The sequence below is a fragment of the Fluviicola taffensis DSM 16823 genome (genome assembly GCF_943372375.1).
Lineage (GTDB): Bacteria > Bacteroidota > Bacteroidia > Flavobacteriales_D > Crocinitomicaceae > Fluviicola > Fluviicola taffensis_A.
Genome location: NZ_CALRYJ010000019.1, coordinates 1 through 57,671 on the forward strand (window position 1 = coordinate 1; position 57,671 = coordinate 57,671).

Below are 57,671 nucleotides of genomic sequence, written 5' to 3' on the forward strand. Positions count from 1 at the left end.
TTCCTTACATTCTGTTTAAACTCTAAGAGATAAAAAAGGAGGAGACGATATCTATGTGTGAACATATCTCAAGGATTGTTTAGGCACATATGTGTTCTCGCTCCTTTTCACTTTTCTATAAAAGTAATAACTGATACAAACATAGGAGATACATAGGTCACATAGTTTTTAAGTATGGTAATGGAAGTGTTTTTTCTATGTTCTCTATGTGGACCTATGTGGTTCATATTACAAACTCAACTCCACCCCAACCGGACAATGATCCGAGCCGAAGATTTCATTGTGAATGGTTGCCGCTTTCAAGCTTGGAATAAATGCTTCCGAAACTAAGAAGTAGTCAATCCGCCAGCCTACGTTTTTCTCTCTTGCGCCACCGCGGTAACTCCACCAGGTATATTTGATCTCATCACCATTCAGAACGCGCCAGGAATCTACCAACCCGCTGCCAACGAATGCATCCATTCCATCAATTTCCTCTTGCATGTATCCGGCAGACTTGTTGTAATTCGCTTTAGGTCGTGCCAAATCAATCGCCTTGTGTGCCACATTGAAATCGCCGCAAACAATCACGGGTTTCTTTTCTTCCAACTTTTTCAAATACTGCAGAAAATCTGCATCCCAAGACTGACGATAAGGTAAACGCAACAATTCACTCCCGGAATTCGGAACGTAAACTGTAATCAGATAGAATTTATCGTATTCTGCACAAATCACTCTTCCCTCATCATCGTGTTCCGGAATTCCCATATCGTAAACAACCGAAATCGGTTCGGTCTTAGAAATAATTGCAGTACCCGAATATCCCTTTCTTCCCGCTTCATTTGCATAAACAAACGGATAACCCAAAGGATTCACTGTTTCCAACACTTGTTCCACAGTTGCTTTTGTTTCCTGCAAACAAATGACATCTACCTGCATTTCCTTCATATCCGAAAGAAAAGATTTTCCTGCAATTGCCCGGATTCCGTTTACGTTAAAAGAAAGAAGTTTCATAGTCTGAATTTTGAACGTAAAAATAGAATTTTGTGTGATGATTTTGTTCCACACCTTAAAAAAACACTCATTTATTTCCCACTGATGCACAGATAAAAGGCGAACTTACCAGTCTCGACTCAAAATATCTTAGCGCTTCCGGTAGGAGCGCAAAAAATCTGTGTATCTGTGGTAAAATTTATACTGCAAGTATCTTTTATTCATTGTGGGCTTCCAAATTGACATTATTTTTACACCATGAAAGGATTTGATCAGCAAACACTTCACGATTTAGAATTTGACCAAATCAGGGAATGGTTGGCTGCATTCAGTATTGGAGCAACGGCTCAGACCAGACTGGAAAACCTGGAGCCGAACAATGATTTTGATGCAATCGAATTTGAATTGCTTCGCGTAAACGAATTCAAGAGCATCCGTGTTCAAGGTGAATCTTTTCCCGCACTCGATTTCGAAGAGTTGTTAGCTGAGATCAAATTGCTTCCCATTCAAAATGCCGTTTTACAACAGGAAGGATTTGTGCGTATTACCCGCGCTTCCGAGTTGGTCAATCACCTGTTGCATTTCTTCGATAAGCGTTCACAAGATTTCCCGAATCTGTTTGCGCTCCTAAACAACGTTTACTTTACCCGCGAACTGATTGAAGCCATCGAAAAGGTATTTGACAGAAGAGGTCTGATCAAGGACGATGCTTCTCCGGAATTATATTCCATCCGACAACAAATTGCGAAGTTGCGAAATCAAATCAACCGCAATTTTGACAAGGAAATGCGCAGATACCTGAAAGAAGGGCTTTTGGGCGATACCAAGGAAGCATTTGTCAATGACAGACGAGTGTTAACCGTTCAATCCACACACAAACGAAAAGTGGGGGGAATTGCCGTCGGGTCATCCAAAACCGGAAGCCTTACATTCATTGAGCCCGCTATCAATATTCCATTGAACAATGAACTGGAAATGTCACTGGATGATGAACGGAAAGAGATTTTTCGAATCCTGCAAGAACTCACGAGAGACATTGCGCATCACCTTCCTTTGATTGAAGCGTACCAGGAATTACTGACCGAATTTGATTTCATCAATGCAAAAACAAAATTAGCGCTAGATTTAGATGCAAATCTCCCGGGAATTGTTCGTAACACACGCATTGAACTAATTGACGCATTTCATCCCATTCTTTGGAAAACAAATAAGAACCTGGGTAAAGTAACACTTCCTCAAAGTTTGATTCTGGATGCAACCAGCCGCATGTTGGTCATTTCAGGTCCGAATGCAGGAGGAAAATCCATTACCTTGAAAACAATCGGATTGTTGCAGTTGATGCTGCAAGCAGGTCTATTGATTCCCGTTCACGAGAACAGCAAGTTCTGTTTCTTCCAACAGGTTTTGACAGATATTGGAGACAACCAATCCATCGAAAACGAATTGAGTACTTATTCGTATCGCTTGAAGCGGATGAAGTACTTCCTGAAAGTTTCAAACAGACGCACATTACTCTTACTGGATGAATTTGGAACAGGATCCGATCCGGAACTGGGAGGAGCTTTGGCAGAAGTCTTTTTCGAGGAACTTTACAAACGGAAATCATACGGCGTCATCACCACGCATTATGCCAATATCAAACTCAAAGCGGACCGACTTCCGAATGCCGTAAATGGATGCATGCTTTTCAATACGGAAACACTGGAACCACTGTATCGGTTTTCCATGGGACAACCCGGAAGCTCCTTTACGTTTGAAGTAGCCCAGATGAATGGAATTCCAATGGATCTGATCGAACAGGCGAAAGGAAAACTGGATCAGAGCCGCGTGAAGATGGATCATTTGCTCAATGAGTTGAATCGCGAAAAAATGTATCTTCAACGCTTGAACAAAGAGCACATTGAAGCGCAGGAATTGGCCAACAATGCGCGTGAAGAATTCATAGAGAAAAAACAACGCATCGATGAACGCTTGCGTTCCCAACAGGATTTGGCTGAAAAGAACAATTTGTTCATCAATTCGGGAAAGAAGATGAAATCTTTTATTGATCGTTATCAGACCAGAACCCGAAAGAAAGATGCAAACAATCCACTACTGGAAGACGTCCGGAAGTATTTGATGGTCGAGAAATCGAAAATCGAAGAGGCGAAACGGAAAGTGGAATTGATGCAGGTGAAACCGCAAAAAGTGGTTGCAAAAAAACGCAAGACTCAAAAACAGGAAGAAGATACCTATCAACGGGATAAGATTGTGGTCGGTTCAACCGTAAAAATGATTGAAACCAAACAAAGCGGAACGGTTGAAGAAATCAAAGGGCACACGCTTACAGTTGTATTCGGATTTATGCGGCTGAAAGTGGAACGGGAAAAACTAATGTGGATCAAGTAGGTTTAAAAGGTTGAAAGCGTTCAATGTATTTAAACTCGATTTTGAACTTAATTGAAAACAATAATAACATCTATGTCAGCTAACAAATACTACCACCTAGGACAATCAAGCGTTCTGAACAGTTTGCTTTTTTTGGAGCGATTCGCCTTCTATGGCTTACAGACTTTTGCATTCAGCTACCTGATCAGTGATGCGATGAATCTATACGGTGATGATGCAAACGAATTACTTGTAACCTTTGCTTCAGCCTTATTGTTTGCGCGCGTTTTCGGTGGATTGATTGTCGACTTCCTATTGGGACCAAAGCTTTCAATCATTGTGAGTTCTGCACTTCAGATTCTCGGAATTTTATTGTTCATGCAAAAACAACTGAGCTTATTCTATGTAGGAATGTTTGTCTTTATTTTGGGACAATGTATCTTCTCCCCCGCAATATTGAAATCAATAGGCGCTGTTTATTCAGCCAAAAAAAACAAACTAGACGGAGCAGTTACGCTGAGTCTTTTCGCGATCAACCTGGGCTCATTCATTGCTCCGAGAGCATTCCATTATTTTGAGTTTGCAGACACATTCGAACACGGTTTCACCTCCTGTATCATTTGTTTCCTCCTCATCATCGGGCTTTGTTTCCTGATTAAGCATCCCAAAGATTCTTCGGGAGAAAACCCACTGAACCTGGATCTCGATATCAACCGGGACGGAAATCGCACCAACGAACTGATTTTCTTGTCGATCCTGGGTTTATTCCTTTATTGGTTGTTCGAAACCCTCCTGAATCGATCCATGGCGAATTTCAACTACAGCGGCTTCAGAAGATCGGAAGACATCAGTATGTTAGTAAGTATGATTCCTGCATTGATCCCTTTGATCGGCTACCTCATCTTCGGAATAATCTGGAATCGCTTCAAATTTCCTCCACTTCTGAAAATCGTCATTGGCTTTGCAGCAGCAACCATCTCAATCGTAGCCGCAATCATGACCATGGCAAACAGTCAGACGGATGACCCCAAATTCATGACCGGATTCCTTTGTTTGAATTTCATTGGTGAAATCCTAATCGTGCCTATCTTACTGAGTCTGATCCTGCAACATGCCCCTAAAAAACTGATGGCTACGTATTCCGGTATCGCGCTTGCCTTATTCGGTTTCTTGTCCATGTACATCGGAAACAAGATTTACAATGGAATCGGGGATGAAAATTATGGCATTATAACCATTGTTGCAGGTGTCGGTTTCTTTTTTGCAGGCGTAACCGCACTCATCCTGTTTCTGTTAACCAAGAAAAAAGATGTTTCAAGCAATCATTTGGATGAATTTTAAGCCCTCATAAACTATGAAATATTTTCTTCTTTCACTTTCGATCATCGTTCTTACTGTAGCTTGCTCTTCCAATCAAAAAAAGGTAGAGCAGGAAAAGGAACCTGTTATTTCAAGTGAAAAGGAAACGAAAAAGAAAATTGATTCGATTAATGAACCTCCTTTGGAGATTGAGTCGGATTGTGTTTTCGACACGAGCACTTACAAATTCACTTCCGAAATCTTATTGAAATTTGATCGCAAAATTCATTTTTCATGGGATAAAAACAATCAGCAAGCAATCGTAAAATTCCCGAAAGGAGATTCTTTACTTGTACATATTGGCGGTTGTTATCATTTCGGTTATTCTGCTGAATACCGAACAAATGAAGAAGCATTTTCGAATCCGGATTACTTAATGGCAAAAACCAAATGGCTCGCCAAGAACTTTCTTGATAATGGATTTGACACCAATTACCTACGCTTTATTTCGAGCAAACAATACGTGCTTCAAAAGGATGAAAGCGATTGGAAAGTCTATTCAGTAAAAATAGATTCACTTATTGCAGAAAATGAAATTTATGATGGTTTTGATTTCAAAAGAGTTGGAAAACGAACTCATATTTCGATTAGCGGATACATTAATTGATTTGAGATCCATTCAAAAAATAAAAACGAAATGCCGCGCTCTTATTGCAGAACACGGCATTCATGTATAAAAACCTTCTTGAGGATCTTTAAATAAAATTCACTCCGTTATAGAAGCGTACATGTTTTTGTGATAGACCCGTCGGATTCATATCCGTCACATGTTTTCTTCGCATCATCCAACGTGGAATTCTTAATTGTTTTGTTCTCTGTAACTGTTGTACTACCAGTATTTTGATAAGTGCACTCACAATTATAATCCTTCTTACACGATGCCAAACTCAGCAATGCCATTGCTGAAATTCCTAAAATCACTCTTTTCATAATACCTATTTTAGTTTCTAATTCATTTGAAGATACCTTTAATAAACCCACCAAAGGGTCAACTTTTGTTAAATCCAAAACATATGTAACAAATAAATACCGGGTTATTCCCCCAAACGCAGGTGTATACCCGCCGATGAGCTAAAAACGGTTTTCCGGACATTCGTCGGAGGCGCACTGTCGTAATAGATGTTGAATTCAATACGCATATCCAGGCGCTTGGTAATTGCTTGAGCAATGGAATACTGTCCGGAGAATCGAAAATCATTAAACTTGTCCCATCTAGGCTGATAATAAGTCGTCCCTGAAAAACTGAATCCTGTTCCCGTCCGAATAAACCAACTAATGTAGTTACTCCAACGAAAATTATCATGGATAATCCCATCTTCCGTTAATTCCTCGTATTCCCAAAAGGTGGATGTTCCGGCAAAAAAGCGGACATTGTTCGTGTCCACAAATTTCCAACGGGGACCTGTCCCGATCAGATAACGCACACGTTGGTTCAGTAACTGATTGTATTGAATTTGGGTGTAGGCTTCCCATTTCCATGGACTGTTCTTGATCCGTCTGGCATACCGGAAGTGGGACATTCCTGAATTCGCATACGTTGTCTTATTGGAAGCCGTGTAATTCAGATCCGAAATTAATAGGTAGTGATTTTTTCGCGTTTTGTATTGCACCCTTGGACGAAGATTTCCCGAATATAGGATATCCGGGGAGTTTTGGGTAACTGCAAAACCGGCATCAAGCGAACCGCTCCATCCGGAAGTATCCTCATAAATACGCCTGTTTTCAATATTCACGATCTGCGCCTGCAAACGGAAAGAAAAAAAGATCAAGAAGAAAATAAAACCTACCTGTTTCATTACTTTGGTGCAATGCGATACATAAATATGGCCAGGATGCCAAAAATGAAATTCGGTAACCAGACAGCCGCGATAGGTGGAAAGCCAACCGTAGTAGCGGCCACACTCGTCACTTTCATAGCGAAAATATAGATGAAAACGAATAACAAACCAATGGCAATATTCACTCCGATTCCTCCACGTCTCTTCCTGCTGGAAACACTTACCCCGATCAAAGTCAGGACGTAAGTCGCAAAAGGATAACTTGTTCGTTGATAAAGCTCAATTTCGAAGGTTGGAACATTCGAGTTCCCTTTCTCTTTCTCCTTCTTGATGAACTTTCTTAATTCGGTATAGGTCATTGCTTCCGCAATATTGTCGCGAATCGCCATATCTTCAATCCGGTAAGGCAAAACCGTATCCTTTTCGTGTTTTTCAATCAAGTGAATCTTTTGATTGATGACCTGGTCGCTGATATCGATCGAATCATTATAGGTTATTAGCCGTTCAAACACATCGACCAAATGCCAATTCGAAGAACCATGCGCTACGGTAGCAGTTCGTGCTTTTAGAAAATGAATGAGCCGATTGCGGTCATCATACTTTTCAACGACAAAATCATTGACAATATTCTCCTTGGAATTATAACTGGCATAGTGAACCAATTCATTTCCGGGGAATTCTGCGTGGTAATTCTCAACCAGCAAACGATCCCGGTAAAACGATTCCTCGAAATCCAGTCGTACCCGATTCGCTCTTGGCAAAACAAAATGATTCAGAATCAATGACATCAGCATCAGGATTGTCGCTGCAATCATGTAAGGCCGAAGAAAGCGCGTAAATGGTCTTCCACTGTTCAGTATCGGGATAATTTCTGCTTCCTGTGCCATTTTCGCTGTAAACCAAATCACAGAAATGAAAATGATCATGGAGGAGAAGGTATTTCCGTAATAAAGCAGGAAGTTGAAATAATAATCAAAAACGATCGATTTGAACGGAGCTTGATTGTCAATGAATTCCGATAAACGCGATGCAATATCGAACACCATTGCCAATAGCATAATCACTCCCAACATAAAAAAGAATGTTGAAAGAAACTTCCGAATGATATATCGATCTAAAATTCTGAGCATTAAATTCTTCTCCCTAGTATTTTGACTTGTTCGTCTTTCCAGGCACGGAAAGTTCCATCTAAAATTCTTCTTCGGGCTTCTTTAACCAACGCCAAATAAAAGGCTAAATTGTGAATTGTCGCAATTTGGATGGCCAAATTTTCCTTCGCTTTGATCAGATGGTGCAAATAAGCTTTCGTGTAAACCTGGTCTACATAAGCCGTGCCATTTATATCCAAAGGGGAAAAATCCATTTTCCACTTGTGATTCTTGATGTTAATGGTTCCTTCTGAAGTGAACAACATTCCGTGTCTTGCATTTCGTGACGGCATAACACAGTCAAACATATCTACTCCCAATGCAATCGATTCCAGAATATTCACCGGAGTTCCCACTCCCATCAGGTAACGCGGCTTATCTGTTGGCAGAATAGAACAAACCAAATCGGTCATGCTGTACATATCCTCATCCGGTTCTCCAACGGATAATCCACCGATCGCGTTTCCAACGGCATTCTGTTCTGCAATAAATTCAGCGGATTCCTTTCTCAAATCGGGATAAACACTTCCCTGAACGATCGGAAACAATGCTTGTGAATAACCATATTTGGGCTCAGTCGAATCCATCTGGGTGATACAGCGCTTTAACCAACGATGCGTCATGTGCATCGAGCGTTTCGCATAGTCATATTCACACGGATAAGGTGTACATTCATCGAAAGCCATGATGATATCCGCACCGATCACTCGTTGAATGTCAATGGCTCTCTCAGGAGAGAAAAAGTGATAGCTTCCATCGTGATGTGATTGAAAACGCACTCCTTCTTCCGTAATTTTCCGGCTCGTCGCCAAGGAATACACCTGATAACCGCCGCTATCTGTCAGAATCGGTCTTTCCCAGCCAATGAATTGATGTAAGCCACCGGCACCTTCAATCACATCCAATCCCGGACGCAAATACAGGTGAAAGGTATTTCCAAGGATAATTTGTGCTTCCACATCATCGCGCAATTCCTGTTGATGAACACCTTTTACTGTTCCATGTGTTCCAACAGGCATAAATATCGGAGTTTCAATCGTTCCGTGGTCCGTGTGAACAAGTCCAGCTCTCGCTTTTGAGTGGGGATCGGTATGCTTCAGTTCAAAGTGCATAATTGTGTTGAAAAATAAACGCTGCAAAGATAAGGGGATTTCGGAAAGAGCCCCATCTTTGTAGGCGAAGAAGACACTTTAATGAAAATTATCCCCGAATTACAGGAAACAGGCGTATTTTATATCTTTTGGATTTTTGCTGGACTATTGGCTATACAGTTGATATACTCCGTACTTTTCTTTGGGAGACTAGCTTTTTGGAAAAGCAAGCAGAGAAAAACTGACTTGCCACCCGTATCCATTGTTATTGCCGCGCGCAATGAATCAGACAATTTATACGAGAATTTACCTAAGATCTTAGACCAGGATTATCCGGCACCATTCGAAGTTGTGGTCATAAACAACCAATCAATGGACGATTCCAAGTATTTATTGGATGCCTTAAGTCGTCAATACCCGAACTTGGTCGTGATGGAAGTTGAACGCAGTAAACATTTGCTACCGAGCAAGAAATTCCCTTTGACTTTGGGAATTAAAAAGGCGCGATACGAACATTTGGTCCTGACGGATGCAGATTGCACGCCTGCAGGAAATCTTTGGTTGCGTAAAATGGTAGAACAATTCAGTGACAAAAAACAGATTGTGTTGGGCTATGGTCCCTATACCAAGAAAAAAGGATTCCTAAACAAGATCATTCGTTTCGATACCACCATGATTGCTGTAAATTACTTTTCCATGGCTATCAACAAAGTTCCTTACATGGGAGTTGGGAGAAACATGGCGTATACGAAGGAGGTTTTCAAGTCAACGAATGGTTTCAAGTCCCATTACTCCTTAATGTCAGGTGATGATGACCTGTTCATCCAGGAAGCAGCGAGAAAAAGCAACTACACCATCCAATTGGATCCCGAAAGCTTTCAATACAGTGAAGCGAAAGAAAACTGGGAATCTTTTGTCCTTCAGAAGTCCAGACACTACACCACCTCTCCGAAATACAAGGTTTTCAAGAAAGCGATGTTAGGAATATATCCCTTCACCCTGATTTTGATGCTGATATCTTTCGTTCTTTTGATCCTACAAAGTGGATGGTGGATACACGCCTTGATTGGTTTTGGTTTTGTAACAATGATAAAATGGTGGCTTTTGGGGCTTTGCTTCAAAAAACTAAAATCACCGGGGTTCATTGCTTTATTACCTATTACTGACTTGGTATATGTTTTGATACTTCCATTTTTTTATTATTCAGCATTGCAAAAAAATTCTTCGAAATGGAGGTAGTTGGAGATCATTTATCGGACAAAGCACGCATAGATCTGGCACTGGTAGATCAGGCTAAAAATGGCGACCAGGCAGCTTATGCGCAATTAATGGACCGATACCGTGAATCCATCTATTTCATGATGATGAAAATGGTTCGAAATTCGGATGACGCAGATGACCTGACGATCGAGGCATTTGGAAAAGCGTTCAGTCGCCTGGAGCAGTATTCACCAAGTTTTGCTTTTTCAACCTGGCTTTTCAAAATTGCCTCCAATAACTGTATCGACTTTATCCGTAAGAAACGGATTAAACTCACTTCCATGGATACGGGCTACACCAATGAAGATGGAGAAGCGGTTGGAATTGATGCACGATCAGATACGCGTGACCCGGAAGAACACATCATCCACAATCAGAAGGTAAAACACATGCGCAACCTGGTTAGCAAACTAAAACCACGTTACCGCGAATTGATTGAAAAAAGATATTTTGAGGAATTAAGCTACGAGGAAATCGCAGAGGAATTGAACCTTCCTTTGGGAACCGTGAAAGCCCAACTATTCAGAGCACGGGACTTCCTGGCTCAAATGATGGAACAGACAAAGGATTCTATTTAAGATCTTAAATAAAAAACAAAAAGTCGGGGTGAAAAATTTTTCACCCCGACTTTTTCGATTTATCGTATTATTTTAATCATTCGCGATGATCTTCCTTGTAAAAACCATCAACCATTGCTTTATATTGTTCCAGGATGATCTTGCGCTTTAACTTCAAAGTTGGCGTCAATTCGCCCGTTGCAATACCAAACTCCTGAGGCAACAGACCAAACTTCTTGATCTTCTCCCAGCTTCCGTATCCTTCATTGATGCGATCTACTTCCTTTTGGACACGTGCAATCACATCCGGATTTTTAGCAATCTCTTCGTTCGTTGTCCCTATTTCAATATTCTTGCGGCTCGCCCATTCTTTCACAAACGGAAAGGCAGGAACAATCAATGCGGAAGGAAACTTCTGTCCTTCACCCAAAACCATAATCTGTTCAATAAATCGCGATTCCTTGAAGGTGTTTTCCATTGCCTGCGGAATGATATATTTCCCTCCGGAAGTTTTGAATATCTCTTTCTTACGGTCTGTGATTTTCAAGAAAATTCCATCTTCAAACGTTCCGATGTCTCCGGTATGGAACCAACCTTGCGGGTCAATCTCCTCTGCTGTTTTATCCGGTAAATTGAAATAACCCATCATGACATTCGGTCCTTTCACCAAAATCTCTCCGTCTTCCGCAATTTTCACCTTCACACCATCAATCAATGGACCGACAGTTCCGATCTTGACCCCTTTCTTCAAACAGTTTACGGAGATAACCGGCGAAGTTTCCGTTAATCCATATCCTTCCAATATGGGAATACCTGCTGCCATAAAGATTTGAGCCAAACGAGGTTGCAATGCTGCGGAACCAGAAGCAACAGCTTTCACTTCACCTCCAAGCGCTGCCTGCCATTTTGAAAAAACCAATTTTCGGGCAATTGCCAATTTGATCTTATACCAAAACCCCAGTTTTCCTGTATGATACTGTTCTGCAACTGAAACGGACCAAAAGAAGATTCTTCGTTTAAATCCAGTCAATGCTTCACCTGTTAGCATAATCTTATCAAAGACCTTTTCCAATAAGCGAGGAACAGCTGTGAAAACATGAGGTTTTACTTCCTTCAGGTTCTCACCAATCGTATCCATTGATTCCGCGAAATAAATGGAAGCCCCGCAATACATATAGAGATAATGCAACATGCGCTCGTATACGTGACAAACCGGTAAAAATGTCAATACACGGGAATTCTCATCCGCCGGAATACTGAATTTACAGGAAAGCACATTGGAGAGCAGGTTGTTATGCGATAACATAACTCCTTTCGGATTTCCGGTTGTCCCTGAAGTGTAAATGATCGTTGCCAGATCTTCGTTGCGAACATTCGCTTTCAGATCGGTGATCTTACTTTGAGGGACATTGGCTCCCATGGACACCAACTCCTTATAATTGGAAAAATCTTCCAACTGGTCAAACGTAAAGATCTTTTCCAACGAAGAAATTTGCGATGCCACTCCTTGGATCTTACGCGCCAGTTCTTCTCCGGCCACAAATGCGTGGCGGATTCCGGCGTCGTTAAAAATGTACACGTAGTCGTGTTCCGAAATATTCGGATAAACAGGAACCACAACAGCTCCTACCTGTTGGATCGCAATATCCATCACATTCCATTCCACACGGTTCGGTGAAACTAATGCCACACGGTCTCCAACTGAAACACCCAGTTCCACAAGTCCCTTAGAAATTTGATTTGTATGTGCTACAAATTCTTCGGTCGTCATAGGTATCCAAACTCCCTCAGTTTTGGTAACAAACATCGAGGCGCTTGGAAAGTTTTTCAATTGATAAGTAGGCACGTCAAACAGTCGTCTTACTTCATTCATATCAGTTGTAATAGCACTCACAATATATGTATTAAAAATTAAGCAATAGCGCAAAAATGTTCATCCAAAACCAGTGTTTGTTTTTTCACAGCCCACTGTTAAGAAACAAGTTCCTACTTTTATACTGTGGGAATATAGTTTCTAACTTCGATCAAGTGCAATTCATGAACTAGTTGGAAAGTTACAAAGAATTACTGACTTGTGTTTGATCGTTTTTGGTTTTTTGGTTTGTAGGGGTTCGTTTGCCGGCGAGCCCTTTTTTATTCCATAGAAAACACCAATTTCCCTTTGACAAACGTCCTATTTGAAAAGTTCGGACTATATGCTCCTTTCGAAACAAACGGACTTTCAAGAATTACGAGATTCGCCTCTTTCCCCTTTTCCAAACTCCCCTTATTACTTTCCTGAAAACTGGCAAATGCCGCCCAAATGGTCATTCCTCTCAGACATGCCTCTTCCGTAAGTGCTTCCCCGGGTAAAAAACCATCGATCGGATCATTTTCTGCATTCTTCCGATTCACTGCTGCATGAATGGTCAGAAAAGGATTGGTACTTTCAACCGGAAAATCGGTTCCGATAGCCAACATTCCGGCTTTGAGCAATAAGGTATTGTAAGCATAAGCTCCCTTCAGGCGCGCTTTACCCAAACGGGATTCAGCCCAACGCTGATCACTTACCGCATGGGTAGGTTGAACGGATGGAAATGCACCGGAACTTTCCAACAGGTCAAAATCCATTGGGTCCAAAACTTGTGCATGCTCAATTCTCCAGCGATGATCCGGGTTCTTTTTGGAATAAGCCTGAATCAGGTCAAGCACCAATTTATTGGTAGAATCCCCGATTGCGTGAATATTCAATTGGTAACCTGTCAATTCCGCCAGGGAAGAATAGCGCTTCATATCTGCGATTGAAGTTGTCAATAAGCCATGATTATGCGGATCATCCGAATAGGGCTGTTTCAAAAGTGCGCCTCGTGAACCCAAAGCTCCATCCCCGATCACTTTAAAAGAGCGTACCAACAAATTCTTTTCCTCCAGGAATCCATGTTTCTTTGCAAAATCAGCATTTTCCTTTTCAGGATACAACATACCGTAAATCCCTATCGTCAATCTATTGTCTTTTACCAACCTGCGGATCAGTTTAAAATCATGTGAGGTTAGCCCGGCTTCATGCACATCGGTGATTCCATATCCATACAACTCCTGTTGTATTTCCAGTAAAGCCTCTGCTAATTCCTGATCCGAAAAATCAGGTAGTTTATTACTGATTAATGAGATGGCATTATCCAAGAGAATCCCGGAAAGACTCCCGTCTGCATTTTTCAAAATAGCTCCTCCATCCACATGGGAAGATCCGGTAATTCCGTATTTTTTTAGTGCCGCATTGTTCGCTAAGACAGCATGACCATCGATTCGATATAAAACAACCGGTTTATCGGGGAATTTCTCATTCAACAATTCATTTGTCGGCAACTCAGCCGAATTCCACAAACTTTGATCCCAACCTCCGCCTACAATCACCCTGCGCTCTTTCCGTTGTGCATATTTCTCCACACGGACGATCAATTCATCCATGGAAGTAGTACCCACCAGATTAACCGATAATTTTTGGCGCGCCAAACTCATCAGATGACCATGAGCATCTGCAAAACCGGGGAAAATATCTTTCCCTTCCGCATCGATATACTCTTCGGCACTGTACTTATTCATGATTTGTCTATCCGGACCCACTTCCACCACTTTTCCATCCCGGATTGCAATGGCTTGAACAATCGAGTTTTCCTCATCCATCGTGTGGATTTTTGCATTGTGGATCACCAAATCAACAGATTGCCCCTTCATACAGGAAGCACTGATCAAACCGACTAAAAAGAATAAAAAATAACGCATCACGAATGGGTTTTATGAAATACTGTTGAACTCGCTTGTGCACTTGGCATGATCACCAAATCATTGATACAAACATGCTTTGGTCTTGAACAAACATAATAAACCGCATCCGCGATATCTTCCGCCATTAAGGGGTCAAATCCATCGTATACATTTTTAGCAGTTTGTTCATCCCCTTTGAAACGAACCAATGAGAATTCCGTTTCCGCAGCTCCGGGAGCAATATTGGTCACTTTGATCCCGTCGTGAACCAAATCAATGCGCATTGCTCTGGACAAAGCATCTACCGCATGTTTGGTAGCACAATAGACGTTCCCACCTGCATATACTTCTTTTCCTGCAATACTTGCAATATTTACAATGTGTCCACCACCATTTTTCTTCAAAATAGGAGAAATTGCCCGTGTCACATACAAAAGCCCCTTCACATTCGTATCGATCATCCGGTCCCAATCATCCGTATCACCGGAATCTATCGGTCCGCGACCAACAGCCAACCCCGCATTGTTGATTAAAACAGACAGGTTTTCCTTCACTTCATCAGATAAACTTTGGACAGCTTGATTCACTTCATCTTCACCACGTACATCAAAGTTCAGAAGCTGAACATCAACTCCCTTACTTAGAAATTCCCGTTTCAACGACTCCAAACGCTCGATCCTTCTTCCTGTCAAAACCAAATCCCAACCATTATCAGCAAATATGCGTGCTGTCGCCTCTCCAAAACCGGCAGTCGCTCCGGTAATAAAAACGTATTTTTTCATAATTTAAATTTGAACGGTCTCGATCCGATAAATGCAATTAAAAACAAGGCTAAATATGCTGGTACCCGGTAGCGTACTATCGCCCCCAAAACAGGAGTTGTCCAACCTATCAAGATAAACAAAATGAGTGAAAAGCTGAGTAAAAACAAAATCACATTCTTTTCTTCAGCAGTTCGATGCTTGCGATTATACCAAAAACCAAACCCCAACAATCCGAATAAACCGATCGTTTCAAGAAAATTGACAATCTTCAGTTTGCCCCCCGGATCCCAAAAGGTAGGCCGGAAAGCAGCATTCGTTATTGCTTCCGGAATATTTTTGATCAACTGACCGGAATCATTATTAATAGCAGTCAATTCAATATAACTTCCGCATTCTGTTCCGACAAAATCGATTCTCCACGGACCATCAGACGGATCTAATGAAATATCATCAAAAGGATAACTCATTCCGAAAGTCACTTTCTTCGCAACAATCTTCTTTTTGACCTGAAGACCTCCATCTTCCAAAAAATTCAAATCTGCATATTGATCCGTTCTAAAATAATAATAACAGGAATCCGCGTATGCGTGAATACCTCCCCTTCCCACATTCATGAAATCAAATTGCATACGGGTAAGCCGATGAGTTAGACCAGTCCTAAGATTAGAAAAGGATGCAAAACCAATTAAAAAGACGATCAAAACAGTTACCGGAGCCAATATCACGCGTTTTTTAAAGACGAATTTCCCCAGCAAGAAAACGGGAAGACTCAAGAGCAAACATCCTAAAACATAGGGCTTAAATCCCAACATCAACACCGATCCGAGTATCATTCTCCAAAGGCGGGATTTCCAACTTAAGTTGCCAAACATGACATTTAGCAGGAACGCAAGCCCCAAGATCATCAAGGGTTCTTTCAATACCGTACTGGTCCAAAAACTCAATGTCGGGAATAGGAAGAGTGCAAACCAAAACCAGCGCTTATCATAGAAAATTCGATCCTTGAATGCCAGAAAAATTTCCCGTAAAGCTATCAATGAGAAGAAAGAGAAAAACAGGATATGGATGTACACATTCCCTTTCGAAATGAATACGATCAAGCTATTTATCCGCAACACATTGCGTGAATCATTCATCAGATCCAAGTCACCTGCCGACCAATGATTGGTATGTGCCAGGTAATGTTGAACATCCAATTCCGAATTCATTCCGAATAAAAATTTCAGGTAATCACCAAAAGACTGATAAGCCACTCCATTGAGCGTTACGCTATCATCCATGTATTCCTCCCAATCAACAGTTATTTCACCTATTCCATAAATCTTGGTATGAATAATCATGAACAAGATCCCAAAGAGTACTTTCACTCCCCAACCGGTCAATAAATTCGTACGCGATAAGCCATCTGTTTTGAACTTCCAAACAAACCACGTTAAACCAAGCAGGACCAGTGCGAATATCATGAGGGCTCTAAGTTAATTCATAATTACGAATGCCGAATTACGAATGCCGAATTTTTCAGCATTCCGTCTTATCCTGAAAAAGTATTGTGTAGATATCGGATAGATACTAAGAGGATAGAGCATGGATAAAGCGTTAGAGAGCGACCTTTTGTGAAGGATTTAACATTCATATTCTTACAATCTGGTGACTGGATGCTTCGTCATCTTTGAAAAATCTAATCATTCACAATTCTGCACTCGGAATTCGGAATTCCGCATTCGGAATTAGACAGGAATGATTACTTTTGCATCAAAGTTATAACAAAATGAGTACTTCCATCAAACAAGAAGCTACCCTTGAGCAAGCGGTTGAATTAGGTTTGCGAGCTGATGAATTTGAAATGATCAAAGGAATCTTGGGTCGCACGCCGAATTTCACTGAAACTGCAGTTTATTCTGTCATGTGGTCTGAGCACTGTTCTTATAAAAACTCCATTTACTGGTTAAAACAATTGCCAAAAGACGGTCCTCACATGCTAGTGAAAGCTGGTGAAGAAAATGCTGGATTGGTAGATTTAGGTGATGGTATCGGTTGTGTTTTCAAGATCGAATCTCACAATCACCCTTCCGCATTGGAACCTTATCAAGGTGCTGCAACAGGAGTTGGAGGAATCAACCGCGATATTTTCACGATGGGAGCTCGCCCGGTTGCACAATTGAACTCATTGCGTTTCGGAGACATCGAAGAAGCACGTACGAAGTGGTTGGTGAAAGGTGTTGTCAAAGGAATTGGCGATTACGGAAATGCCTTCGGTATTCCAATCGTTGGTGGTGAAGTATTCTTCGACAAATCTTACAATCAGAATCCACTTGTAAATGCGTTTTCTGCCGGAATTATCGATACGAAAAAAGTAATCTCCGCAAAAGCGAAAGGACCAGGGAACCCTGTTTACATCGTAGGTTCTTCTACCGGTAAAGATGGGATCGCAGGTGCTGCATTCGCTTCAAAAGACATTACAGAAGAGTCCGCACAAGATTTACCATCCGTACAAGTTGGTGACCCGTTCATGGAAAAATTGCTTTTGGAAGCTACTATGGAATTGTCAAATACCGATGCAATTGTCGGAATGCAAGACATGGGAGCTGCAGGAATCACTTGTTCCACATGTGAAATGAGTGCCGGTGGTGGTGTTGGAATGGAAATCCATTTGGATCGCGTTCCTACTCGTCAGGAAAATATGTTGCCTTATGAAATCCTTCTTTCAGAATCTCAAGAACGCATGTTGGTGGTGATTCAAAAAGGAAAAGAAGAAGTGGTGAAGCGCATTTTTGACAAATGGGATTTACACGCTGAAGAAATTGGAACAGTGACTGATGACGGTCGTGTCCGCTATTACATGAATGGTGAATTGGTTGGAGATGTTCCAGCTGAATCATTGGTTCTGGGAGGTGGTGCACCACAATACCAGCGCGAATATTCCGAACCGGCATATTACCAGGAATACAAAAAATTCAATATAGACTCTGTAGAACAACCGGAAAACTTAAAGGAAATCGGGTTCTTCTTATTGGGTCAGCCGAATATCGCTTCAAAACGTTGGGTATACGAACAGTACGACTCGATGGTTGGAACAAAAACAATGACTACCAACCGTCCGACGGATGCAGGAATTGTAAACTTGAAAGGAACAGAGAAAGCATTGGCAATGACAGTGGATTGTAATTCACGCTATGTGAATGCCGATCCTGAAATCGGAACTGCAATTGCGGTTTCCGAAGCAGCTCGTAACATCGTTGTTTCAGGTGGTATCCCAAGTGCGATTACCAACTGTTTGAACTTTGGAAACCCATACAACCCGGAATCTTACTGGCAGTTTGTCGGTGCGATCAAAGGAATGTCAAGAGCATGCCTGAAGTTTGAGACGCCGGTAACAGGTGGAAACGTTTCTTTCTACAACCAAAGTAATATCGGTGGAAAAGAGATTCCTGTCTTCCCTACTCCGACAATCGGAATGATTGGTGTGGTAGAAGACAAGTCAAAAATCATGACTTTGGATTTCAAACAAAAAGGTGATCTGATCTTCATCCTTGGAGATTGCGTAAATGATATCTCCTCTTCAGAATACTTGGCTAAGTACCACAAAATCGAGGCATCTCCGGCTCCACATTTCGATTTGGAAAAAGAGTATGCATTACAAGAAGCTGTTAAAGGTTTGATCAGTCAGGAATTGATCAACGCCGCTCACGACTGTGCAGATGGTGGATTATTTGTTTCATTGGTTGAAATGTCCATGCCCCGAGGACTTGGTTTCGATATCGTTACTGATTCCGAAGTTCGTGAAGATGCTTTCTTGTTCGGAGAAGCTCAAAGCCGTGTAGTTATTACTGTTTCAGAAGAAACGGAAGAAGACTTCATTGAGTTCATGATGGGAAGTGGTGTAAGCTATACACTTCTTGGTCACGTTACAAAAGGAAAAATGATGGTTGACGACGAGCATTTCGGATTCATCTCTGAAGCAAAGGAGATTTTTGATAATGCATTAGGAAACTTGATTGAAGGATAATTCGAAATAATCCATTAAGCCACCCTCCTCAATCCTCCCTCAAGGGAGGAAGTGGTTTAAACTCCCCCTTTGAAGGGGGATAAAGGGGGATGGCCAAAAACCAACATATGGAATTAATCCTCAAATACTTTCCAAATCTTACCGATTTACAACGCTCCCAATTCGAGCGCTTGCAGGAATTGTATTTGTTTTGGAATGCTCAAATCAACGTCATTTCCAGAAAGGATACGGAGGAGTTCTACGAACGCCACGTACTTCATTCCTTAGGAATTGCAAAAATCATGGAATTTACACCCGGATCATCTGTTTTGGATATTGGTACCGGTGGTGGTTTCCCGGGAATCCCATTGGCAATTTTATTTCCCGAGGTGCAATTTCACTTGGTAGATTCCATTGGAAAGAAAATCAAAGTGGTAAACGAAGTTGCACAGGCTCTCGATCTGAAAAACGTTCGTGGTACCCATGCACGGGCAGAGGAAATCAAGGAGCAATTTGATTTCATCGTGAGTAGAGCCGTAACCGCAATGCCCGCTTTTCTGCCTTGGACTAAAGGAAAGTTTCTTAAAGAAAATAAGAATCCTCTCCCAAACGGAATCTTATACCTCAAAGGCGGCGATTTGAAAGAAGAAATGGCTCCGGTGAAACAATCCTATCACATTCACTCATTGCAAAAGATCTTTTCAGGTGAATTCTTCGAAACGAAGGCGGTGGTCTATGTAAACATGACTAAGTAAGCCTGGTTCGGGACAACTGATCCGCATCAACATCCAATTCCAATTCCATTGTGGTAGAACAAGAGTTCATGCATGACCTGGAAATTGCAAAGGCATATCCAAACCTACAACTAATAATCAATGGTATTTCTTGACGGAATCCCGTTGATCTTGTGATGCATTTCATCAAAAGTTTTAACTTGGAGTAAAAAACCCATGCAAACTTCAGGTTCTACGCCAGATGAGATCATTAATAACGCTCCGGAAGAGCGAAAAGAAGCGTTAATTAAACTTAGAAAAACCATTTTGGATAATTTGCCTGCAGGCTTCAAAGAATGCATCAACTATGGAATGATTGGTTACGTCGTTCCGCATTCAATTTATCCCGCAGGTTATCATTGCGACCCAAAACTACCTTTGCCATTTATGAGTTTTGCTTCGCAGAAAAACTTCATTGCATTCTATCACATGGGAATGTATGCTGATAAGGAATTACTCGATTGGTTCGTCCATGAATTTCAGCAGGTAAGTAAAACCAAACTGGATATGGGGAAAAGTTGTGTGCGATTTAAAAAGCCAGATCAGATTCCTTTCGAATTAATAGGTAAATTAGTAAGCAAGATGAGTCCGGAAGACTGGATCTCCAATTATGAAAAAGCACTAAAAAAGAACTAAACATGAGTGAAGTATTAGACAACATGAGCTTTTTTGCTCAAAAGAACGTTGATCTTGGGAACCTGAATTATCCGTTGAAGTTCAGCTTCAAGATCGGAACCATGTCAAATGACTTTGTGATCGAAGATGCAAGTTCTGCAACTTTGGCTTATGTCCGTCAAAAGATGTTCAAGTTTATTGAGGAAATTCAGGTTTTCACAGATACAAGCAAAACAAACCTGGAGTTCACCATCAAAGCAAATAAGTGGATCGACTTCTCGGCAACCTATGTTTTCACAGATAAAAATGGTGTGGAGAAAGGTCGTGTTGCTCGTAAAGGATGGGCTTCCATCTGGAAGGCGCGTTACGATGTATTCGACCAGAACGAGCACCTGGCTTTCCATATCATGGAGGAAAATGCATGGACGAAAGTATTCGACACCTTATTCAGTGAAATTCCGGTTTTGGGAATGTTTACCGGATATGTGTTCAATCCGAAATACATTGTCGGAAGACCGGACGGATCTAAGGTGATGCGCCTAAAGAAAAACGCATCGATGTTCGGAAGAAAATTCTCCCTTGAAAAAATCGGTCCGACACACAATGCTGCGGAAGATGAGTGCATCGTACTTTCCTTGATGATGATGATCTTATTGGAAAGAAGAAGAGGATAAGGCTATAAAAACGAAAAGAGGGATGAACAGATGTCATCCCTCTTTTATTTCAAGACCTAACTTGTATTACATTTTCATAATAATGAATTCCGTGCGTCTGTTTTCCTGATGCTCGGCCTCCGAACATGTAGATTTAACAGGACCTTCACAACCACATCCATTTTTCAATTTCGCTTCACCATAACCTTTCCCGTAAATACGATCCGGATTTGGAATACGTGCTCTAATGTAAGCAGCCGAAGCTTTCGCACGATTATCTGACAATTTTTCATTTGACGCAATTGAACCACGACAATCTGTATGTGAACCCAACTCAATTTCCATGGTCGGATATTCTTTCATGACTTTTACAATCTTATCCAACTCGATAGAAGCATCTTTCCGGATAGCGTATTTGGCATAATCAAAATAAATTGGTTTGATATCAATAATCGTTGCCAAATCAATACCAACAGTTAATTTGTCCATCGTCATATCCAACGCCTTATTCAATTCTACAACACCTGGCTTGGTTAATTTTGTCGTATACACCAATTCTTTGGTCAAATAACCCGGTCGAGATAGTTTGATGGAATAATCCAATACATCTCCCATTTTATTAGTTGCAAGCGATTTGAAAACCTCACCATTCTCATTGGTCAAATCATAAATCACTTTATTTCCTGTTTTCAGGTCTTTGATCTCTACCTGAACGCTATCCAATACTTCGGAAGTTTGTCCATCTTTGACAATCGTCAACAAGGCAAATCCAGGATCTTTTTCCAAAACCAGATCTTGATCAATTACACGAGTTGACACAGGTAATGCCTTGGTTGTAACGGATGCTTTCCCATCAAAATAATCTGGTTTTTCAGCCAATAACTGGTAATTTGCATCACGAACTAAGTGAAACTCATAATACCCCTGATTGTTGGAAACAACTGAATCCATTTTTTTGGACGCTGAATCAAACAAATAAACTGTTGTTTGGGCAAGAATAGCCGAACCGTTTTTATCTTTCGTATAACCTTTCACCATCAATCCAAGACTAAACGGTGTCAATTGTTGGTAATGATAAATGTCATCTCCTCCTTTTCCACCGGAACGATTGGAAGAGAAGTACCCTTCTTTCCCATTGTTAAAAGTGGTCAATGCGAAATCGTCGTAACTTGAATTGATAGTCGTTCCACAGTTTAAGACTTCTGTAAAATTGTTGTTATCATTCAACCAAACGAAGATGTCCAACCCTCCTAGCCCCACAAGACCGTCAGAACTAAAAAACAAATGACCTTCCTGACTCACCCAAGGAAACATTTCCTGTCCTTCTGTATTGATTTCTTTTCCTAAGTTGATGAGCTCTCCAAAGGTCCCATCTTCCTTCACTGCAACTTGATAGATGTCTGCACCTCCAAATCCTCCCGGTTTGTCAGATGATAAATACATCCATTTCCCATCAGGTGTGAAACTTGGATGTCCAACAGAGTAATCACGTGAATTGTATATAAACTCTCTTTCATTTAACCATTTCCCGTTGCTTACGTCTGCTATGTAGAGTTTCAAGTTTTGGATTCCTTGATTATCTTTCCGTTTGTTTCCTTTCTTGATGTTATTGCGTGTATAAATCACCCATTTTCCATTTGGATGAAAACAGATTGGTCCTTCGTGAAAACGGCTATTTACTCGCTTCGACAAAACGTCCTGATTCACCACTTCATTCGTAGAATCGGTGGTCGCAACATGTAATTCTAAGAATCGGTCATTGTTCCAGGTCCAATTATTATGAACGAAGGAACGCTCGGAGCGGGAGGATAGAAAATACAATTTGTTTGCATCCAATGATGGATAAGTTCCAAAATCCGTGTACTCCGAATTGTTTTTCCAATTTTGAATACTGAAATCCGGAGCTGCAGCGGCAATCTGTTCCTTGTAATTCTTTTGAGAATTGAATGATTGCGAGCGCACATCATTGGGCTTCATTGCAATGAATTTATTCATCCATTCATCAGAAGCTGTATAATTTCCGTTGATTTTCAATACTTGAGCGTACTGGTAAACATCCTCCGCATTGGAAGATTGTTGTACCACTTTCGCATAGGTTTTTTCAGATAGGTCAAAGCGCTCTGTTCTGAAATAACTGTAAGCCAATTTTGACTGCATTTCAGGTGAATCGACTTCAGAACCGATCAATCCTTCATACTGATCAGCTGCAAGTGCAAATGCGAGTGTTTTATAGTAATTATCTGCTCGTTTTAATTTTCCAGCTTGAGCATTTGCAAACTGAATAGTAAATAGCAATGATATTGTTACAAGAATGTGTTTCATTGTTGAATAAGATTAGAAGTAACGTGGAGAACGTACTCCTGAATTTTTAAATACAAAGTCATAAGACAACATGATTTCGAACGTCCCATAGTTGTAGTTGCGAATCGCCTGTGTACCAAAATCAGTTGCAAAACCAAGTTTAAATTGTTTACTCACCTGAAATTGAACAAATGCGCCAATTGCTGCATCCAAGCGATACAATGCACCGATATAGAATCGTTCGTTGTAGATTCCGGCTATTGATGCGTCCAAACTAATGGGAGCACCCGGAGTAAATTTCACCTGAGCGATTGGTCTCAATTTCCAATGTGGATTCAAGGTGATTACACCTCCAACATGACCGAAGTAATGTCTCTTTTCCATATTTGTCTTGGAGCCATCATAACTTTGTTCCAATAATTTGGGCGTACTAGCCCCAATGAACCAATGTGGTGTATGATAATATACCCCAAATCCAAAGTTCGGATTCACGTGATTTCGAATATTATTGATCAGATTCGGGTCAGCAGCAGTAGTGGTATTCAAGGAGTTTGAACCAATATTTATCAAATTCAAACCACCTTTTATACCGAATGCCAATTTTGATTTGTTCTTAAATCGAAGGGAATAAGATACATCACCATAAAACAAATTTTGTTTCACCGGACCAACATTATCGTTCACATAAGTAATCCCAACCCCTATTGATTTATAGCTCAACGGGGAATGCACACTTACGGTAGTGGAGATTGGTCTACCATCAAACCCAACCCATTGCTCACGATGAAGTGTTGTAATATTTAATACATCCTTACTTCCCGCATAAGCCGGATTAATAAACAATGTATTATCAAAAAACTGCGTAAAGTGAGGGTCTTGCTGGGCGAAACTATTCACCCAAACAAAACACATAACTATTGCTACTAACTTTTTCATTCCTTCTCTTTTATCCCGACACTCATCGTCGGTGTTTTTTAACCTGTATTAACGCTTGTTCCTTCACTCCAAGCAAATCGAAAGCTTCGCTTACCTTTTTAAGTAAACATATCCTTTAACCACTCCATATTCCGTTGTTCTGGTATCGAAGATGTAGAAGTATGTACCTGTTGGTAATTCATCTCCACCAATATTGAATTCACTTGTTGATTTACCTTCCCAGGTATTATCGTACTTCTCAGTGAAGAATACCTGATTCCCCCATCTATTGAAAATGGTGATGGTATTGTTCGGGAATAACTCAATTCCTGTAATCACAAATGCATCATTTGTTCCATCTCCATCAGGCGTAAATGCCTCCGGTATATCAATCAGACATGGTCTTGGACTACAAGGATCTTTCGGATCTGATGTTCCTGTCGGTACTGCCGGTGTAGATGGATCATCCACTCCTGTTTCTTCTTCACAATCCGTTAAGCCATCACCGTCTGTATCCGTATCGTCAATTCCAATCGGATCACATGGATCATTTGGATTCGATGTTCCGGTTGGAGTCACAGGTGTTCCCGGATCATTCACTCCGGTTGTCTCCTCACAGTCTGTTAAACCATCACCGTCCGTATCGGTTGTGATCAATCCAATCGGTGAACACGGATCATTCGGATTCGATGTTCCGTTTGGTGTTGCAGGAGTTCCCGGATCATTTACTCCGGTTGTTTCCTCACAGTCTGTTAAACCGTCACCGTCCGTATCGGTTGTGATCAATCCAATCGGTGAACACGGATCGGTTGGATTCGATGTTCCTGTTGGTGTTGCTGGTGTTCCCGGGTCATTCACTCCGGTTGTTTCCTCACAATCTGTTAAACCGTCACCGTCCGTATCGGTTGTGATCAATCCAATCGGTGAACATGGATCGTTCGGATTCGATGTTCCGGTTGGTGTTCCTGGTGTTCCCGGATCATTCACTCCGGTTGTCTCCTCACAGTCTGTTAAACCATCATTATCCGTATCCGTTGTGATCAAACCAATCGGTGAACATGGATCATTCGGATTCGATGTTCCTGTTGGTACCGCTGGTGTACCTGGATCATCTACACCTGAACCCTCTTCGCAATTTGTCAATCCATCCCCGTCAGTATCTACTGTTGGATTTGGGTCACAAGGATCTGTTGGGTCTGAAGTTCCAGTTGGAACTATAGGAGTACCAGGATCATCAATACCTGTTGTCTCCTCACAGTCTGTCAATCCATCACCATCGGTATCTGTTGTAATCAATCCGATTGGTGAACATGGATCATTCGGATTCGATGTTCCTGTTGGTGTTGTTGGCGTTGATGGATCATCAACTCCCGTTGTTTCCTCACAATCTGTCAATCCATCATTATCCGTATCGGTTGTGATCAATCCAATCGGTGAACATGGGTCGTTTGGATTCGATGTTCCTGTTGGAGTTGCAGGTGTTCCCGGATCATTTACTCCCGTTGTCTCTTCACAATCTGTTAATCCATCATTATCCGTATCAGTTGTAATCAATCCAATTGGTGAACATGGATCGTTTGGATTTGAAGTTCCTGTTGGTGTTGCTGGAGTTCCCGGATCATTTACTCCCGTTGTTTCCTCACAATCTGTCAATCCATCATTATCTGTATCAACTGTTATCAATCCAATCGGGTCACAAGCATCAGCTGGATCAGTTGTTCCCGCTGGTGTTGCTGGAGTTCCAGGATCATTAATTCCTGTTGTCTCCTCACAGTCTGTCAATCCATCACCATCCGTATCGGTCGTAATCAATCCAATAGGTGAACATGGATCGGTTGGATTTGAAGTTCCTGTTGGTGTTGCAGGTGTTCCCGGATCATTCACTCCGGTTGTCTCCTCACAATCTGTTAATCCGTCATTATCTGTATCTGTTGTTATCAATCCAATAGGTGAACATGGATCGGTTGGATTCGATGTTCCGGTTGGTGTTGCAGGTGTTCCCGGATCATTCACTCCGGTTGTTTCCTCACAGTCTGTTAAACCGTCACCATCGGTATCGGTCGTAATCAATCCTATCGGTGAACACGGATCATTCGGATTCGATGTTCCGGTTGGTGTTGTTGGAGTTCCAGGGTCATTGATTCCTGTTGTCTCTTCACAATCTGTCAATCCATCTCCATCGGTATCGGTCGTAATCAATCCGATTGGAGAACATGGATCGTTTGGATTTGAAGTTCCGGATGGTGTTGCCGGAGTTCCAGGATCATTGATTCCTGTTGTCTCTTCACAATCTGTCAATCCATCACTGTCCGTATCAAATGGACTAGGACATGCTAACACCGTAATGAAAATGGTGTCATTGACACAAATTGCCGGTAAAGGCAAACCTGTATCACAAACACTTACCACAACAGTATCTGTTCCGTTGAAGTTAACAGTTGGTGTATAAGTGTAGGTTCCGTCTGTATTCACAACGATCGTTCCGTTGTTTGGTCCATCAACCGGTGTTGTATTCACAGTCAATGGTGTTCCATCAGGATCTGAATCACCTGCATTTGTCAAATCTCCATTCACCGGAGTATTTATATTCGTTGTATGGAATTCATTATCTACGATTGGCGCATCGTTGATTGGCGTTATCGTAATGAAGATCGTATCGTTCACACAGATTGCCGGTAATGGCGTACCTGCATCACAAACACTTACCACCACTGTATCTGTTCCGTTGAAGTTAACGTTTGGTGTATAAGTGTATGTTCCGTTTGTATTCACTACGATCGTTCCGTTGTTTGGTCCATCAACCGGTGTCGTATTCACCGTCAATGGTGTACCATCAGGATCTGAATCGCCTGCATCCGTTACGTCTCCTGAAACTGGAGTTTCTTCCGGTGTGGTGATATTTTCATTATCTACAATTGGCGCATCGTTGATTGGCGTTACCGTGATGAAAATTGTATCATTTACACAGATTGCCGGTAATGGTGTACCTGCATCACATACACTTACTACAACCGTATCTGTTCCTGTGAAGTTCGTGTTTGGCGTATAGGTATAAGTTCCGTTTGTATTCACTACGATCGTTCCGTTATTTGGTCCATCAACAGGTGTTGTATTCACCGTTAATGGTGTTCCATCAGGATCTGAATCACCGGCATCGGTTACGTCTCCTGAAACCGGAGTTTCTTCCGGTGTGGTGATATTTTCATTATCTACAGTTGGCGCATCGTTGATTGGCGTTACCGTGATGAAAATTGTATCGTTTACACAGATTGCCGGTAAAGGTGTACCTGCATCACATACACTTACCACAACCGTATCTGTTCCGTTGAAGTTAACGTTTGGTGTATAAGTGTAGGTTCCGTTTGTATTCACAACGATTGTTCCGTTGTTTGGTCCATCAACCGGTGTCGTATTTACCGTCAATGGTGTTCCATCAGGATCTGAATCACCAGCATCGGTTACGTCTCCTGAAACTGGAGTTTCTTCCGGTGTGGTGATGTTTTCGTCATCTACAATTGGCGCATCGTTGACTGGAGAAACAACAAAACTGATAATCGCATTGTCACAAGCATTACTTGGATCACACAATTGATAAGTTACAGTTGCTGTTCCGTTAAAGTTAGTTGCAGGATCGAATGTTACATCCCCTGTTACCGGATTGTAAGTCCAGGTACCATCTGTTGTAATAATTGACGTTTGAACACCGGCAGTAACGGGATCCATATCAATGACAAATTGACCACCTCCATTTGTAGGTGCTGAAGGGTTACCATTTGGATCGGTATCATTTATTAAAATAGAAACAATCCCATTCGCTCCATCCTCAGTTAAAGGAGTAGCAACAATATCATCATTAGCAGTTGGAGCTGCATCATCCTCAAGAATAGTAACTGTTGCAGTTTGTGTTCCGCTTTCTGTTGCTCCGTTACCGCCTGTTACATTCGTGATATCAGCAATCACCGTTTCGTTTCCTTCAATAGAGATATCATCGATAGGATCGATAGTTACTGTTCCTGTAGTTGAACCAGCAGGAATCGTGATCGTCACAGAACTTGGGGTATAATCTGTACCATTAGTTGCTGTTCCGGTGTATCCGATTGTAATTGTTGTTGCGGTTGTAGCAACATTAGACAAAGTTGCTGTTAATGTAGCGACACCTGCTGCATTTTCTGCAATCGTTGTTGTTCCGGTTAATGTTACTGTCGGCGCATCATTATCAATTATTGTTACAGTAGCTGTCTGGGTACCATTTTCAGTCGTACCGTTACCGCCTGTTACGTTGGTAATATCAATAACTACTGTTTCATTGCCTTCAGAAATTAAATCAGATGTTGGATCAATGTCAAAAGTAACTGATGTTGAACCTGCAGGGATGGTAACAGTAATAGTCCCTGTAGCATAGTCCGTTCCATTTGTCGCTGTACCTGTATAACCTAGTGTCACATCCACATTTTGAGTAGAAGCTACAGACAATGTCAATGTTAAAGTTGCATTTGCTAAACCATCCTCTGCTACTGTAGTTGTTCCTGATAAAGAAACAGTTGGTGTGTCATCATCTGTAATAGTTACTATAGCTGTTTGGGTTCCACTTTCTGTAGCACCATTTCCACCTGTTACGTTGGTAATATCCGCAATAACTGTCTCTGAAGTTTCAGAAGTTACATCATCTGTTGGGTCGATAGTTACTGTTCCGGTTGTTGAACCGGCAGGAATGGTGATAGTCACCGAACTTGGTGCGTAATCCGTTCCGTTAGTTGCGGTTCCGGTGTATCCGATTGTAATTGTTGTTGCGGTTGTTGTTGCAACGGATAATGTTGCTGTCAAGGTTGCAACACCCGCTGCATTTTCTGCAATCGATGTTGTGCCTGTTAAAGTTACTGTTGGAGCAACTTCGTTATCTGTAATCGTAACGGTTGCAGTTTGAGTTCCACTTTCTGTTGCGCCATTTCCTCCTGTTACGTTGGTAATGTCTGCAATCACGGTTTCAGAACCTTCGAACAAGGCATCATCCGTTGGGTCGATAGTTACTGTTCCTGTTGTTGAACCGGCAGGAATGGTAATCGTCACCGAACTTGGCGTGTAATCCGTTCCGTTAGTTGCGGTTCCGGTGTATCCAATCGTAATTGTTGTTGCGGTTGTTGTTGCAACGGATAATGTTGCTGTCAAGGTTGCAACGCCCGCTGCATTTTCTGCAATCGTTGTTGTGCCAGTTAAAGTTACTGTTGGAGCGACTTCGTTATCTGTAATCGTAACGGTTGCGGTTTGAGTTCCACTTTCTGTAGCACCATTTCCGCCTGTTACGCTGGTAATGTCTGCAATCACTGTTTCAGAACCTTCGAACAAGGCATCATCTGTCGGGTCGATAGTTACTGTTCCGGTTGTTGAACCGGCAGAGATTGTGATAGTCACCGAACTTGGCGTGTAATCCGTTCCGTTAGTTGCGGTTCCGGTGTATCCAATCGTAATTGTTGTTGCGGTTGTTGTTGCAACGGATAATGTTGCTGTCAAAGTAGCAACACCCGCAGCATTTTCTGCAATCGTTGTTGTTCCGGTTAAAGTTACTGTTGGAGCAACTTCGTTATCTGTAATCGTAACTGTTGCAGTTTGGGTTCCACTTTCTGTTGCGCCATTTCCGCCTGTTACGTTGGTAATGTCTGCAATCACTGTTTCAGAACCTTCGAACAAGGCATCGTCTGTCGGGTCGATAGTTACTGTTCCTGTTGTTGAACCGGCAGGAATCGTGATAGTCACCGAACTTGGCGCGTAATCCGTTCCGTTAGTTGCGGTTCCGGTGTATCCGATTGTAATTGTTGTGGCAGTTGTTGTTGCTACTGACAATGTCGCTGTCAAGGTTGCAACGCCCGCAGCATTTTCTGCAATCGATGTTGTTCCGGTTAAAGTTACTGTTGGAGCAACTTCATTATCTGTAATCGTAACTGTTGCGGTTTGCGTTCCACTTTCTGTTGCGCCATTTCCACCTGTTACGTTGGTAATGTCTGCTATTACGGTTTCAGAACCTTCGAAGATGACATCATCCGTTGGATCGATAGTAACTGTTCCTGTTGTTGAACCGGCAGGAATAGTGATCGTCACCGAACTTGGCGCGTAATCCGTTCCGTTAGTTGCGGTTCCGGTGTATCCAATTGTAATTGTTGTGGCAGTTGTTGTTGCTACTGACAATGTCGCTGTCAAGGTTGCAACGCCCGCTGCATTTTCTGCAATCGTTGTTGTTCCGGTTAAAGTTACTGTTGGAGCAACTTCGTTATCTGTAATCGTAACTGTTGCGGTTTGAGTTCCACTTTCTGTTGCACCATTTCCGCCTGTTACGTTGGTAATGTCTGCAATTACGGTTTCAGAACCTTCAAACAATGCATCATCCGTTGGATCGATAGTTACTATTCCGGTTGTTGAACCGGCAGGAATGGTGATCGTCACCGAACTTGGTGCGTAATCCGTCCCGTTAGTTGCGGTTCCGGTGTATCCGATTGTAATTGTTGTGGCAGTTGTTGTTGCTACTGACAAGGTTGCTGTCAAAGTAGCAACACCCGCAGCATTTTCTGCAATCGTTGTTGTTCCTGTTAAAGTCACTGTTGGAGCAACTTCATTATCTGTAATCGTAACTGTTGCAGTTTGAGTTCCACTTTCTGTAGCACCATTTCCGCCTGTTACGTTGGTAATGTCTGCAATTACGGTTTCAGAACCTTCAAAGATGACATCATCCGTTGGGTCGATAGTTACTGTTCCGGTTGTTGCACCGGCAGGAATGGTGATAGTCACCGAACTTGGTGTATAATCCGTTCCGTTAGTTGCGGTTCCGGTGTATCCGATTGTAATTGTTGTGGCAGTTGTTGTTGCAACGGATAATGTTGCTGTCAAGGTTGCAACTCCCGCTGCATTTTCTGCAATCGTTGTTGTTCCAGTTAAAGTTACTGTTGGAGGATTTAATTCTCTCCAATCTCTTTCAGGTGTTCCTGAAATGATCACATTTGGATAGGATGACGGTGTAGTGCCATTCGTTGGATTAACTAATGCATCATTCACATCATACGCATCATCCAAACCATCATTATCCGAATCCAAACCTGTTGGCAAGGTATTCGCTACTCCATTTCCATCCGTATCCCATCCTTCAATTGCATCAGACAATGCATCATTATCAGAATTCAAATCCAGATAATCTACATTATCGACACCATCTGTATTTACAGGAATAATAGCAGTCCCACCATTATTTGCATCGTATGCATTATCAATTCCATCATTATCGGAATCAGAACCAGATGGCGCAATGTATGTGGTTGTAGCTTGCGCTTCACTATTATCAACAATTCCATCATTATCGGAATCAATATCAATAAAGTTGCATTGTAAATCGGAGTCGTTGTTTCCTGAAACATACGAATTTGGATTACCATCTGCATCAGAATCAGCACCGGTTGTAATTAAAGGAGTTCCATTATTTGTAACACAAGTTGTATTAAGCGTATTTAAAACCGAAGCTGGAACGGTATAATCAAGTCCATGTAAGTTTATATCATCATTATCTGTTCTTGTAACACGAATCGCAACGGTATTAATAGGTACAACAATTGCATAAACTGTCATCGCTGTATTGGCAGCAGGAATGTTCGATGCTGTTACATTGGTAAAGGTGGTCCCATTAGAAGAAAATGAAAGATTCGTATTCGCTGTGTTTCCACTTGGATTTGAAATATACAGACGAATTGTTCCACCAGCATTAACTGTGTTTGCGATTTGTAAGGTTGCTATATCACCGGTTGAATTTAGCAGTGCAAAATCAGCTGCCAATGGCTCTCCTAATGCATTCACAGGGTTGGTAACACTAACATCTCCCGGACCATTTGACGTTGCATAGGCTATCGAAGACGGTGAATAAATATAACTACCCGTAGTCGTACAATTTTCAAATACGCCATCAACTACATCGTTGTAACCATCATTATCAATATCCACAAAAGCATCCGCAATTCCATCATTATTCGCATCAAGTCCGTTCGCTTCAATTACATCTGTAATCCCGTCATTATCACTATCCAAATCAACAAAATTCGGCAATCCATCGTTGTCAAAATCAGCTCCAAAATCATTTGTCCCGTTTGCATCTGTATCTAACAACAGCGATGTAGACGTAGTTAACAAACAGTTGGGAGAAGGAGTACATGGTGCTGAGCCTGTAGGACCATCTGTATCATTATTATCATATAAATTTGCCAAACCATCACCATCCGTATCAGCGGCAGAATCTACTTGCCCATCTCCATTCGTATCTACACCTCCCGCTTCAATCAAATCCGGAATCCCATCATTATCGCTATCCAAATCCAAATGAACAGGATTTCCATCTCCATCGGCATCAAAACTTGCACAAATACCTCCGCTTATCAAACCTCCGCAAGTTGGGAAGTTTGCATCCATATAATTAGGAATAAGGTCACCATCCATATCTCCACTAGGATCAGGCAACCCCATAGTAGCGCAATCCCATCCATTCACACCTTGAAAAGTTGCTCCGCAGAAATCCGGATCCATGTAATCCATTATTCCATCAGTATCGTGATCACCATTATATGCCTCAACCACATCCGGAACCCCATCATTGTCATCATCAATATCACATGAAACAGGTATTACATCATTATCAACATTCCCTTGATAATTTGGATTTTGGATAGGAACATAAAGAGAAATTGATCCTCCGATATTTCCGTCTTGAGAACCATTTCTTACGGATGATGCACCAGCTAGGTGCTGACCACCAATTCCACCTGTATTAGTCAAGGTCAATCCGGCTGGTAAAGATGCCAATGAGTACAAAAGTACACCACCACCTCCACCACCGCCTGGACCATGAGGAGTAGTTGTATTCAAATCTTGTCCGTCACCACCGCTTACATCAACAGTTAAGGTTCCGATATACGTTTCTGTTTTTAGCACTACCGAACCACCGGCACCACCACCACCTCCTCCATCAGGAGCTCCAACAGGGTTGATTGCAACCGGACTAGTCCCTCTTGCATTGATTGTATTTCCATTTCCAACAATGGTATCTGCAAAAATGATGACGATTCCACCACCATCAGCGGCATTCGAAGGGTTGTTTGTTGTTACGAAACCAGGACCACCGGCTCCTCCCAAAAACACTTTGTTTTGAGCCAAAAATGTACTCAAGGAAAAACCTCCGACACCACCGGCATTCGCTCCATCAATATCACACCAGCGTTTACCACCTTCTCCACCGGCACCAAAATTAGAACCTCCTCCTCCACCGGAGTCACCGGAAATTCCTGCACCACCACCGTTTGCTCTTGGCGCTCTCCCACGATTCGAGGCCACATCATCTATCACAATTCCATCACCTTTCGTGTATGTTGAATTGATTCCACTTGAAACATTGAATAAGGCTGTTGGAACCGGGGAACAATCATCCGGTGTTCCGTTTACTAACATTTGTATTCCTTTGTACCCTTGACCAAGGACATTAATCCCCGCATTAAACGTTACTTTTTTAGCTTCAATTGCAACAACGCCACCCGTACCTGCTACTTCATCCCAATCTTGAGCTGTTAGTGTTCCTGTAATATTGACATTGTCTGCAAATTGTGGGATACGTACAACCTGAACTTTATCAGTTACGGTGTAGTTTCTAATCAAAGGATAAGCAGGAGTCAATACATTCCCGACAACACTTCCCACCTCAAAAAACTCATAGTTTCCAGCATTATTGATTGCAGTAACATTACCTGAACCCGTCGCATTAGCAGTGTTGATCGTTGCACCTTTCATTTGGATGATGAGTGCTTTATCACCTGGTTGAAACAGAGAACCATCTGTAACCGTGATGGTGTGAATACAAGCTACGTCACATGGTGCGCATGCCGGCTGGCTAATGCCTGTAACAGCTGTGTACTGATTGACAATCCCGGAGATATTTACCTGAGCATTGACGCTCAACTTAATAAATAGTGATAAAATTAGTACGGTTAGATATGAAAGAAATGATTTATTCATAAGTATTCGATTGTTTAATCCGCTTATAAGATATATGGATCAATTAACCCAACACAATTCCATTACCCACTGAAAACCAGCTGATTAAGTTGTGTAGTTTTAAAAATCCAAGACAAAAGTAGAATGTTAAAAAGGAGAATTTGATAACAATTTTATAAGTGAGTAGAATGCTTCATAAGTGAGTATAGCGTTTGAAAACTAACTTTTTAGGAAAATGAAAACCGTAAAATCTCTTACATTTGTGATTGAAACTTTTACTAATGCAGCTTCGAAAACTCTTCGGAATGATTTTACTATTGGCCCTGCACCATGAATTACTGGGTCAACAACTTGGTAATTTCATTGAAAAGAGCCAATCTATCTTCATCCCTTTCAGCGTTACCTGTTATGGAACCAAACACGGGTTGCCTCAAAATCAGATCTTAGACATCATTCAAAAAAGAGATGGTGAATTAATCATCTCTACAGCAAATGGAATAGTTGAATATAACGGTCACGAATTTTACCCGATCACGAACGACTCAGAGCACAAAAGACATATTCATGGCAACATTTATTGGAGCGAGACTCACAAAACACTTTACGGCTCTGAAAACGGTGGAAATTATAATAAGATCACACCTGCTTTCAAAAAAGCAAAGTACATTTTCAGCGCTTATTTAAAGAACGAAACACTATTCTGGATTACCAAAAACGGATGTCTCTACAGCAGGAAATTGGGAAGTAAACACGCTAGATTGATATTCAATTCAAAAGTAAAAAACGTATACGCTTTATATCTCGATAAAAACAACTGCTATTTATCTAACAAAAAAAACACCTATCATTTTAATTTGAATACCGGTATAAAGACATTACTCCGTAACGAATTCATTTTAAAGATTAAGAAAAACCCATTTACTGGCGCCCTATATGCTCTTTCGTCGGACACACTTTACACTTTAGAAGGAAACCGTATTCAACCTGTTGATTTAGGAGTAGAAAAGAAAGGGATTCTTACGGATGTTGAATTTATTTCAAATGATGAACTCTTTGTAAGTTCCACTGCCGGACTTATTTACTGCAACTCCTATTATAGTGAGCGATACGAAGAAAGTGATTACCTGCCGACAAATTATACTCAAAGTCTTTACTATGACAAAAAAGAACAGTGTCTTTTTGTAGGAACAGGGAACAAAGGACTTCTGAAATTGCAAATCAAGAACTGCTCCAGCATAGTTGAAAATACTGATTTAGCAAAATCATCCCTTTGTTCGATCATTAGAGATCATCAAAACAGAATACTGATTGCGAGTTCAGATACTAAAATATATCAACTGGAACTTGGAGGATGTTCCACATACTTTGAGAACAAATCCGGTTTCTCAGCCATGAGCGAAATAGATAACACCTTATTTATAGGCACATGGGGCAATGGAGTCATCCTAGTTAAAGACAGGCAAAAAACCGGACACATTACCTACCCAAAACTCCAGAGTAATATTGTACACGCCATCTACAAAGATCTCCGAGGAACCATTTGGATAGGTACCTACTCCGGAGTATCGAGCGGAAAGACAATTCAACAACTGAAACCATTTCATCCCCTAAAGATTACCGGGCGCATCATCACATTTTATGAAAGACGCAACGGACATATCTGCATCGGTGGTTCTGAAGGGGTTTATATTATAAACAAGCAGCACCAGTTGATTAAAAAGATTGGTAAAAAAGAAGGCTTGAATTGCAAAGAAGTACGTTCATTTTATGAGGACGAAGAAAAAAAATTATGGATTGGCACTTATGACGGTGGACTTTATTGCTTCTCAAACAATCAGCTCACAAGCATCAATCAAAAAAGTAATTGCAAATTAAATAACGATTTATTCACTTTAGCGAAGGACAGCAAGGGATCTATTTATATGACCTCAAATAATGGATTGTATGTTGTATCTGAAAAAAAACTGAATGATTATTACAATGGAAAAATCGACTATTTGATTCCTTTCTATTATGGCAATGAGAACGGTATTAAAAACACAGAATTCAACGGTGGTTTTCAGAATAACTTCCTGATGACAAAAATGGATCACCTTTATCTTCCAACAATTGAAGGTGTTTTAGTGACTAGTCCGGATGATTACCTATTCAGAAAGTTAACACCCAAAATAAAAAGTGTCCTTGTAAATGATACAATCATCAATCAAAACGATGCCACTTTTAGTCGAAACACACATTCCGTTGAATTCAATTTCTATTGTTCCAATTACATTTCGAAATACAACATTCACTATCAATACAAACTTTTAGGCCCCGGCTTACCAAACAAATGGTCAAACATTCAAAAAAATGGCAATATTCGTTTTTCGATGCTTCCGCCAGGCGATTATAACTTTCAAATCAGAGGGGTTGATGCATACAACGATGCTTTTCCAAAAATTCAATCCTATAATTTTAGAATCAAGCCTTACTTCTATGAAACATGGTGGTTTCTTTGCATCTGTATCCTATTCATCCTATTTGTAGGAATCTATATCATACGTTTGAGAATTTACCAATTACGGGTAAGGGAACGAAAAGAACACCGGATTTCAAATACTTTTCTGGAACTAAAACTGAAAGCAATCCAATCGAAAATGAATCCACATTTCATTTTTAACTCATTAAACAATATCATATACTTATTGAACAGCAATCAGGTTCGGGAAGCAGAAGATTTACTTCAGGATTTTTCATTACTTCTTCGTCAATTTTTACAAAGCAGTGATCAAACATTCATCTCGCTGCAGGAAGAGTTTGCCATTCTGGAACTTTATCTTGCCATCGAAAAACGAAGAAAAAACGGGGAATTCACCTACACTTTTCTCATTGATGAACAATTAAAAGACAAACAGATCCCTACCCTGCTGCTTCAACCCATTGTAGAAAATGCTGTAAAACATGGAGTGGGTCATAGCAATCAACCATGCACAATCACCATTGAAGCAAAAATCGTTTCCAATTTTATTCAAATCCAAATTTCAGATAATGGAATTGGCAGAAAAGCATCTGAAAAAATGAATGAATATCGAAAAAACCATACTTCAATGGGACTTGGATTAGTTAAAGAAAAAATAAATATCATGCATCTGAAATACGATAAGTTGATCAGTCTGGTTGTTGAAGATTTAGATCAGACAAATCAAACAGGCACAGTTGTAACTCTAAAAATACCTTTGAATGATTAATTGCGTTATTGTTGAAGATGAAATTGCCGGTCAACAAATCCTTTTGAATAAACTAAAGACCCATTTTCCGGAATGTGAGGTCTTAGCAATTATAGACAACAAAGTCGAAGCAATTCAATTTATCAATGCGAACCCGTCTATTGATTTGGTTTTTCTGGATGTCCAGATTAAGGGTGGCACAGGAATCGATGTGCTCTCAAGTATAGAGAACAAAACTTTTGAGGCAATTTTTGTTACCGCGTTCGACCGATATGCCATTGACGCCTTGAACGCTTCCGCCTCTTATTATTTATTGAAACCAATAAGAGATGAAACCTTTAAAAAAGGAGTGTCTTTGGTACTCTCGAAAATCAACAAATCAAGTGTTTCAAATACCCTTTTAATTCCTTACAAAGGAAGTTACAACTCAATTAAGTACGACGATATTATCTACTTTGAATCAGATGGAGCCTATACAAATGTGATTACAAAACATGAACGTATCTTATCCTCGAAAAATTTAGGATACTACGAAAAGATCTTACCAAAAGAACAATTCAAACGATCACATCATAGCTACGTTGTAAATGTGAAACATATGCAGCTATTGATCAAAAGTAGAACAGGTATTTTACGTATGATAACCGGAAAAGAAATTCCAATTGCCCAGCGTAGAATGCAGGAATTCATGCATTTTTTACAAGAGCAATAGCTTCACAAGGCTATGAAAGCACTCATTTTCTTTTCATTAGGTCTTTTTTATTTCAATTATTTGACAACATATCGCTAAAATACTATATTTATGCAAAAATAAAATAGTATCGATGAAAATTGAAAGCTGTCCGAAGTGTAGAAGCCCCAAAATCATCAAGAGCGGTATTGTGAATAATCGTCAGCGCTACACCTGCAAGCAATGCTCTTACAACTTTACAGTCGATAAGATCGGGAAGAAGATTGATGATTACTACATCACCAAAGCACTTCAATTGTATTTGGAAGGATTGAGTTACCGGGAAATCGAACGCATCATCGGCGTCTCCCATGTCACTGTTTCCAATTGGGTAAGGCACTACAAAATCAAGCGGTTAAATGACGGGATGTATCACCCGACCTACCGAATCATTACTCACCAGGAACTGGTTGAACAACTCAATAACAAGGAGTTCCTGACTGGAGCAGGCATGATCATCACCGAATTGGGCGATAAATTCATGCTGATTAAATGGGAACGTTTCCGAGACTAACTATACTCTTTACAAAAATATATAACTCTTTTTACGCTTTAGTTTGAATTACGGAATATTGGTAAAATCAAATAACGAAGGAGCTCCGGAACTCCCAAGTTGTTTTAGCTACGAACTTATTAAACTGTAATTCAAACGAACATGAGTAACAATACATCAACTAAAGGAATCTGGAAAGTCATTTCCGCGTCCTCAGTCGGAACCCTCATTGAATGGTACGACTTCTACATTTTCGGAAGCTTGGCAGTGGTCATTTCCACTAAATTTTTCCCAGCCGACAATCCTGTCGCAGCATTCTTATCCACACTGGCAACTTTTGCAGCCGGATTCGTCGTTCGACCATTCGGAGCATTGTTCTTTGGCCGTTTAGGTGATTTAATCGGAAGGAAATACACCTTCATGGTAACACTACTCTTAATGGGTGGAGCCACTTTCCTGATCGGTTGCGTTCCTTCCTACGAAAGTATCGGAGTATTTGCCCCTATTTTGATCTTATTACTCCGTTTACTGCAGGGACTTGCGCTTGGCGGGGAATATGGAGGAGCAGCAACCTATGTGGCAGAACACGCTCCAAGTAATCAACGCGGATATTGGACTTCCTGGATTCAAACTACAGCCACTTTCGGATTATTCGTTTCCCTGATGGTAATCCTGGTAACACGTGGAGCATTAAGCGAAGAACAATTCGACAGCTGGGGATGGCGGGTACCATTCTGGGTTTCCATCCTGATGGTATTGGTTTCTTACCTCATCCGCAAAAAAATGCACGAGTCTCCTGAATTTGAGAAAGCAAAAAGCGAAGGGAAAACTTCTAAAAATCCATTGAAAGAAAGTTTTGGTAATAAACTGAATTTCAAATTCGTACTTCTGGCTTTGTTCGGCGTTGCCATGGGACAAGGTGTTGTTTGGTACACGGGACAATTTTACGCCATGAGCTTCCTCAAAACAGTCATGAATATTGATGCCCAGCAAGTAGATACACTCATGGGAATCGGGCTTTTAATCGGAACACCTTTCTTCGTCGTCTTTGGCTGGATGTCGGACAAAATCGGTCGAAAGAAGATCATGCTTGCAGGGATGCTTTTAGCGATTATATGCTATCGTCCAATTTACCGATTGATGTACGAACGAACAAATGTCGAGAACAAAAAAGAATTGATCGTATCGTCCAAAACGGATGCCTCCGCAACTTTAGTCGCAACCGGAACCGATTCGCTGTATGCAATAACAACAACCTATTCAGACGGAACTATTTGGAATCAAAAGAAAACGGTTCATTTGGACAAGGAAAACAAGGTAATCATAGCAGCTGGAAAGCCACGCATTGATACTAAAACAGCTATTACCATTCCAAGTTCAGACAAATGGTTTCTCACCTTCCTGGTTTTCATTCAGGTGATTTTCGTAACAATGGTTTACGGACCGATTGCCGCTTTCCTGGTAGAGCTATTTCCTGTCCGAATTCGCTACACCTCCATGTCATTGCCGTATCACATCGGAAATGGAATATTCGGGGGACTTTTACCCGCTATTTCAACTTATCTTGTAACACAATCCAAGGAAACGGGAAGTGCGGAATTCTATCTGGATGGTCTGTGGTATCCGATCATCATTGCCGGAATCAGTTTCGTCATCGGACTAATCTATGTAAAGGACAAGAAACCGGAACAAGTCAATTAATTAAAAAATGCACAAAACGGAATTTTCCAATATTGACATTACTAATTTAAAAAATACACTATGAATATTTTTAAACGAATCTTAGGCGTTGTCTGGCTTTTGTTAGCCGCGCTCTCAGCATACTTCTGTATCGTGAAGTTTGGAATTCCCAAATTCTCAACGGGAAGTCAGGATGATCTGGTATTTGGGATTATCATTCTCTTTATACTCACTCCACTGATTGTTTTGGGACTGGCTATCTTCGGGATCTACGCTTTGAAAGGTGAATATGACGACGAATAGTTCATCGGCATATCAACAAAAACGAGTAGAGGCGGAAAATTTTCCGCCTCTACTCGTTTTTACAATTTACAAATAGACATCTGTCTATTAACAAAAAAGTCGGGGCGAATAATTATTCGCCCCGACTTTTTTATTTCATATTGTAAATTACAATGCGTTCTCCACAATCTCATCGACCACCAAGGGATCAAGCAAGGTAGAAGTATCTCCTAAGCTTGTCACATCGCCTTCAGCTATCTTGCGTAAGATCCGGCGCATAATTTTACCTGAACGTGTTTTCGGCAAGCCTGAAACAAACTGGATCTTTTCAGGAGCTGCTATCTTACCGATTTCAGCCACCACCGACTCCATGATGTCTCCACGTGCAAAATCCTGGTCTTCCAACGGCACTTCGTGCTCACAAACCACGAAAGCATAAATCGACTGACCTTTCACGGGATGCGGATATCCAACAACTGCAGATTCGATCACATGTTTATTGGTATTGATTGCATTTTCAATCTCCGCAGTACCAAACCGATGACCTGAAACATTGATCACATCGTCGATTCGACCAATAATGCGATACATTCCGCTTTCATCACGTTTCGCTCCATCCCCTGTGAAATAGTATCCATCGTAGTGCGAAAAGTAATTGATGCGGCAACGTTCGTGATCTCCATAAGTTGTTCGCAAAATCGATGGCCAAGGGAATTTGATACACAAATATCCTTCTTCATTCGCCTCTTCAATTTCTTTCCCTTCCTGATTCAATAACACCGGTTGAATTCCCGGCAAAGGATAACCGGCAAAAGTCGGTTTCTGCGGAGAAATATTTCCAATCCCGGAAATCATGATTCCACCCGTTTCGGTTTGCCACCAATTATCAACCACCGGACAACGTCCTTTTCCAACATGTAACTGATACCATTTCCAAGCTTCTTCATTGATTGGTTCACCGACCGTTCCGATTATTTTCAAGGAATCCAGACTGTAAGAAAGCACATGATCATCTCCACAAGCCATCAAGGCGCGGATTGCAGTTGGTGCAGTCAAGAATTGATTCACCCCATACTTATCAATGACTTGCCAAAAACGACCCGCATCCGGATAAGTCGGAACTCCTTCAAACATCACGGTTGTTGCACCACTTAGTAAAGGTCCGTAGACAATATAAGAATGTCCGGTAATCCAACCGATATCAGCTGTACACCAAAACACATCACTTTCTTCGTACTGATAGACATTTTGGAATGAATAAGCCGTATAAACCATGTATCCGCCACAAGTATGAACGACTCCTTTCGGCTTCCCGGTTGAACCGGAGGTATAAAGAATGAACAACGGGTCTTCTGAATCCATCGGCTCCGGAGCGCATTTCTTCGCTTGCCCGGCAATTGCATCTGCCCACCAAATATCTCTTCCTTCTTCCATGTGCGGCAACCAGCCCAGGCAATCAAATACAATGACTTTTTCCACGCATTTCACATTTTCCAATGCTTCATCCACCACACGTTTCAGCGGAATCTGTTTTGGTCCGCGATTCAATCCATCTGCCGTAATGACCAATTTTGCTTGTGCATCATCAATGCGATCGGCCAATGCATGTGCAGAAAAACCGGCAAAAACAACTGAGTGAATTGCACCGATTCGGGCACATGCCATCACTGCAATAGCCAGCTCAGGAATCATTGGCATGTAAATACACACCCGATCTCCCTTTTCCACTCCTTGCGCCTTCAATGCATTCGAAAACACACAAACCTGCTCATACAATTCACGATACGTATAGCGTATGAAACGCTGCTTGGGATCATTTGGTTCCCAAATCAACGCCAACTTATTACCGCGTTTTTCCAAGTGACGATCCAACATGTTTTCCGTAATGTTGAGTTTCGCACCTTTAAACCATTTAATATCGGGTTCGGTAAAATTCCATTCCAGAACTTTATCCCACTTCTTCATCCATTGAAACTCATTGGCGATATCTTCCCAAAAGCCTTCCGGATTTGAGACACTTTGAGCATACTTTTCATGATACTCTTCAAGGGTTTTAATTTGCATTTTATTCATAGTTCCAGTTTTATACAGATTTTTATTACAACAATTCCATGATCTCTACCAGTAATTGTTTTGTACTAAATGGTTTGGTTACATATTTGTCAGCCCCCATTTTCAGACCCTTTGAAATATCTTCAGGTCTTGATTTTGCCGAAAGGAAAATGATTTTCGTATGACTAAACAAAGGATTTGATTTAATGGTTTGACACACGTCATATCCATCAATATCCGGCATCATGATATCCAAAATGATTAAATCAGGGATATGTTCATTCGCCACACTTAGTGCTTCCGTACCATTTCGGGCTATCAATGGTACAAACCCCTTCCGCCTCACCAAATAGTCTAACGACAATACAATATTCGGCTCATCGTCTACTATTAAAATCTTCTTTCCTGTCATAATTCTTAATCTCTGTTCTGGATAAATGGAATACTAAATGTAAACACGGAACCTTCTGGTTCATTTGTATCTACACCTATTTTCCCTTCGTGAAGTTGAATAATTTTTTTGGAAATTGCCAACCCCAAACCACTTCCTTTTGGTTTTCTCATGGTTTGATTTTTTGCCTGGAAGAATTTCTCAAAAATAATCTCACGCAATTCAGGAATTACCCCCGGACCATTATCGGCAATTTTCACCTGAAGCACCGAGCCTGTTCGCGCGATATCAATCCACACTTTCCCACTTTCTTTATCACAATATTTCGCGGCGTTTGCCAGTAAATTCAATACAACCTGTGTAATCCGATCAGAATCAGCCTCTAAAGCCGGAAGCCCTTCCTCGATATCGATGCACACCTGAATATTGTTTTGTTTGAACACACCATCCAATGATTGCAAACAGTGTTGAATCAATTCCGAAATATCCACTTTATCAATAATCAACTGGTGTTTCCCTGACTCAAAATTTTCCAAATCCAAAACTTGCGAAATCAAGCGCGTCATTCTATTGGATTCCTTCAAAATAGTAGTCAAGAATTCTTTCTTAACTTCTTCCGGCATGGCATCTTCTTCATCCGAAAGCAGTTCGCTCAAAGCTTTTATCGAGGTCAAAGGAGTGCGCATCTCATGAGTAACCGTGTACAAAAATTCATCTTTCAACAAATCATTTTCCTTCATGCGAGCGTTAGCCAATCTCAATGCTTCTGATACCCGTTTCAATTCATCTGTCCGCTGTTGCAACTCTTTGTTTACCGCAATGATTTTTTGGGATTCCTCCAAAATATTCACCACATCTTCCATGGATAGCTTTTCCTCTTTGACAACCGATGAAATTAAAATTTTTGCCGAGGAAGCTCCCACAATCGGGCTCAACATTTTCTCGGAATAGCCAATCAACCGAGAGTCCAATTCATCCTGATCCTCCAGATTGATCCCTTGCTTTTGAGCAAAATGATTCAATTCGGCAGTTACCCTTCTTTCACCCAAAAACCGGGACAGCAAGGATTTGATATCCGGAAAAAATGCGGTTCCTTTCCACACCACTCCCGAATCCACATCCGTGGAATAGTTCATGATATCGACGTAAAGTGTCGCTTGATTTTGTTCCAAAGCTGTTTGTTTGGTCAGAATTGACCCGATGATATATCCCAAAATATTCAGGAGTAAACTCCAAAAGAGAACCGTCGTAATTAAGTTACCTTCCGGGCTAACAGCTTGCCCTGTGTGAGAAGCTCCAAAAAAACCATGCAAGTTCACATTTAGAATCGTCGGACCGATCAGAAAAACCAACCAAACAAAGAAACCCAATGAAATCCCGAGAATTGCTCCGGATTTATTTCCCAGCTTCCAAAAAATCCCTCCCAGGATTGCCGGAGCAAACTGAGCCACTGCAACAAATGAAACCAATCCGATCGAAATCAAGGTGAAGTCGGCAACAACCAATTTATGATAGAGATAAGCCAGAAGAAGCACCGTAAAAATACTCAACCGTCTAAAAAAAACGGGAATGCGGTGATTCCGGTCTTTAAACCTATTCAAAACGAAGCGATTGTTGATAAAGCTCGGCATCAAAATCGCATTGGAAACCATTTTACTTAAAGCATGAGTGGAGACAATAATCATTCCGCTGGCAGCAGAAAACCCACCCAATAAAACAAGCAAAGCCATCCAACCATTATTCAGATGAATCGGAATAGACAACATATACATATCCGGATTCATTTTACCTCCGGCAAACATGTTGTTCCCAATGACGGCAATTGGAATTACAAAGAGGTTTATCAGCAACAGATAAATAGGAAACATCCAAATCGCACGTTTTACCTTTCGTTCGTTGGCAGCTGTCACCACTCCCATTTCGAACTGACGCGGCAGAAATAAAAATGCCAAAGCGGATAAAAAAATCATTCCGAACCATTGCCCATAATCGTTATGGGGATTTAACTTCAACTTACTTGCATCGAAATCAGCAAATAATTCCGGTTTATCGGCCGCATACAAAACAATATAGAGTCCAAAGAATAGAAAAACCAATAACTTCACAATGGACTCCAGGGCAATTGCCCCAACCAATCCTGTATTTTGTTCTTTCTCCTGAAAACGTTTGGTAGTAAAGATGATAATGAAATACCCCAAACCAAGTGTCACCAATAAACTGGTATCCACATAGCGCAACCAGGCATTTTGTTCTGTTCCGTTGTTGGTAACGATGGTCTCAATAGCCTTATCGATCCCGGTAATTTGCAAGGCGATATAAGGAATAATCCCCACCATGAGAAGTATGGCTACCAAGCGATTCAAACCAATGCTTTTATCGTAGCGATTTGCGATGAAATCAGAAAGAGAAGAAATCCCCTGCGCTCTGGAAATACGAATGAACTTTCGGTAAACAAACCACAAGAAAGGCATTAGAATAATTGGTCCAATGTAAATCGTGAGAAATTGAATATTGTAGGCAGAAGCACCGCCGACACTTCCAAAGAATGTCCAAGCCGTACAATAAACAGCTAATGAAAGCGCATAAATAGTCGGAGAATTGGCAACTCGCAATCTCAATCTGGTAGACGCATCAATCCTGTACGCTACAAAAAAGAGCATTGCCAGATACGCCACTATGACCAAAATTATTAAGCCACTCATTTATTTTCCATTTTACATGAAAAATAGTTCAAAGGGAAAAAGGTTCAAAGAGTTCAAGCAAATTTCCTTTGAACCTTTTGAACTCTTTCAACTTTTGAACTACCTTCATTCTTTATTTCGTTTGGCGATGAGAAAACCGACCACGCTGATGCATAACACTACCCCAGAGAAATAAATCAACAAAGCCGGAATTCCCAACCAAACTTTACCTTCCATCAGATGAATGATCGGATAATTAAACAAAACGAACCCAAGTAATCCAAGCAAAAAATAGCTCGTTTGAATTTTGCGTTTATCCATCTCTTTTTTTATCTGAAAAGATACAGCAATTTACAAGTAAACCATAAATTGTAGTGTCAGTTCGTTTTTATAATTAATACTTTCAATATCAGAAAAATCAGGTCGTGCCCGATAGTTCAATGTGATTTTTGAATGATGCCCAGCCAAGAATACATTTAGACCTGCATCGATTGTATTTACCGGAACTAATTCATCTGCTGCGTTTCGCAATCCTACAAAACGAGCATGTGAAAACGCTCCGTAAACCTGAAAACGGGTTGTTAACTTAAAGTCAGGGAGCAAATAACCAACCTGCCCATAAAAAATTTGTCCTGTTCCAATCGTCGGCAAGGCATTCCCTCTGTAAACACCTCCTCCATCAGCAGTATTCAGAATTCCGATACTTCGAACATAATCTTTCCCGAAGTTGTAATTATAATAACTTCCATAAAAAGTGATTGCGTCTTTTCGCTTGCTTAAGGGCATATCCAGAAACACATCTGCCCCTAACTGTAATTGATCTTGCGTCACCGTATCTCCATCTGAATTTCGGTGCCACATTCCATCTTTCCAATGATCGAATCCAACTCCGATATTGAACACTTTCTTCGTTCCCAAATAGGATCCGACCATAAACGGCAGCAAGTTGCTTTCTTCATCCAGGAATTCATAGTTAATATAGCCCGCTGTACTCCATGATCGACAATAGGGATTGTAATCCGAAACGTTCGTCGCAATTGTTTTTGCTTCGTTGGCCTGGAAAGGGTCATTTGCCGCTAAACGGTAATCCAATTTACCGATTTTACCTTTCGCGAAAATCCCTAAGTAACGCGCAAACTGATCGCTTTTATCAATATTATACCAATTGAAAATCGGAGCATCTTGAGCCAGGAAGTTCAAGGTACTTGCATTTGTCATTCGTGAAACACCATTCCAGTAATGCAAACCTGCACCGATATTTAAAAAACGTTTGAACACCGTATAATCCACATATGCTTCATGAAGGAACAATTGTGGTTTTTTTCCGTTTGCAGCAGAAGCTCCTCCGCTGAATGTACTTTGATTGTTAATCCCAAAATGCGTGAGAATCAAAAAGCGGTCACTAATTTGGGAATAGGTTAAAAACCGGGATCTTCTAATGGAAATGTCATACGATTCATTGATTGGTTTCCCTGCAAGTGTGCTTCCATCGTTATTTTGATTGTACTTCAGCCAAATCTGATGCCAGGTGAGGAATCGGATGTATTTCGAACCGTCATCGTTCAATTTGATCTTCAAACCACCATCATAGGCTGGAAATCCTTGTCCAAAAAGGGTATTTGTGCAAAATGCGATAACTCCAAAAAGTAGTAGATGTTTCATGCTTATTTGAATTTTCGTTAATAACCTGGATAGCACAGCTAAGAGACGAAAAAGGAAAGCTATCTCAAAAAAAGATATAGTTAATTGGTTAAACTATATTTTTCCTTTAAAAATGGGAACTTAACCCATGTATAGAAAAGAAAAATTCAAAATTCAAAAAATAGATCTTGATAAAAACTAGTTAAATAAAGGAGTTTATTTAAATATATTTCTTTTGTAAAGCTATAGTATTTTAGCAATTTAAAATTTCAAAAAGAAGTTATTGGGCATAAAAAAACCCTGACGATTCTGTCAGGGTTTCAATTATTCATCAATTTTGTACTTCTTAAAGAACGAATCCCAATCCCAAAGGAAATTGATCATGATCTGATCCATCCGTTTCAAAAATAATGGATTGGGTGATTGCAAGCGTTTGAAATATTCATCTTGAAAATCATTCAGATCGTATTTTTGAAACACGGCTTTAGACATCGCATAAACCATATTCTTAGAAGGATGGTTGATGCGCTGCATAAATTTCTGATATTCCCTCACTTTGGCTTCCGCATCAACTGCCGATACGCCCATCAATGAACCCATTTGTTCAAAAATGATTTTCTCGATTCTATTTGCCTGAACCGTTTCAAAAGTTGTTTCCAACGATGAAATATTGGCAACCACCACAATCATAGTGAATTGTCCGTTACGCTCAGCAGGAATAGAAGGAGAAGAAACAAAAGCCAAATCTTCATTGATTAGATCCACAACCTCAACGAAGCCATTGTCCACAATCTCGAAAATTCCGTTCAGGAAAACATTCGCTAATTGTGTGTCTGACAATCTTTTTTTTAATAGTGTCCCTAGCATAGGCCTGCATTATATCGTTCCTACAAATTTAGGTGGGAAGGGCTTGTTATTTTTAAGTCATGTTATTTAAATGTTAACTAAGTTATTAACATTATCTGTCCAACTTTTCACAATCTTTCAACGTTTTCCTTTTTTGGTTGTACATTTATGAAAAGCGCACTATGAAATTAATCCGATTTGTTGTCTTTTTACCAATCCTATTCACTCTCTTCTCCTGTTCAGGTGAAGATGAAAAAAACATCAATGACAATTCCAACAATATCATTCAACTAACTGGAAAGCAGCAGCGTGATACGGTGTTTTTACATTTCAACATCCCAAAAAAAACAATTCGAGCCCAACGTACCGGAAAATTGGAACGCTTGGTCGAAAATCCCGAATTCAAGAAAAACAGCTTACTGATTCAATTTGATGATTACGATGCATTTGTTGAATTGAGTGGCGAAAAAGAAGCTTTGAAAGAAGACCTGACAAACGCAATTGACAACCTCCCAAAATCACTGAATCCTGTCGAAAAAAAATGGCGCGACTTTGCAACTAAATTGGTTCCTGACAAAATCATGCCCGCATTCCCGACAATGGAGTACAAGGAGGAAGCAGGATTCATCGAAGAGGCAAAAATTGAAGAAAAATACCGGGCAATCCAAAAGAAAGAGCTAACAATCCAGAACTATTTTCAATTAAGCAAAGAAGATGGATTTATTACAAAGGTTTACGCACATTCAGACGATTATGTAAAGAAAAACAGTCCGTTAATTGCTTATCATCCCAAAAAGATTCGGGTGATTGCGGAAGCTTCGTTCCCCCTAACCCGACCAATCATTGCTCAAATCAAAACAGATTTATTGGTTCGACTTCCGGTTGACCGTGTAATCAGAACCAAGCTTTCTCCGACAAAAATCACTTATTCATTGACCTTGAATCAAAAACTGGATCCTAAAATCTGTCCGAAATACGTGATCGTCAATCAGAAACAAAACGTGTTTCACATCCCGAAAGATTTTGTCGGGAAAGATAAAAAGGTAAAAGTAATTGGAGAAGAAATGCCTTATCAGGCTTATTCCAAAAATGGCGACTACCTGATCTACAGTGATGCATCTTCTTTAAAGGTTCAACGACCTTAAATCAGGTTAACATCACCATTTTGAAAATTAGCAATAGTTGAATATTGTGATGTTCATTCTGGCTTTGGAACCCGCTTACTTCTTTTTAATAAAGTAATTGTCCTGATATTCAATCGGATAACTTTGTATCACAATGGTGTCCCCCCGATAAAAAAGTGGTTCATAGCTGTTTTTCGTTCCAAAAAGCACATGGTTTTCATCATCCAAAAAAGGCATTTTGGTTTCAATAAAGCTCATTTTACGAACCTTTTTCCCATTCTTGTAAAACAGGATCTGATCTTTCCTATTGATGGTAACTGTAAAAAGCTCTTTCTCCTCTTTTGCATACGAAACAGAACGGTCTGCAACCGATTTGTAATATTTGTAGTCTCCTAATAACTCGGGGTAGACACGCTCAATTAATCCGTCGCCTCGAAATGAACAAACGAGTAAAGCAACTCCAATGAATAAAAAAAACTTTTGTACCATCCAACGAAATTACCCAATTTATTGGATGTTCCGCTCCTGCTTGACTGAAGTACTTCTATGATTGATTTTATTGTATATTTGATTCAATGAGAAAAGGGAATAATTACCTACTTACTGGACTTTTGGTAATAGCATGTACTTTTAGGTTAGTTGCTCAGGATATCCATTTTTCCCACCTCAACAGACAACCCATTTATCAAAACCCAGCGAATACAGGGCTTTTTGCCGGCGACATCCGCCTTACCGGAAACTACAAGGATCAATGGAGAAGCGTGACTGTTCCTTTTCAAACTTTTGCAGTTGCAGGAGATCTGAAATGGAAACAAAAAGGAATCAACTTTGGAGCGATTCTCTTTCACGATAATGTGGGTGACGGATTCTATCAAACATTGGAGTTTTTAGGAAGTGTTTCCAAAAACCTGAAATTGACCAGCGATTCCACCCACACACTAAGCGTAGGGATACAAGTTGGATTGAATTACCGTAAAGTGAACATGGATAAATTCTATTTCGACAATCAATTCAACGGGCTCATTTTTGACGCAAGTCTCCCCACCAATGAAGCTTATCAAAACGACAGCAGGGCAAACCTCACCAGTGGTGCAGGAATAGTTCATTGCTATTACTACGGAAAAGGGAATTCATTGAAAACAGGAATCAGTGGTCACAACTTGAACCGCCCGAATCAAGGGTTTTACGGCGTAAAGGTTCCACGAGATATCCGAATCAGTTTCTTTTCACAACTGGATCATGCGATTAATAAGCAATTAGCAATCATTCCGGGAATCGGATTCAATCTTCAAGGGAAATACCGGGAATTATTGATCGGTTCTCAAGTGAGATATACCCTGGTCAACAAATTGGGAACCTATCGCGCTGTTGATGGTGGCTTGTGGTTTCGATCAAGGGATGCCGTTGTTGTCCGAGTGGGATTAGCAATGCAAAACTGGTCGGTTGCCGCAAGTTATGATACCAATATTTCCAAATTGATTCCGGCAAGTACTGCCCGTGGAGGATTGGAAATCTCTGTCGAATACATTCTTACACGCTTCAAACCCAAAAAAGTCATTCACCGAATATGTCCAGATTATATCTAATCCTTTTTGCACTTCTCTCATTTACCACTTACGGACAAAATATGCTCGGTAAGTACCTGGATTTTGCAGATGAGCAATATGCAAAAGGGGATTACATCTATGCGCTTCAATACTATGAAAAAGCCATGGAAATTGATTCCAATACGGTGAGCATCATCTGGAAATATGCAGAATCATTGAGAGCATATAAAGATTACCGCAAAGCCAGTTATTACTACCAAAAGGTTTACGAAAAAGAAGAAACAGCGATTTATCCCTCCAGTTTGTTGCAATGGGCATTGATGGAGAAACAGAATGGAAACTATACGGAAGCGATTGAATTGTTCAAACGGGCAAAAAAGAAATACTCCAAAGACAAACGGACATACAATTACCTGAAGTCGAAGCGCGAACTGGAATCCTGTCTGTGGTCACAAACAGCTTTAAAAGACACTTCCGATCTGGAGAAAATCGAACTGCCAAAGGGATTGAATACCGTTAACTCAGAATTCGGACACACCGTTTCTCAAGGACAATTTGTCTTGTCTTCCATGCGGAGCAAAAAGGAAAATGTCGGGGAAGAAATGTTGGATGACAACTACAAGAACCGCCTTTATTTCACTACCTGGAAGGATAGCTTGAAGGAAGTGAATCCCGGATTATTGGAAAGTCTCAACAAGGCAGAAGTCAATACCGGGAACGGATGTTTCTCTCCTGACGGTAAACGATTCTACTACAGCAATTGTGGGGGCGACGAAAATCAATTCAATTGTCAGATCTGGGTTTCCTCCTACCAAAACGGCAAATGGTCGAATCCGAATCCCTTGGGGGAAATCATCAACGAACCCGGAACAAATAACACCACTCCAACTATCGCTGTCATTGAAAACGAGGAATGGCTTATTTTCTCATCCAATCGGGAAGACGGGAAAGGTGGAATGGATTTGTACTATTCAGTCATTAAGAACAACGGAAATCAATTTTCAAAAGTCAGACCATTGAATGCCGCAAACTCACTCGACAATGATATCAGTCCTTTTTATAATGCGGAAAAGAAACGGCTTTACTTTTCTTCCTCCTGGTATGATGGATTTGGAGGATATGATGTCTTTTACCTGGAATTGAAAAACGGACGTTGGGAAGCTCCGCAAAACTTAGGATTGCCAATCAACAGTTCCGCAAACGATTTGTACTATTTCGAAGATCGCGACAGCATGTATGTATCAAGCAACCGCATCGGAGTCCAGTATGTCAAAAACCCAACTTGCTGCAGCGATATTTTCGGATACAGACATCCGCGGATCATTATCCCGGAAACGAAGAAGGAAACTTTGGCAGAATTGAACAAGCGTTTGCCCGTCACCCTTTATTTTCACAATGATGTTCCCGATCCACGTTCCAAGGAACCAACAACGAAAGTCAATTACATCAGTAGTTACAATGATTACATTGCCATGCTTCCGGAATACCGCAAAGAATATGCAAAAGGATTGAGTGGTGAAAAAATTGTGGAGGCAGAAGAGGATATCGAAAGTTTCTTCCTTCAATACGTCGAGCAAGGAGTCAAAGATTTAAGCTTATTCCAAAGTCTATTGTTGGAGGAACTACAGAAAGGATTTCAAATCCGATTAAACGTAAGAGGTTTCGCTTCACCTTTGGCAAAAACTGAATACAACGTAGCCCTGACCCAACGAAGAATCATGTCCTTGGGCAATTATTTGAGAGCATATGAAAACGGTGTTTTCGCTCCTTATCTGGATGGAAATGCACCCAATGGCGGAAAACTGGAATTGGTCGGTGTCCCATACGGTGAATACACGGCGAATCAGGTCACAAGTGACAATCCAAACGACGTAAAGAACTCCATCTTTTCGAGAGCTGCAGCAAGAGAACGGAAGATTGAAATTCAAAGTGTGAGTTATCTGGAAACCGATTCCATCTTCTTCTTCATTGACTGTGTTCCGAACGTCATCACATTGGGAAAAATTCAACAGGGAGAAAAAAGTTTCCAATTCTCGGTTCACAACAACCAGGAGAAAAGCTTAAAGATCAGTGCCATCAAAACAGAAGGAGACCTGGTCAATTTCAGCTTTGGAAACACTGTTCCTGCAAGAGGAAGTTCATTGATCCAGGCTACAACCAGCAAGAAACTTCCCGATGGAATCTTCTCTTTCCCGATACTCATTTATTTTGAAGGTTATTCCTCACCAATTCGTCTGATGCTGCTGGGAGAAACCCCTAAGTAGATTTTATTGAATCCAATTGGTATAAAATGTATCTTTGCTCGTAAATTCAAACTATGTCAGTAGAAAATGGTGCGGTGCCATTAGCGGCTCGTCCACGATTGAAGTTTATAGATATGGCACGTTCCATTGCCATTCTAATGATGCTTGAAGGTCATTTCACGGGTTCTGCTCTGGCAGAGAAATACCGGGATGACAACAATTGGCTTTTTAGCTTCTGGCATAATCTTCACGGACTTACTTCCCCCCTGTTCTTTTGTGTTACAGGTGTTGTGTTCATTTACCTTTTAAGTCGTTCAACGGATGAACCTTTCTTTCAGAATGAACGGGTAAAAAAAGGATTTGGGCGCGTAAGAATGCTCCTTTTCTGGGGATATTTCATTCAATTTGATCTGATCACTTTTTTCCGGGACACTTATTACGGTTTTGAAGATCTTTTCAAAGGAGGAACGCGCGGTTTTGTTTACCATTTGGATTGGTTTCAGGCATTCCATGTGCTTCAATCCATCGGTGTAGGAATCTTTTTCTTGCTGCTCATTTTTGGAATCTATAAGATTATCAAAAAAGGTCCTCTGTACTTGTATTATCTGATTGGTGCCTTGATTATTTTCGTTATTTACGGATACTTGAAAGAGCACATCAAATTATATGGTGTTTCCGAAGGAATCAAAACGGTCAAAGACCCAAGTGCATTCATTCCACAAGGAGCTCCGAAATTCATTCAAAACATGATTTATGGAGAATTCTCCGACTTCAGTTTTGTCCGTTATTCAGGATACGTTTTGATGGGAGGAATGATTGGAGCAATTATTCGCCATTACGAAAAAAATGTGCGTAAATGGTGGTTCGGAGTTACCTTCCTTGTGATCGGCTTATTCTTCAACATTGCCGGACAATCCTTGTTCCATGAATTGGACCAGTTCACCAATTGGATTGGTTTGACAGCTCACGGATGTTTTGAAAACAATACGACAGGTTTCGCCAGAATGGGACAAGTTGCAATGCTTCTGGGCACATTGATGCTGGTTGATTCGAAATTCAAGATCAACGCTCCTTTGTTCCTGAAAATGGGTCAGACCACCTTCCCGGTATACATTGTTCACGTAATTATTCTTTATGGAGGAATAATTGGCATAGGACTTGATCCTGAACATTGGTATCATCGTCAGTTTAACCCATGGCAAGCAGCAGGAATTTCCGCATTCTTTATTACCGTTTTTGTGATTATGGTGAAGTATATTGAGCCATTGACCGAATTGTACTACAAAGTATTCGGAATTTTCTATCCTAAACGAAAAAAGCTTCGTAATGAATAAATTAGTCTTATTCTTCTCATTAATCACCGGAATCAGTTTTGGGCAGCAACCCTCGAATGTCCTTTTCATAGGCAATAGTTTCACGCACATGAACAACATGCCTAAGATCTTTGAAACCCTTGCAAAGTCGAAAGGAAAGAATGTGTATGCAGACTCGATTGCAGTAAGCGGAAGTACATTGAAAGCACACAGTGAGAGACCGAGTACTTACCTGAAAATGAAAACCCGAAAATGGGATTACGTTTTGATTCAAGGATTCTCCAGGGAGTTTGCAGAAGACAGTTCCGTGATTCTGAAGGAATCTATTCCCTATGCAAAACAATTGATTGACAGCATTCTTAAAACAAGTCCCTGCGCCCAAATTTACTTCTATATGACTTGGGGTTACGAAAAAGGATATCCCGAGCAACCTGCAAATGATACCTACCTCAAAATGCAACAACGTATTTGGAACGGATATATGATGATGAGTGATACACTTCATTATCCTGTAATTCCTGTAGGTGCAGTCTGGAGAAACATTCGGGAGATGCATCCGGACATTGACTTGTACTTTACCGATCGATACCATCCGAATGCATTAGGAAGTTTCACTGCTGCCTGCACTGCTTATGCTTCCATTTTCAAGGAATCACCCGTTGGGGGAACGGCTCCTAAAAGAGTGGACAGCACCTATTGGAAGGTGATTCAACAAGCCGCGGCAAATGTGGTATTGAAAAACCTGAATCAGTATAAATTGAATCAGACACGTGTTTTCGACATAAAAGAAACTCCACTGCTTGATTTCAGGGTGAGAGAAACCTGGTTGGCAGCACAATTCACAAATGAGACACATAACCGGGGAGATTATTACTGGGATTTCGGTGATGGTGTGACTTCAACCCAGAAAAATCCGAAGCACTATTACAAGACTTCCGGTACCTACACAGTGACTTTACACATGAGGCAAAACTGTAACAACTTCACTTTGAAGAAAATGGTGACCGTTTCGAATAAAATCAAAAGAGCAAACCAACCGAAGTAAACAAATCAGAATGAGAAACAGAAACAGAATGAGGTCAAAATCATCATTCTCATTCTCATTCTCATTCTCATTCTCATTCTCATTCTGTCAGATTGAATCCTTCAGATAGAACTGGAATTCGGATGTACGATATTGTTTGTTGATGAATCGTTGAATCCGTGTGGATTCATTTTGATTTAAAATTGCCACTTGATCTGCTCCCTCCGGACTTTTCCCATAAATTGCTGAGTACATGGTGCAAGCCACAAGATAAGATCCCTCATACGATGGATGGGAGTTGTCTCTGAGATACAAATTCGCTTCCGGATAAGTAACATGATAACTTCTCCACACTTTGCCTACAGGAATAACCGGCACCTTATATCTGTCCCGCAAATTACTATAACCAGCAGCAACAGCTTCCAGCATGGAATCCGGATCGGAGAATTGTTTTGTTTTCGGATCACCTTTTCTGTAGGGCCAGGTCATGTAGAAATACACTTTGGCGGCTTTTTGATTTTTCTGAATCATTCCAAGCATCTTGTCCAAAGCCGGATAGGTGCGTTTTTTGAATCGGGCAGAGTCCCGCAACATATCTCTTGATGATCCCTGAAGAACAATCACATCCCATTCCTGATCATGCAGTGCATGGTATAGTTTCTTTCTTTTGGATTGAAGATAAAAGGTGTATTTCCCGCGGGTGATATGGGACACGCTCAATTGTTCTCCCTTTGATCTGGCAATCTCTTCGAAAAGTTTGGGCATATTATTTCGATAGGTATAACTATTCCCTACGAAAAGGATGTGTGTTGTTTTCTTTGATTGGGAACAAGAGAAACACAAAACAACGAGAAGCAGAACAAATAAGTGACTACTTGTTCTACCTGAAATTCGTTTATGCATTTTGAATATCCTGTGCAATTTGAGCCAATTCATCCTGGCTTAAACTCAATTTTTCCTGCGCAAAATTCATATCCGCAATTCCATTGATCGGAATCAGATGAATGTGTGCATGGGGAACTTCCAAACCGATAACGGTAACTCCGATCTTGCGACAAGGAAATACCTTTTTGATCTTATGTGATACGGATTTGGCAAAAATCATCATTGCAGCAAGTTCAGAATCCTCCATATCGAAGATATAATCCGTTTCCTTTTTGGGAATAACTAAGGCATGTCCTTTCCGCAAAGGCATGATGTCCAAAAACGCAAGAAAATCGGCGTTCTCTGCAATCTTATGACATGGAATTTCTCCCGATAGTATTTTTGAAAAAATGGTAGCCATTAGCGAGCAATATCAATTACCTCAAACTTCATGATTCCGTTTGGCGTTTGAACATCTGCAATATCCCCAACTTTTTTTCCTAAAAGTCCTTTTCCGATTGGAGAATCCACAGAGATCTTTTTCTCTTTCAAATCTGCCTCACTTTCTGCAACCAGCATATACTCCATCTCCATATTATTCGTGACGTTTTTGATTTTAACGCGCGACAATATAAAAACCTTTGAATTATCCATTAATGTGTTATCAACGATCCGAGCCTTTGAAAGTAACCCTTCCATTTTAGCGATCTTCATCTCTAACAATCCTTGTGCTTCCTTTGCTGCATCATATTCGGCATTTTCAGACAAATCACCTTTGTCCCTTGCCTCTGCAATTTGCTCTGAAATACGAGGGCGTTGCACCGTTTTCATTTCATGCAATTCATCCTTCAACTTCTTAAGTCCTTCTTCTGTATAATATGCGAAATCTGACATAATTCTTTCTTCTGTTATGAGCTATAAATAACAACAAGAGAGCCCAATGGACTCTCCTGTTACAACAAATATATGTTTTTTTATCTACCAAAACAAGCCTGATTCTCTTATTTTAACTTGTACTTCCTCCCCAACACTGAATTTGCATTGGGGCTTCCGAACTAAATTACTAGCTGAAAATCGAAGCGTTCTTGTTTGAGTTAATGCTCGTTTTACTTAACAAAACGAATTAAATTGTTTCCAAATCGACTTGGCGCATTCCTCCGAAGAACTTCACAATACGTTCTCCAACTCCAGGAACTTCCACATGGATCAAATAAACACCACTTGCAATCGGAACCCCAATCGTGTTCTTCAAATCCCAATCGAT

General features: G+C 40.8%; 42 protein-coding genes (1 of these 42 running past the window's edge). 19 read left to right on the plus strand and 23 right to left on the minus strand.

What is annotated here, in order from left to right; genetic code table 11:
* Positions 1 to 228: 228 nt before the first annotated feature.
* On the minus strand, positions 229 to 993 hold the full coding sequence (locus tag AAG807_RS18675; RefSeq protein WP_341907348.1) for an exodeoxyribonuclease III: 765 nt from the start codon (positions 991 to 993) through the stop codon (positions 229 to 231).
* Positions 994 to 1,230: 237 nt separating this feature from the next.
* On the opposite strand from AAG807_RS18675, the gene AAG807_RS18680 reads away from it, so the two are divergent.
* The 3 genes from AAG807_RS18680 (at position 1,231) to AAG807_RS18690 (ending at position 5,305) form a co-directional block, all read left to right on the plus strand.
* Positions 1,231 to 3,360: a DNA mismatch repair protein MutS gene (locus AAG807_RS18680; protein WP_341907351.1), complete on the plus strand. Its 2,130-nt coding sequence runs from the start codon at positions 1,231 to 1,233 to the stop codon at positions 3,358 to 3,360.
* A 72-nt stretch (positions 3,361 to 3,432) separates the two neighbouring features.
* The gene (locus AAG807_RS18685; RefSeq protein WP_341907354.1) at positions 3,433 to 4,680 is read left to right on the plus strand and encodes an MFS transporter; all 1,248 of its coding nucleotides are present in this window, start codon (positions 3,433 to 3,435) and stop codon (positions 4,678 to 4,680) included.
* Between the two features lie 13 nt (positions 4,681 to 4,693).
* A complete protein-coding gene (locus AAG807_RS18690) occupies positions 4,694 to 5,305 on the plus strand; it encodes a hypothetical protein (RefSeq protein ID WP_341907356.1) in 612 nt (203 codons plus the stop codon).
* 107 nt (positions 5,306 to 5,412) lie between these two features.
* Here the strand turns inward: AAG807_RS18690 and AAG807_RS18695 are convergent, their stop codons facing one another.
* The 4 genes from AAG807_RS18695 to tgt form a co-directional block, all read right to left on the minus strand.
* On the minus strand, positions 5,413 to 5,628 hold the full coding sequence (locus AAG807_RS18695) for a hypothetical protein (RefSeq protein WP_341907358.1): 216 nt from the start codon (positions 5,626 to 5,628) through the stop codon (positions 5,413 to 5,415).
* Positions 5,629 to 5,732: 104 nt separating this feature from the next.
* Entirely contained in the window at positions 5,733 to 6,494 is a 762-nt protein-coding gene (locus AAG807_RS18700) for a DUF481 domain-containing protein (protein WP_341907361.1), read from the minus strand.
* Entirely contained in the window at positions 6,494 to 7,606 is a 1,113-nt protein-coding gene (locus AAG807_RS18705) for an LptF/LptG family permease (RefSeq protein ID WP_341907364.1), read from the minus strand. Before AAG807_RS18705 ends, AAG807_RS18700 begins: the two co-directional genes overlap by 1 nt.
* Positions 7,606 to 8,736: a tRNA guanosine(34) transglycosylase Tgt gene (gene tgt / locus AAG807_RS18710; protein ID WP_341907366.1), complete on the minus strand. Its 1,131-nt coding sequence runs from the start codon at positions 8,734 to 8,736 to the stop codon at positions 7,606 to 7,608. Before tgt ends, AAG807_RS18705 begins: the two co-directional genes overlap by 1 nt.
* A gap of 81 nt (positions 8,737 to 8,817) precedes the next feature.
* Here tgt and AAG807_RS18715 point away from each other — a divergent pair, with 81 nt between their 5' ends.
* Positions 8,818 to 9,954: a glycosyltransferase gene (locus AAG807_RS18715; RefSeq protein ID WP_341907368.1), complete on the plus strand. Its 1,137-nt coding sequence runs from the start codon at positions 8,818 to 8,820 to the stop codon at positions 9,952 to 9,954.
* Positions 9,945 to 10,553 carry a sigma-70 family RNA polymerase sigma factor gene (locus tag AAG807_RS18720; protein WP_341907371.1) on the plus strand — a complete coding sequence of 203 codons (609 nt, stop codon included), beginning with the start codon at positions 9,945 to 9,947 and terminating at the stop codon, positions 10,551 to 10,553. Before AAG807_RS18715 ends, AAG807_RS18720 begins: the two co-directional genes overlap by 10 nt.
* Positions 10,554 to 10,629: 76 nt before the next feature.
* Here the strand turns inward: AAG807_RS18720 and AAG807_RS18725 are convergent, their stop codons facing one another.
* The 4 genes from AAG807_RS18725 to AAG807_RS18740 all read right to left on the minus strand — a co-directional run bounded on the left by AAG807_RS18725 (position 10,630) and on the right by AAG807_RS18740 (position 16,503).
* Entirely contained in the window at positions 10,630 to 12,426 is a 1,797-nt protein-coding gene (locus AAG807_RS18725; protein ID WP_341907374.1) for an AMP-dependent synthetase/ligase, read from the minus strand.
* Between the two features lie 239 nt (positions 12,427 to 12,665).
* A complete protein-coding gene (locus AAG807_RS18730) occupies positions 12,666 to 14,294 on the minus strand; it encodes an amidohydrolase (protein ID WP_341907376.1) in 1,629 nt (542 codons plus the stop codon).
* Positions 14,294 to 15,058 (minus strand): SDR family NAD(P)-dependent oxidoreductase, encoded by a 765-nt coding sequence (locus AAG807_RS18735; RefSeq protein ID WP_341907380.1) that lies wholly within the window; start codon positions 15,056 to 15,058, stop codon positions 14,294 to 14,296. Before AAG807_RS18735 ends, AAG807_RS18730 begins: the two co-directional genes overlap by 1 nt.
* The gene (locus AAG807_RS18740; RefSeq protein WP_341907383.1) at positions 15,055 to 16,503 is read right to left on the minus strand and encodes a hypothetical protein; all 1,449 of its coding nucleotides are present in this window, start codon (positions 16,501 to 16,503) and stop codon (positions 15,055 to 15,057) included. Before AAG807_RS18740 ends, AAG807_RS18735 begins: the two co-directional genes overlap by 4 nt.
* Positions 16,504 to 16,808: 305 nt before the next feature.
* Here AAG807_RS18740 and purL point away from each other — a divergent pair, with 305 nt between their 5' ends.
* The 4 genes from purL to AAG807_RS18760 all read left to right on the plus strand — a co-directional run bounded on the left by purL (position 16,809) and on the right by AAG807_RS18760 (position 21,087).
* Positions 16,809 to 19,046, plus strand: a complete 2,238-nt coding sequence (purL, locus tag AAG807_RS18745) for a phosphoribosylformylglycinamidine synthase subunit PurL (protein WP_341907385.1) — start codon at positions 16,809 to 16,811, stop codon at positions 19,044 to 19,046.
* A 107-nt stretch (positions 19,047 to 19,153) separates the two neighbouring features.
* Positions 19,154 to 19,780, plus strand: a complete 627-nt coding sequence (rsmG, locus tag AAG807_RS18750) for a 16S rRNA (guanine(527)-N(7))-methyltransferase RsmG (RefSeq protein WP_341907387.1) — start codon at positions 19,154 to 19,156, stop codon at positions 19,778 to 19,780.
* A 195-nt stretch (positions 19,781 to 19,975) separates the two neighbouring features.
* Complete coding sequence (locus AAG807_RS18755) at positions 19,976 to 20,434, plus strand: DUF1801 domain-containing protein (RefSeq protein ID WP_341907390.1); 459 nt, start codon at positions 19,976 to 19,978, stop codon at positions 20,432 to 20,434.
* 2 nt (positions 20,435 to 20,436) lie between these two features.
* Positions 20,437 to 21,087 (plus strand): hypothetical protein, encoded by a 651-nt coding sequence (locus AAG807_RS18760; protein ID WP_341907392.1) that lies wholly within the window; start codon positions 20,437 to 20,439, stop codon positions 21,085 to 21,087.
* Between the two features lie 66 nt (positions 21,088 to 21,153).
* Here the strand turns inward: AAG807_RS18760 and AAG807_RS18765 are convergent, their stop codons facing one another.
* From AAG807_RS18765 to AAG807_RS18775, 3 genes are all read right to left on the minus strand, one after another.
* Positions 21,154 to 23,388 (minus strand): OmpA family protein, encoded by a 2,235-nt coding sequence (locus AAG807_RS18765; RefSeq protein WP_341907395.1) that lies wholly within the window; start codon positions 23,386 to 23,388, stop codon positions 21,154 to 21,156.
* Positions 23,389 to 23,400: 12 nt separating this feature from the next.
* The gene (locus AAG807_RS18770; protein WP_341907397.1) at positions 23,401 to 24,303 is read right to left on the minus strand and encodes a type IX secretion system membrane protein PorP/SprF; all 903 of its coding nucleotides are present in this window, start codon (positions 24,301 to 24,303) and stop codon (positions 23,401 to 23,403) included.
* Positions 24,304 to 24,393: 90 nt separating this feature from the next.
* Positions 24,394 to 34,311 carry an Ig-like domain-containing protein gene (locus AAG807_RS18775; RefSeq protein WP_341907400.1) on the minus strand — a complete coding sequence of 3,306 codons (9,918 nt, stop codon included), beginning with the start codon at positions 34,309 to 34,311 and terminating at the stop codon, positions 24,394 to 24,396.
* 284 nt (positions 34,312 to 34,595) lie between these two features.
* Between AAG807_RS18775 and AAG807_RS18780 the strand changes: the two genes are divergently transcribed.
* The 5 genes from AAG807_RS18780 to AAG807_RS18800 all read left to right on the plus strand — a co-directional run bounded on the left by AAG807_RS18780 (position 34,596) and on the right by AAG807_RS18800 (position 40,702).
* Positions 34,596 to 37,517, plus strand: coding sequence for a histidine kinase (locus AAG807_RS18780; RefSeq protein WP_341907402.1), 2,922 nt, complete (start codon positions 34,596 to 34,598; stop codon positions 37,515 to 37,517).
* Positions 37,510 to 38,208: a LytTR family DNA-binding domain-containing protein gene (locus tag AAG807_RS18785; RefSeq protein ID WP_341907405.1), complete on the plus strand. Its 699-nt coding sequence runs from the start codon at positions 37,510 to 37,512 to the stop codon at positions 38,206 to 38,208. The genes AAG807_RS18780 and AAG807_RS18785 overlap by 8 nt, the downstream gene beginning before the upstream one ends.
* 112 nt (positions 38,209 to 38,320) lie before the next feature.
* Positions 38,321 to 38,740 carry a helix-turn-helix domain-containing protein gene (locus tag AAG807_RS18790; RefSeq protein ID WP_341907408.1) on the plus strand — a complete coding sequence of 140 codons (420 nt, stop codon included), beginning with the start codon at positions 38,321 to 38,323 and terminating at the stop codon, positions 38,738 to 38,740.
* Positions 38,741 to 38,881: 141 nt separating this feature from the next.
* Positions 38,882 to 40,420: an MFS transporter gene (locus AAG807_RS18795; protein WP_341907411.1), complete on the plus strand. Its 1,539-nt coding sequence runs from the start codon at positions 38,882 to 38,884 to the stop codon at positions 40,418 to 40,420.
* A 60-nt stretch (positions 40,421 to 40,480) separates the two neighbouring features.
* The gene (locus AAG807_RS18800) at positions 40,481 to 40,702 is read left to right on the plus strand and encodes a DUF6814 family protein (RefSeq protein WP_341907414.1); all 222 of its coding nucleotides are present in this window, start codon (positions 40,481 to 40,483) and stop codon (positions 40,700 to 40,702) included.
* A 147-nt stretch (positions 40,703 to 40,849) separates the two neighbouring features.
* Here the strand turns inward: AAG807_RS18800 and acs are convergent, their stop codons facing one another.
* The 6 genes from acs to AAG807_RS18830 form a co-directional block, all read right to left on the minus strand.
* The gene (acs, locus tag AAG807_RS18805; RefSeq protein WP_341907417.1) at positions 40,850 to 42,754 is read right to left on the minus strand and encodes an acetate--CoA ligase; all 1,905 of its coding nucleotides are present in this window, start codon (positions 42,752 to 42,754) and stop codon (positions 40,850 to 40,852) included.
* A 25-nt stretch (positions 42,755 to 42,779) separates the two neighbouring features.
* Positions 42,780 to 43,145, minus strand: a complete 366-nt coding sequence (locus AAG807_RS18810; RefSeq protein ID WP_341907421.1) for a response regulator — start codon at positions 43,143 to 43,145, stop codon at positions 42,780 to 42,782.
* Between the two features lie 5 nt (positions 43,146 to 43,150).
* Positions 43,151 to 45,826, minus strand: a complete 2,676-nt coding sequence (locus AAG807_RS18815; RefSeq protein WP_341907423.1) for an ATP-binding protein — start codon at positions 45,824 to 45,826, stop codon at positions 43,151 to 43,153.
* Between the two features lie 105 nt (positions 45,827 to 45,931).
* The gene (locus AAG807_RS18820; protein ID WP_341907425.1) at positions 45,932 to 46,126 is read right to left on the minus strand and encodes a hypothetical protein; all 195 of its coding nucleotides are present in this window, start codon (positions 46,124 to 46,126) and stop codon (positions 45,932 to 45,934) included.
* Positions 46,127 to 46,156: 30 nt separating this feature from the next.
* Positions 46,157 to 47,467, minus strand: a complete 1,311-nt coding sequence (locus AAG807_RS18825) for a hypothetical protein (protein WP_341907428.1) — start codon at positions 47,465 to 47,467, stop codon at positions 46,157 to 46,159.
* A gap of 303 nt (positions 47,468 to 47,770) precedes the next feature.
* The gene (locus AAG807_RS18830) at positions 47,771 to 48,313 is read right to left on the minus strand and encodes a hypothetical protein (RefSeq protein ID WP_341907431.1); all 543 of its coding nucleotides are present in this window, start codon (positions 48,311 to 48,313) and stop codon (positions 47,771 to 47,773) included.
* 161 nt (positions 48,314 to 48,474) lie between these two features.
* On the opposite strand from AAG807_RS18830, the gene AAG807_RS18835 reads away from it, so the two are divergent.
* Positions 48,475 to 49,437: a hypothetical protein gene (locus AAG807_RS18835; protein ID WP_341907434.1), complete on the plus strand. Its 963-nt coding sequence runs from the start codon at positions 48,475 to 48,477 to the stop codon at positions 49,435 to 49,437.
* Positions 49,438 to 49,512: 75 nt separating this feature from the next.
* On the opposite strand, the gene AAG807_RS18840 is transcribed toward AAG807_RS18835, so the two are convergent.
* A complete protein-coding gene (locus AAG807_RS18840) occupies positions 49,513 to 49,905 on the minus strand; it encodes a hypothetical protein (RefSeq protein ID WP_341907437.1) in 393 nt (130 codons plus the stop codon).
* An 86-nt stretch (positions 49,906 to 49,991) separates the two neighbouring features.
* On the opposite strand from AAG807_RS18840, the gene AAG807_RS18845 reads away from it, so the two are divergent.
* From AAG807_RS18845 to AAG807_RS18860, 4 genes are read left to right on the plus strand one after another with little or no spacing between them, the layout of a single operon-like run.
* Complete coding sequence (locus tag AAG807_RS18845) at positions 49,992 to 51,002, plus strand: PorP/SprF family type IX secretion system membrane protein (RefSeq protein WP_341907440.1); 1,011 nt, start codon at positions 49,992 to 49,994, stop codon at positions 51,000 to 51,002.
* Positions 50,984 to 53,227 carry a hypothetical protein gene (locus AAG807_RS18850; RefSeq protein ID WP_341907443.1) on the plus strand — a complete coding sequence of 748 codons (2,244 nt, stop codon included), beginning with the start codon at positions 50,984 to 50,986 and terminating at the stop codon, positions 53,225 to 53,227. The genes AAG807_RS18845 and AAG807_RS18850 overlap by 19 nt, the downstream gene beginning before the upstream one ends.
* Before the next feature lie 53 nt (positions 53,228 to 53,280).
* Positions 53,281 to 54,540 (plus strand): acyltransferase, encoded by a 1,260-nt coding sequence (locus AAG807_RS18855; protein WP_341907446.1) that lies wholly within the window; start codon positions 53,281 to 53,283, stop codon positions 54,538 to 54,540.
* Positions 54,533 to 55,564: a DUF4886 domain-containing protein gene (locus AAG807_RS18860; RefSeq protein WP_341907448.1), complete on the plus strand. Its 1,032-nt coding sequence runs from the start codon at positions 54,533 to 54,535 to the stop codon at positions 55,562 to 55,564. Before AAG807_RS18855 ends, AAG807_RS18860 begins: the two co-directional genes overlap by 8 nt.
* An 87-nt stretch (positions 55,565 to 55,651) precedes the next feature.
* Here AAG807_RS18860 and AAG807_RS18865 read toward each other — a convergent pair whose 3' ends face one another.
* From AAG807_RS18865 to AAG807_RS18880, 4 genes are all read right to left on the minus strand, one after another.
* Complete coding sequence (locus AAG807_RS18865; protein ID WP_341907451.1) at positions 55,652 to 56,446, minus strand: DUF4886 domain-containing protein; 795 nt, start codon at positions 56,444 to 56,446, stop codon at positions 55,652 to 55,654.
* On the minus strand, positions 56,439 to 56,828 hold the full coding sequence (locus tag AAG807_RS18870) for an HIT family protein (protein ID WP_341907453.1): 390 nt from the start codon (positions 56,826 to 56,828) through the stop codon (positions 56,439 to 56,441). Before AAG807_RS18870 ends, AAG807_RS18865 begins: the two co-directional genes overlap by 8 nt.
* Positions 56,828 to 57,301 (minus strand): transcription elongation factor GreA, encoded by a 474-nt coding sequence (gene greA / locus AAG807_RS18875; RefSeq protein ID WP_294860311.1) that lies wholly within the window; start codon positions 57,299 to 57,301, stop codon positions 56,828 to 56,830. Before greA ends, AAG807_RS18870 begins: the two co-directional genes overlap by 1 nt.
* 229 nt (positions 57,302 to 57,530) lie before the next feature.
* The coding region annotated (locus AAG807_RS18880; protein WP_341907456.1) for a T9SS type A sorting domain-containing protein crosses the window boundary (this coding region is incomplete at its 5' end): on the minus strand, positions 57,531 to 57,671 show 141 of its 204 nt. 63 nt of the annotated region lie beyond the right edge of the window.

Coding starts and splice junctions, on each gene's coding strand:
- AAG807_RS18675 (WP_341907348.1), bottom strand. CDS start 993: ATGAAACTTCTTTCTTTTAACGTAAACGGAATCCGGGCAATTGCAGGA.
- AAG807_RS18680 (WP_341907351.1), top strand. CDS start 1,231: ATGAAAGGATTTGATCAGCAAACACTTCACGATTTAGAATTTGACCAA.
- AAG807_RS18685 (WP_341907354.1), top strand. CDS start 3,433: ATGTCAGCTAACAAATACTACCACCTAGGACAATCAAGCGTTCTGAAC.
- AAG807_RS18690 (WP_341907356.1), top strand. CDS start 4,694: ATGAAATATTTTCTTCTTTCACTTTCGATCATCGTTCTTACTGTAGCT.
- AAG807_RS18695 (WP_341907358.1), bottom strand. CDS start 5,628: ATGAAAAGAGTGATTTTAGGAATTTCAGCAATGGCATTGCTGAGTTTG.
- AAG807_RS18700 (WP_341907361.1), bottom strand. CDS start 6,494: ATGAAACAGGTAGGTTTTATTTTCTTCTTGATCTTTTTTTCTTTCCGT.
- AAG807_RS18705 (WP_341907364.1), bottom strand. CDS start 7,606: ATGCTCAGAATTTTAGATCGATATATCATTCGGAAGTTTCTTTCAACA.
- tgt (WP_341907366.1), bottom strand. CDS start 8,736: ATGCACTTTGAACTGAAGCATACCGATCCCCACTCAAAAGCGAGAGCT.
- AAG807_RS18715 (WP_341907368.1), top strand. CDS start 8,818: ATGAAAATTATCCCCGAATTACAGGAAACAGGCGTATTTTATATCTTT.
- AAG807_RS18720 (WP_341907371.1), top strand. CDS start 9,945: ATGGAGGTAGTTGGAGATCATTTATCGGACAAAGCACGCATAGATCTG.
- AAG807_RS18730 (WP_341907376.1), bottom strand. CDS start 14,294: ATGCGTTATTTTTTATTCTTTTTAGTCGGTTTGATCAGTGCTTCCTGT.
- AAG807_RS18735 (WP_341907380.1), bottom strand. CDS start 15,058: ATGAAAAAATACGTTTTTATTACCGGAGCGACTGCCGGTTTTGGAGAG.
- AAG807_RS18740 (WP_341907383.1), bottom strand. CDS start 16,503: ATGATATTCGCACTGGTCCTGCTTGGTTTAACGTGGTTTGTTTGGAAG.
- purL (WP_341907385.1), top strand. CDS start 16,809: ATGAGTACTTCCATCAAACAAGAAGCTACCCTTGAGCAAGCGGTTGAA.
- rsmG (WP_341907387.1), top strand. CDS start 19,154: ATGGAATTAATCCTCAAATACTTTCCAAATCTTACCGATTTACAACGC.
- AAG807_RS18755 (WP_341907390.1), top strand. CDS start 19,976: ATGCAAACTTCAGGTTCTACGCCAGATGAGATCATTAATAACGCTCCG.
- AAG807_RS18760 (WP_341907392.1), top strand. CDS start 20,437: ATGAGTGAAGTATTAGACAACATGAGCTTTTTTGCTCAAAAGAACGTT.
- AAG807_RS18765 (WP_341907395.1), bottom strand. CDS start 23,388: ATGAAACACATTCTTGTAACAATATCATTGCTATTTACTATTCAGTTT.
- AAG807_RS18770 (WP_341907397.1), bottom strand. CDS start 24,303: ATGAAAAAGTTAGTAGCAATAGTTATGTGTTTTGTTTGGGTGAATAGT.
- AAG807_RS18775 (WP_341907400.1), bottom strand. CDS start 34,311: ATGAATAAATCATTTCTTTCATATCTAACCGTACTAATTTTATCACTA.
- AAG807_RS18780 (WP_341907402.1), top strand. CDS start 34,596: ATGATTTTACTATTGGCCCTGCACCATGAATTACTGGGTCAACAACTT.
- AAG807_RS18785 (WP_341907405.1), top strand. CDS start 37,510: ATGATTAATTGCGTTATTGTTGAAGATGAAATTGCCGGTCAACAAATC.
- AAG807_RS18790 (WP_341907408.1), top strand. CDS start 38,321: ATGAAAATTGAAAGCTGTCCGAAGTGTAGAAGCCCCAAAATCATCAAG.
- AAG807_RS18795 (WP_341907411.1), top strand. CDS start 38,882: ATGAGTAACAATACATCAACTAAAGGAATCTGGAAAGTCATTTCCGCG.
- AAG807_RS18800 (WP_341907414.1), top strand. CDS start 40,481: ATGAATATTTTTAAACGAATCTTAGGCGTTGTCTGGCTTTTGTTAGCC.
- acs (WP_341907417.1), bottom strand. CDS start 42,754: ATGAATAAAATGCAAATTAAAACCCTTGAAGAGTATCATGAAAAGTAT.
- AAG807_RS18810 (WP_341907421.1), bottom strand. CDS start 43,145: ATGACAGGAAAGAAGATTTTAATAGTAGACGATGAGCCGAATATTGTA.
- AAG807_RS18815 (WP_341907423.1), bottom strand. CDS start 45,826: ATGAGTGGCTTAATAATTTTGGTCATAGTGGCGTATCTGGCAATGCTC.
- AAG807_RS18820 (WP_341907425.1), bottom strand. CDS start 46,126: ATGGATAAACGCAAAATTCAAACGAGCTATTTTTTGCTTGGATTACTT.
- AAG807_RS18825 (WP_341907428.1), bottom strand. CDS start 47,467: ATGAAACATCTACTACTTTTTGGAGTTATCGCATTTTGCACAAATACC.
- AAG807_RS18830 (WP_341907431.1), bottom strand. CDS start 48,313: ATGCTAGGGACACTATTAAAAAAAAGATTGTCAGACACACAATTAGCG.
- AAG807_RS18835 (WP_341907434.1), top strand. CDS start 48,475: ATGAAATTAATCCGATTTGTTGTCTTTTTACCAATCCTATTCACTCTC.
- AAG807_RS18840 (WP_341907437.1), bottom strand. CDS start 49,905: ATGGTACAAAAGTTTTTTTTATTCATTGGAGTTGCTTTACTCGTTTGT.
- AAG807_RS18845 (WP_341907440.1), top strand. CDS start 49,992: ATGAGAAAAGGGAATAATTACCTACTTACTGGACTTTTGGTAATAGCA.
- AAG807_RS18850 (WP_341907443.1), top strand. CDS start 50,984: ATGTCCAGATTATATCTAATCCTTTTTGCACTTCTCTCATTTACCACT.
- AAG807_RS18855 (WP_341907446.1), top strand. CDS start 53,281: ATGTCAGTAGAAAATGGTGCGGTGCCATTAGCGGCTCGTCCACGATTG.
- AAG807_RS18860 (WP_341907448.1), top strand. CDS start 54,533: ATGAATAAATTAGTCTTATTCTTCTCATTAATCACCGGAATCAGTTTT.
- AAG807_RS18865 (WP_341907451.1), bottom strand. CDS start 56,446: ATGCATAAACGAATTTCAGGTAGAACAAGTAGTCACTTATTTGTTCTG.
- AAG807_RS18870 (WP_341907453.1), bottom strand. CDS start 56,828: ATGGCTACCATTTTTTCAAAAATACTATCGGGAGAAATTCCATGTCAT.
- greA (WP_294860311.1), bottom strand. CDS start 57,301: ATGTCAGATTTCGCATATTATACAGAAGAAGGACTTAAGAAGTTGAAG.